Genomic DNA, 57,671 nt, shown 5'->3' on the forward strand with positions numbered 1-57,671 from the left:
ATGATGGCTCTTGTTGGACGTCTTGGACGTGTCCTTGGACCACGTAACTTGATGCCAAACCCTAAAACTGGTACTGTAACAATGGATGTTGCAAAAGCAGTTGAAGAGTCTAAAGGTGGTAAAATCACTTACCGTGCTGACCGTGCAGGTATCGTACAAGCTATCATCGGTAAAGTTTCATTTGAAGCTGACAAGTTAGTAGAAAACTTCAAAGCATTCAACGAAACAATCCAAAAAGCTAAACCAGCTACAGCTAAAGGAACTTACGTAACAAGCTTGACAATCACAACTACTCAAGGTGTTGGTATCAAGGTTGACGTTAACTCACTTTAATTAGTAAATAATCAAAAGGTTGGGACATTTTGTCTCAACCTTTTTTCTATTAAAAGGTAAAAATACGTATAAACTTTCTAATCTATTTGATATTGTAAAGTATCTAGATAGAAAATTCAGAAAATTGTTTCTTTTGTCTTGAAAATTTTTGAAAAAATGGTATTATAGAAACAAGTCATTTTAAGAGAAGAGAAAGGGGAACGATGGAGAAAATCATTTTAGACTCACCAAAGTCAGGTTCAGAACTCGTTTTGGAAACGCTCCGTGACCTAGGAATCGATACGATTTTTGGTTATCCAGGCGGGGCTGTATTGCCTTTATATGATGCTATTTATAATTTTAAAGGCATCCGCCATATTCTAGGTCGCCATGAACAAGGTTGTCTTCATGAAGCAGAAGGTTATGCTAAATCAACAGGGAAACTTGGTGTCGCAGTCGTTACAAGTGGACCAGGAGCTACCAATGCTATTACTGGTATTGCAGATGCTATGAGTGACAGTGTTCCCCTTTTGGTCTTCACAGGTCAGGTGGCAAGAGCGGGAATCGGTAAGGATGCTTTCCAAGAGGCAGATATTGTCGGTATTACCATGCCGATTACCAAGTACAACTACCAGGTTCGAGAGACGGCGGATATTCCACGTGTAATTACAGAGGCTGTGCACATTGCGACTACCGGTCGTCCAGGACCAGTTGTTATTGACTTGCCAAAAGATGTTTCAGCTCTTGAAACGGACTTCGTCTATTCTTCAGAGATAGATTTACCAAGTTATCAACCAACTCTAGAGCCTAATGAGATGCAAATCAAGAAGATCTTGAAGCAACTTTCTAAGGCTAAGAAGCCAGTTTTGTTAGCTGGTGGTGGGATTAGCTATGCAGAGGCTGCTGCGGAGTTAAATGAATTTGCAGAGCGTTATCAAATTCCGGTTGTTACCAGTCTTTTGGGACAGGGAACAATTGCAACTAGCCATCCACTGTTTTTGGGAATGGGTGGGATGCATGGTTCCTTTGCAGCTAATATTGCGATGACAGAAGCTGATTTTATGATTTCGATTGGTTGTCGTTTTGATGACCGTTTGACTGGTAATCCTAAGACATTTGCGAAGAATGCCAAAGTAGCGCATATTGATATCGATCCAGCAGAGATTGGTAAGATTATCGCTGTTGATATCCCAGTTGTTGGAGATGCTAAAAAGGCCTTGCAGCAGTTACTAGCGGAGCCAATTGTTCGTAACAATACTGAAAAATGGATTGAAAAAGTTACCAAAGATAAGAATCGTGTTCGTTCTTATGATAAGAAGGAACGTGTCGTCCAACCACAAGCAGTTATTGAACGAATTGGTGAATTGACTAAGGGTGATGCTATTGTCGTAACTGACGTCGGACAACACCAAATGTGGACAGCTCAATACTATCCATACCAAAACGAGCGTCAACTCGTAACTTCAGGTGGACTAGGAACCATGGGATTTGGAGTTCCTGCAGCTATCGGAGCAAAAATTGCTAATCCAGATAAGGAGGTCGTGCTCTTTGTCGGTGATGGTGGTTTCCAAATGACCAATCAGGAATTGGCAATCTTGAACATCTACAAGATTCCAATCAAGGTCATCATGCTTAATAACCACTCTCTCGGGATGGTCCGTCAGTGGCAAGAAGCCTTCTACGATGGGCGAACATCAGAGTCAGTCTTTGACAGCCTTCCTGACTTCCAATTGATGGCTCAAGCCTATGGAATTAAGAATTATAAATTTGATAATCCTGAAACCTTAGAAAAGGATTTGGAAGTCATCTTGGAAGATGTACCAATGTTTATCGAGGTAGATATTTCTCGTAAAGAGCATGTTTTACCGATGGTACCAGCTGGTAAGAGTAATCATGAGATGTTGGGGGTGAAGTTTAATGCGTAGAATGTTAACAGCCAAACTTCAAAACCGGTCAGGAGTTCTCAATCGTTTTACCGGTGTCCTATCTAGACGCCAAGTCAATATTGAGAGTATCTCGGTAGGGGCGACAGAAAATCCTAATGTGTCACGGATTACCATTATCATTGATGTTGCATCTCACGATGAAGTGGAGCAAATCATCAAACAACTCAACCGTCAGGTCGACGTTATTCGTGTCCGTGATATCACAGATAAACCGCACCTCGAGCGTGAAGTGATTCTGATCAAGGTCTCAGCGCCTGCAGAGAAGCGAGCAGAAATTTTAGCTATTATCCAGCCTTTCCGTGCAACTGTTGTTGATGTGGCTCCGAGCTCCATTACCGTTCAGATGACTGGGAATGCGGAAAAGAGTGAAGCTTTGATTCGGGTTATTCGACCATACGGCATCAAGAATATCGCTCGTACGGGTGCAACTGGATTTACCCGCGATTAATACTCTTCGAAAATCTCTTCAAATCACGTCAGCTTTGCCTTGCTGTACTCAAGTACAGCCTGCGCCTAGCTTCCTAATTTGCTCTTTGATTTTCATTGAGTAAAAAATAACTTAAATTTGTTAAACCAGCCTAAAAGGCAATAAATAATAGAAAAGAGAGAAAAACTATGGCAGTTCAAATGGAATACGAAAAAGATGTAAAAGTAGCAGCACTTGATGGTAAAAAAATCGCTGTTATCGGTTATGGCTCACAAGGTCATGCTCACGCTCAAAACTTGCGTGATTCAGGTCACGATGTGATCATCGGTGTTCGTCCAGGTAAATCTTTTGATAAGGCAAAAGAAGATGGTTTTGATACTTATACAGTAGCAGAAGCAACTAAATTGGCTGATGTTATCATGATTTTGGCACCAGACGAAATCCAACAAGAATTGTACGAAGCAGAAATTGCTCCAAACTTGGAAGCTGGGAATGCTGTTGGATTTGCCCATGGTTTCAACATCCACTTCGAATTCATCAAAGTTCCTGCAGATGTAGATGTCTTCATGTGTGCTCCTAAAGGGCCAGGACACTTGGTACGTCGTACTTACGAAGAAGGCTTTGGTGTTCCAGCACTTTACGCTGTCTACCAAGATGCAACAGGAAATGCGAAAAACATCGCTATGGACTGGTGTAAAGGTGTTGGTGCAGCGCGCGTTGGTCTTTTGGAAACAACATACAAAGAAGAAACTGAAGAAGATTTGTTTGGTGAACAAGCAGTTCTTTGTGGTGGTTTGACTGCCCTTATCGAAGCTGGTTTTGAAGTCTTGACTGAAGCTGGATATGCTCCAGAATTGGCTTACTTTGAAGTGCTTCACGAAATGAAACTCATCGTTGACTTGATCTACGAGGGTGGATTCAAGAAAATGCGTCAATCAATTTCTAACACAGCTGAATACGGTGACTACGTTTCAGGTCCACGTGTCATCACTGAACAAGTGAAGGAAAACATGAAAGCAGTTCTTGCTGATATCCAAAATGGTACATTTGCCAACGACTTTGTGAACGACTACAAAGCTGGACGTCCAAAATTGACTGCTTACCGTGAACAAGCAGCTAACCTTGAAATTGAAAAGGTTGGTGCAGAATTGCGTAAAGCAATGCCATTTGTTGGTAAAAACGACGATGACGCATTCAAAATCTACAACTAATTTTTGAGAATAAAAATAGAAGGCGAGTTGGGGGGTACCTAACCCGCTTTTTATCTTGAAAAAGAATCAAGGAGAAGATTATGCTTAGTGCAAAAGATGTGGTGAAGGCCCACAAAGTTCTGAGTGGTGTAGTAGTCAATACACCACTAGAATATGATCATTACTTATCAGAAAAATACGGAGCTAAAATTTATCTCAAAAAAGAAAATGCTCAACGAGTCCGCTCTTTTAAAATTCGTGGAGCTTATTATGCCATCTCACAATTGACTAAGGAAGAACGTGAACGTGGAGTAGTGTGCGCATCAGCGGGAAATCATGCTCAAGGTGTTGCCTACACTTGTAACGAGATGAAGATTCCTGCAACAATCTTTATGCCAATTACAACGCCTCAACAGAAAATTGGTCAGGTTCGTTTCTTTGGTGGAGATTTTGTAACTATCAAATTGGTAGGAGATACCTTTGATGCTTCGGCTAAGGCAGCTCAAGACTATACAGTTGCTGAAAATCGTACCTTTATTGATCCTTTTGATGATCCCTATGTTCAAGCTGGTCAAGGAACAGTAGCTTATGAAATTTTAGAAGAAGCACGAAAAGAATCCATTGATTTTGATACTGTCTTGGTGCCTGTAGGAGGTGGAGGACTCATTGCAGGAGTTTCTACTTATATAAAGGAAACGAATCCGGCTATTGAAGTTCTGGGTGTAGAAGCCAACGGAGCTCGTTCCATGAAGGCAGCCTTTGAGGCTGGAGGTCCGGTTAAACTTAAAGAAATTGATAAGTTTGCAGACGGGATTGCTGTGCAGAAGGTTGGACAATTGACCTATGAAGCAACCCGTAAAAATGTTGAAACGCTTATCGGAGTGGATGAAGGTTTAATCTCTGAGACCTTAATAGATCTTTACTCTAAACAGGGGATTGTAGCTGAGCCTGCAGGTGCTGCTAGTGTGGCGGCCTTGGAAGTACTGTCAGATTATATTAAAGGGAAGACTATTTGTTGTATCATCTCTGGAGGAAATAACGATATCAACCGTATGCCAGAGATGGAAGAGCGTGCCTTGATTTATGATGGCATCAAGCATTACTTTGTGGTAAACTTCCCACAACGTCCAGGTGCACTTCGCGAATTTGTAAATGATATTTTAGGACCGAATGACGACATCACACGTTTTGAGTACATTAAACGTGCCAGCAAGGGAACAGGACCAGTCTTAATCGGGATTGCTCTTGCTAACAAGCATGATTATGCGGGCTTGATTCACCGAATGGAGAAATTTGATCCGTCTTATATTAACTTGAATGGGAATGAAACTCTATATAATATGCTTGTTTAATATCCTATAAAATTTTTATCATATCATTTGCCTAACCTATATACGAGTGCTATAATGTAAGTGAAGAAAGGGGGAGATTCCCATGGTTTTACAAGTTTTACATGTTTTACTTGTTCTAGTGATTCTAATGCTTATTGTAGGAGCTGTGTTAGTGAGCTCTGTTTATGTCGTTCGTCAACAGTCTGTTGCAATTATCGAACGATTTGGTAAGTATCAAAAGTTAAGTAATAGTGGTATTCATCTACGGGCACCATTTGGCATTGACAAAATTGCAGCTCGTGTGCAGCTACGCCTTTTACAAAGTGAGATCGTAGTTGAAACCAAAACCCAAGATAACGTTTTTGTGACTATGAATGTCGCAACTCAGTATCGTGTAAATGAGTTAAACGTTACAGACGCTTACTATAAATTGATGAGACCTGAAGCTCAAATCAAATCTTATATTGAAGATGCATTGCGCTCATCTGTTCCTAAGTTAACTTTGGATGAATTGTTTGAGAAAAAAGATGAAATTGCATTAGAAGTTCAAAAACAAGTAGCGGAAGAAATGTCAACGTATGGGTATATTATCGTTAAGACGCTCATTACCAAAGTTGAGCCGGATGCAGAAGTCAAACAATCAATGAACGAAATTAATGCTGCCCAACGTAAGAGAGTAGCAGCTCAAGAATTGGCTGAAGCAGATAAAATTAAGATCGTTACAGCGGCAGAAGCTGAGGCAGAAAAAGATCGCCTCCATGGTGTGGGGATCGCAGAGCAGCGGAAAGCAATTGTTGATGGACTTGCTGATTCTATTAAAGAGTTAAAAGGAGCCAATGTCGAATTAACTGAAGAACAAATTATGTCAATCCTATTAACCAATCAGTATTTGGATACATTGAATAATTTTGCAGATAAACAAGGAAATAATACAATATTCTTGCCAGCAAATCCTAATGGAGTTGAAGATATACGAACCCATATATTATCAGCTTTGAAAGCTAAATAATTATAATCTTAACGCAATAACTTTATTAATATATGTGTTTCAATTGACAAATACTATAAAAACATATAGAATGAAGTTGCGTAAAGAAAAAAATAGGAGAAAAACATGGCTAAGTCTAACTTTGAAAAAGTAGAAGCAGTTGTTAGCTGGGTTCGTGATAAGAAGATCACAGGGTATCGTATTTCTAAGGAAACGAATGCGCGTGAGATGTCTATCATTGCTTTGGCTCAAGGACGTGCAAAAGTTAAAAACATTTCCTTTGAAACAGCCCTCGGCTTAATTGATTTCTACAATAAAAATCATGAAAAATTTGAAGATTAGTCTTTGGATATAGGCAGGTTCGAAAAGAATCTGCCTTTTAATTTTTTGGAATATAAAAAAAGACTGCAATGGCAGTCTTTTTTCTTATCGAAGATAGCGTTGTAAAAATTCTCTTGTACGTTCTTCTTTGGGATTAGTAAATAGATCTTCTGGTTTGCCTTCTTCTGCAATGACACCCTTATCCATAAAGATGACACGATTTGAAACGTCGCGTGCGAACTCCATTTCGTGGGTTACGACGATCATGGTTAAGCCTTCTTGAGCTAAATCTTGCATGATTTTGAGAACTTCACCGACCATTTCAGGGTCAAGGGCTGAAGTAGGCTCATCAAAGAGAATAGCATCAGGATTCATGGAAAGTGCTCGAGCAATAGCAACACGCTGCTTTTGTCCACCAGAAAGTTGTTTAGGTTTGGCTTGCCAGTAACGTTCTCCCATGCCAACTTTTTCAAGGTTCTCTTTAGCGACTTTCTCTGCTTCTGAGCGATCACGTTTGAGTACAGTTGTTTGGGCAACGATTGTATTTTCAAGCACGTTAAGGTTTTCAAAGAGGTTGAAGGACTGGAAGACCATTCCTAGTTTTTCTCGATAGTGAGTGAGGTTATAACCTTTTTCAAGGACGTTTTCACCATGATAAAGGATTTCACCTTCAGTGGGTGTTTCAAGTAAGTTGATCGAACGTAGGAAGGTTGATTTACCACTACCGGAACTTCCAATGATAGAAATAACTTCTCCTTTATGGATAGTGAGAGAGATATCTTTTAGAACCTCGTTTTGTCCATAGGATTTTTTGAGGTGTTTGATTTCAAGAATGGGTTGATTCATTATTTCAAATCCTCCGTTTGCATTTGGTTAGCACCTGTAGTGTAAGTATCCATATCCATACGTTTTTCGATATAGCGTAGGATACGTGTTACTGTAAAGGTGAGGACAAAGTAGATAACTGCGATAATAGTAAAGGTTTGGAAGTACTGGTAAGTCTGTGTTGCTACTGTATTTCCTGAGAAGTAAAGTTCTACAACAGAGATAACATTCAATACAGAAGTATCCTTGATGTTGATGACGAACTCATTACCAGTAGCAGGTAGGATATTTCGAACTACCTGAGGTAAAACAATCTTACGCATGGTTTGATTATGAGTCATACCAAGTGCAGTAGCTGCTTCAAATTGTCCCTTGTCAACAGCTAGGATACCACCACGAACGATTTCGGTCATGTAAGCACCGGTATTGATAGAAACGATAAAGATAGCAGCCAGAGTACGGTCTAGGTTGATTCCGAAAGCCTGAGCAGTTCCATAGTAGATAACCATAGATTGTACAATCATAGGAGTTCCACGGAAAATTTCAATATAGATATTGAGAATCCAACCAACTATATTTTGAATGACGTAGATAAATTGATTTTCAGATTGAGGCGCAGTACGGAAAACACCGATAGCAAGACCAATAACGAGACCAACGATGGTACCGATAATTGAAATTAAAAGTGTGATTCCAGCACCACGCAAGAGTTGTTGCCAGTTTTCAGTTAGAATTTTAGCAACTTGGCTAAAGAAATTACTGCTGTTTTCTTCAGTAGTTGTGGCTTCTACAGGTTGCTCTTTAATCATACGATCCATTAGGGCAACTTGTTCATCTTTAGAGATGGTTTCAATGCTAGCATTGATTTGGCTGATACGTTCGTCATCCTTACGAAGACCGATAGCGATAGAGGTGTCTTCTTCCCCAGTTTTAAAACCAGGTTCAGGCTGAATCATTTTGAACTTTGCATTTGCTGACTCAGCAGTTAGGGCTTCTGGTCGTTCAGAAACATAAGCATCAATGACACCAGCTTCAAGAGCTTGACGCATTTGTGCGAAATCACCCATGGCAGTTTCTTTTTTAGCGCCTGGAATTTGAGAAATCAAGTCGTAAAGGTAAACCCCTTGTTGAGAAGTGATTTTTGCATCTTTAAAATCATCTAGTGTTTTGGCGTTTGCATAGGCTGAATCTTTTTTGACTAAAAGTACTGGTTCACTGGTATAGTAACTGCTTGAGAAGGCAATTTCTTGCTTACGTTCAGCGGTTGGACTCATACCTGCAATAATCATATCAATCTTTCCAGAAGTCAGAGCTGGAACAAGTCCTTCCCATTTTGTTTTTACAATGAGTGGTTCTTTACCCAGATCTTTAGCGATTTTTTTTGCAATTTGAACATCGTAACCATTAGCATATTGGTTTGTTCCATCAATCTTGACAGCGCCATTACTGTCGTCATCTTGAGTCCAGTTAAATGGTGCGTAAGCTGCCTCCATTCCGATGCGTAAATATTCATCGGCTTGGACCTGGCTAACTAGTCCTAGAGTAAGGGCTAAGCTAGCAAGGATAGATAAGCATAATTTTTTCATGTTTTCTCCTATTTCTAGTCTAAAAATGGCTCCCTCTATTGTATCTAAAAATGGTAAGATTTTCAATACAAGTAAACCTTAACTTCTAAAAAATGATATAATAGTGAAAAAACATGAAAGGGAATGTAAGATGAAAAAGAGATGGCTTCTGGCTCTGGTATTTACCTGTTTGCTATTTGTACCTCGTCTAGTTTTTGCAGTAGACTTCGATATTCTATCCTATAAGGGTGATTTGAATATTCATGCAGATAATACAGCGATTTTCAAAGAAACAATCACCTACCACTTTAAAGATGATTTCAATGGTCAATTGATTGGACTCGGAAAAGCAGGGAAAATGCCGAAGGGATTTGAAATTGATGACGAACCAACTGTCTTAGTATCTAAAAATGGCCAGATTGTTCAAGACGTCCTTTCATATACTAAGGAAGAAGAGGATGGCTACAAGGTCACCATTTTTAATCCGGGGAATGCAGGAGATACTGTTCGTGTGACTGTTACTTGGCAACTTAAAAACCTTCTTTTCTTGTATCAGGATATTGCTGAACTAAATTGGCAACCACTGACAGATAGTTCTGGAGATATCAAAGATTTAGAATTTCGAGTGACTTCAGATAGTCCTGCAGAGAAACTCTTTTTCCATACTGGCAAACTTCTCAACGAGGGAAGTGTCGAAAAAGTCAATGATATCTACTGGGTTAAGATGAAGGATCTTCCTAAAAAACGTCAAGTTGAACTACATGCCTATTGGCCGAGAGAAGCTTTCTCAAGTGCTCCAAGTCAAGGGTTGGATTTATATAATTTAAGTAACTTCAAAAGAGTTGAGATAGAAATAAAAGCCGATAAAGTGCACGCCAAGGTCATGATAAAATGGATTTTTCCAATCTTCTTTATGGCTCTCTTACTAGTAACGTTCTACTATTATAGGGAATTTCGTCAGCATACGACTCTTAAAAAGGTATATCCAAAGAATCATCGTCTCTACGAACCCCCAATGGATCTACCTCCAATGGTTTTGGCAGAAGCAATCTATTCAACATCTTTAGAGGAAGTTAGTCCTCTAAATAAGCAGAAGTTTGGTAAATTTACCTTTGAACAACTAATCCAAGCAACCTTGTTAGATTTAGTCGATCGAGGGCATTTATCCATTTTTCAAGGTGAAGAAGAGCCTTGGATCAAAATTAACAGTGAAAAAGGTTTGTCTAATTTTGAGAAGGAGTGCCTGCGGATGACTCTTTCTACAAATAAAGAATTGGCTCTTTCAGACCTTTTCCCTGAATATCAAGTTTCTTCTGGATTGTTCCATGGAGCTAAGGAAGCTGATGAGAAGCATATTCGAGAATTCGGCATGCACCTCAAGCGTTCCTTTGAAAGACGACTTGAACGCATGCAAAATTGTGTTCGAGACAAGGTGAAAATTTTACGAATTCCAAGTTATTATCGACCTTTAACGAAAAAAGAAAATAATCTTGTGAAAAAAATGAAAGTCTGTTCGGCTGTAACAGGTGTTGTCGGACTTATCATTTTCTACTATAGCTTTCGAACACATGGCTATTTCTCGCATCCTTTACTTGCCTTAGGTTTAATTGGTTTACTAGCGAGCGGTTTGATTCATTTAGTAACTCGAGGGCCTTCTCGTGATGGAGTCTTAAATGAAGAAGGGGCAGAAGTTGTTTATCTCTGGACAAGTTTTGAAAATATGCTTCGGGATATTGCTCATCTTGATAAGGCTGAACTAGAGAGTATTGTTGTTTGGAATCGTCTTTTGGTCTATGCAACTCTCTATGGATACGCTAAGAAGGTGAATAAAATCATGAAACTTCACAATATTCAACTTGAAAATGCTGCTATGAATCTTTATGTATCTTGTGGGTGGGATAAACAATTTCACACATCTGCTACTCAAATCAATCTATATACCTCAGTCGCAAATACAGCAAGTACCTTTTCTGTATCATCCGGAAGCGGTAGCTCTGGTGGTGGTTTCTCAGGCGGTGGCGGTGGTGGAAGTGTTGGTGCTTTCTAAAGAAAACTCAACACATGCTTTAAAAGTATGATATAATGGAGGATAGAAAAAGGAGTAATCTATGTATTTTTTTGAAATTTTAAAATCAATCTTTTTTGGTATTGTTGAAGGAATTACGGAATGGTTGCCGATTTCAAGTACTGGTCACTTGATTTTAGCAGAAGAGTTTATCCAGTATAAAGATCAAAATGAAGCCTTCATGTCTATGTTTAACGTAGTCATTCAGCTGGGTGCAATCTTAGCCGTTATGGTTATCTACTTTAACAAGCTTAATCCTTTCAAACCAGGTAAGGATAAAGTTCAAGTTCGTAGAACCTGGCAATTATGGTCCAAAGTTTTTGTTGCGACCCTACCTCTTCTCCTAGTCTTTAAGTTTGATGATTGGTTTGATACTCACTTCCATAATATGGTTTCAGTAGCCATCATGTTGATTGTTTATGGGGTTGCCTTTATCTATCTTGAAAAACGTAACAAAGCGCAAGCGATTGAGCCAACAGTTACTGAGTTAGACAAATTACCTTACAAAACAGCATTGTATATCGGTCTTTTCCAAGTCTTGGCCCTTCTACCAGGGACTAGCCGTTCCGGAGCAACTATCGTAGGTGGTTTGTTGAATGGGACTAGTCGTTCAGTGGTAACAGAATTTACCTTCTATCTAGGAATTCCAGTTATGTTTGGAGCCAGCGCTTTGAAGATTTTTAAATTTATCAAAGCGGGAGAAGTCTTGAGTTTTGGTCAATTCTTCTTGCTCTTGGTAGCAATGGTAGTGGCTTTTGCAGTCAGTATGGTTGCCATTCGTTTCTTGACCAGCTATGTCAAAAAACACGACTTTACAGTGTTTGGTAAATACCGTATTGTCCTTGGTAGTGTGTTGCTACTTTATAGCTTCATTCGACTATTTGTATAAGAAAAAACCTTGAGGGTAGATTCCTTCAAGGTTTTTAAAATCCCGTCATAGTGACTCCCAATAAGCGAACACCCTTGTCTTTATCACTCAGTGTTTCGTAGAGTTGGATAATACTTTGAGCAATTTCTTCAGAGTCTTGTGTTTGTTGATTCAGTGTTTTTCGTTTTGTCAAAGTAGAAAAGTCAGCATAGCGGATTTTCAAAATGACGATCTTACCACTTTTTTCATATTTTTGAAGACTAAGAGCAACTTTTTCCGAAAGGAGAGTTAGCTCTTTTTTAATATCTTCATCTAGACTTAGAATCTTACTGTAAGTTTTTTCTTTACCAATAGACTTACGGATACGATTTGATTTGACGGGAGAATTATCAATGCCACGAGCTTTGCGATACAGATCAAAACCGAGTCTTCCGAAACGATCAATGAGAGTGATTTCAGAAACCTCTAAAAGGTCAGTACCCGTATATACACCCATTTGATGGAGTTTTTCAACTGTTTTCTTGCCCACACCGTGGAATTTAGCGATATCCATTTGTTTGAGAAAATCTTCAGCTTCATCAGGAAGAATGACTGTCAAACCACGAGGCTTTTGATAGTCACTTGCCATTTTAGCTAAAAATTTATTGTAGGATACACCAGCAGAAGCTGTTAATTGTAATTCATTCCAGATATCCTGCTGAATTAAACGAGCAATTTTAACAGCAGATTTGATACCAAGCTTGTTTTCAGTTACATCTAGATAGGCTTCGTCGATACTCATGGGTTCAATTTTATCCGTATATCGTTTAAAAATAGCTCGAATCTGTTGGCCAACAGTAGTATATTTTTCGTAGTTCCCAGAAATAAAAATAGCTTGAGGACAGCGTTCATAAGCCTCTTTGGAACTCATAGCTGAGTGAATGCCGAATGCTCTGGCTTCATAACTACAGGTTGAAACTACACCCCGACCACCTGTTTTCCTAGGGTCGCTACCAATAATAACAGGTTTCCCTTTAAGTTTAGGATTGTCACGAATTTCTACAGCAGCAAAAAAGGCATCCATGTCAATATGGATAATTTTACGGGATAAATCATTCATCAGTGGAAATATCAGCATGAAATGGCCTTTCTTTGGTAGTTTATCTAGTTTTATTATACCTTTTTTCTGAAAAAATAGGAAATAGCTAATTATTTTTCAAAAATATAATACAGTTTGTAGTAAAATAAGAACTGTATTATAAAAGAAAGTGTTGAAAAATAGTGATTTCACTTGTTGAAATCGTTTACTGTGTGTTATACTGAATACATGAATGTAACAGATTACTGTTACTAGAAAGATAAAAGAGGACATTAACATGGTTGTTAAGACAGTTGTTGAAGCACAGGACATTTTTGACAAAGCCTGGGAAGGCTTTAAAGGTGTTGACTGGAAAGAAAAAGCAAGTGTATCACGCTTTGTACAAGCTAACTACACACCTTATGATGGAGATGAAAGCTTCCTTGCAGGACCAACAGAGCGTTCACTTCACATCAAAAAAATCGTAGAAGAAACTAAAGCACACTACGAAGAAACTCGTTTCCCAATGGACACTCGTCCAACTTCTATCGCTGACATCCCTGCAGGATTCATCGACAAAGAAAACGAAGTTATCTTTGGTATCCAAAATGACGAACTCTTCAAATTGAACTTCATGCCAAAAGGTGGTATCCGTATGGCTGAAACTACTTTGAAAGAAAATGGATACGAACCAGATCCAGCTGTTCACGAAATTTTCACAAAATATGTAACAACTGTTAACGACGGTATCTTCCGTGCTTACACTTCAAACATCCGTCGTGCTCGCCACGCTCACACTGTAACTGGTCTTCCAGATGCATACTCACGTGGACGTATCATCGGTGTTTATGCGCGTCTTGCTCTTTACGGTGCAGACTACTTGATGCAAGAAAAAGTAAACGATTGGAACTCAATCGAAGAAATCGATGAAGAAACAATCCGTCTTCGTGAAGAAATCAACCTTCAATATCAAGCATTGCAACAAGTTGTACGTTTGGGTGATCTTTACGGAGTTGACGTTCGCAAACCAGCGATGAACGTTAAAGAAGCTATCCAATGGGTAAACATTGCCTTCATGGCTGTCTGCCGTGTTATCAACGGTGCAGCTACATCTCTAGGACGTGTGCCAATCGTATTGGATATCTACGCAGAACGTGACCTTGCTCGTGGTACATTTACTGAATCAGAAATCCAAGAATTTGTTGATGATTTCGTTATGAAACTTCGTACAGTTAAATTTGCTCGTACAAAAGCTTACGACCAATTGTACTCAGGTGACCCAACCTTCATCACAACTTCTATGGCTGGTATGGGTAACGACGGTCGTCACCGTGTTACTAAGATGGACTACCGTTTCTTGAACACTCTTGATAACATCGGTAACTCTCCAGAACCAAACTTGACAGTTCTTTGGACTGACAAATTGCCATACAACTTCCGTCGCTACTGTATGCACATGAGCCACAAACACTCTTCAATCCAATACGAAGGTGTTACAACAATGGCTAAAGACGGATACGGTGAAATGAGCTGTATCTCATGTTGTGTGTCTCCACTTGACCCAGAAAACGAAGAACAACGTCACAACATCCAGTACTTCGGTGCTCGCGTTAACGTTCTTAAAGCTCTTCTTACTGGTTTGAACGGTGGTTACGACGATGTTCATAAAGACTACAAAGTATTTGACATCGAACCAATCCGCGACGAAGTTCTTGAATTCGAATCAGTTAAAGCAAACTTTGAAAAATCTCTTGACTGGTTGACTGACACTTACGTAGATGCTTTGAACATCATCCACTACATGACTGATAAGTACAACTACGAAGCTGTTCAAATGGCCTTCTTGCCAACTAAACAACGTGCTAACATGGGATTCGGTATCTGTGGATTTGCTAACACTGTTGATACATTGTCAGCTATCAAGTACGCTACAGTTAAACCAATCCGTGACGAAAATGGCTACATCTACGATTACGAAACAATCGGTGAATACCCACGTTGGGGTGAAGATGACCCACGTTCAAACGAATTGGCAGAATGGTTGATCGAAGCTTACACAACTCGTCTACGTAGCCACAAACTTTACAAAGACGCAGAAGCTACTGTATCACTTTTGACAATTACATCTAACGTTGCTTACTCTAAACAAACTGGTAACTCACCAGTCCACAAAGGTGTATACCTCAACGAAGATGGTTCTGTGAACTTGTCTAAACTTGAATTCTTCTCACCAGGTGCTAACCCATCTAACAAAGCTAAAGGTGGATGGTTGCAAAACTTGAACTCACTTGCTAGTCTTGACTTTGGTTATGCAGCTGATGGTATCTCATTGACAACTCAAGTATCACCTCGCGCTCTTGGTAAGACTCGTGACGAACAAGTTGATAACTTGGTAACAATCCTTGATGGTTACTTCGAAAACGGTGGACAACACGTTAACTTGAACGTTATGGACTTGAACGATGTTTATGAAAAGATCATGTCAGGTGAAGACGTAATCGTACGTATCTCTGGATACTGTGTAAACACTAAATACCTCACTCCAGAACAAAAAACTGAATTAACACAACGTGTCTTCCACGAAGTACTTTCAATGGATGATGCATTGAGCTAAGATTTATAAATAGTAAATCAAAAACCAGTCACTCTGACTGGTTTTTTTGTTATAAAATTTTTAAAAAAAATTAGTCAAAATTGGTCAAATCTCTTGACTAAAACTGACCAAAGTGATATACTAAGAACATAAGGATAATGAAAGTCCTTAGGAAACCTTGATTTTAAGGTGATTGTATATAGTATCTTAAGATCAAAGTATGGGTAAAACCTAGAAAAGAGGTACAACCTATGGTTAACATTAGTATTTTTAAAAGTCCAATCGAAAAACCTGTATTGGATAAAGAAAAACCTGAAATTATACGTAGAGTAGCAAATAGCTAGTCTAAATTTTTTGAAACAAAGGTCAGAGAAAGTCAAATTATTTTGACTAAGTAAATTTGAAAACAAACGAGGTATGAAATATGAATAACAACTTTAATAACTTTAACAACATGGATGATTTATTTAACCAATTGATGGGTGGTATGCGTGGATACAGTTCAGAAAACCGTCGTTACTTGATTAACGGCCGTGAAGTAACGCCTGAAGAATTCGCTATTTACCGTCAAACTGGTCAACTTCCAAGCGAAGGAAGTGAACAAGCTCAGTACGTTCAAGGTAAAGGTATGAAACAAGATGGGATTCTTGCAAAACTTGGACGTAACTTAACAGCAGAAGCACGTGAAGGTAAGTTAGATCCGGTTATTGGACGTAATAAAGAAATCCAAGAAACTTCTGAAATTCTTTCTCGTCGCACAAAGAATAATCCAGTTCTCGTCGGTGATGCTGGTGTTGGTAAAACTGCAGTAGTAGAAGGATTGGCCCAAGCTATCGTGAATGGTGACGTTCCTGCAGCAATCAAGAATAAAGAGATCATCTCGATTGATATTTCTGGACTTGAAGCTGGTACTCAATACCGTGGTAGCTTTGAAGAAAACATTCAAAACTTGGTAAACGAAGTCAAAGAAGCTGGAAATATTATCCTTTTCTTCGACGAAATTCACCAAATTCTTGGTGCTGGTAGCACAGGTGATGGTCAAGGGTCTAAAGGTCTTGCTGATATCTTGAAACCAGCTCTTTCACGTGGTGAATTGACAGTGATTGGTGCAACTACTCAAGATGAATACCGTAATACCATCTTGAAAAACGCAGCCCTTGCTCGTCGTTTCAACGAAGTGAAGGTTAATGCTCCATCTGCTGAAGATACTTTCAAAATTCTTCAAGGTATTCGAGATCTTTATCAACAACACCACAATGTTATTTTGCCAGATGAAGTCTTGAAAGCTGCCGTTGATTACTCTGTTCAATATATTCCACAACGTAGCTTGCCAGATAAGGCTATTGACCTTGTGGATGTGACAGCTGCTCACTTGGCGGCTCAACATCCCGTGACAGATGTACATGCAGTTGAGCACGAAATTCAAGCGGAAAAAACTAAACAAGAAGAAGCTGCGGCTAAAGAAGATTACGAAGCAGCTCTAAATGCAAAAGTCCGTATCGAAGAGCTTGAAAAGCAAATTGCTAATCATACAGAAGATCACAAGGTTACAGCTACTGTAAATGATGTAGCTGAGTCTGTCGAACGGATGACTGGAATCCCAGTATCACAAATGGGTGCAACCGATATCGAACGATTGAAAGATATGGGTCACCGTTTGCAAACGAAAGTTATTGGTCAAGACAAGGCTGTTGAGGCAGTAGCAAAAGCTATCCGTCGTAACCGTGCAGGTTTTGACGAAGGAAACCGTCCAATCGGTAGCTTCCTCTTTGTAGGTCCTACTGGTGTTGGTAAGACTGAGTTGGCCAAGCAATTAGCTCTTGATATGTTCGGAACGAAAGATGCCATCATCCGTTTGGATATGTCAGAATACAGTGATCGTACAGCCGTATCTAAATTGATTGGTACAACTGCAGGTTATGTTGGTTACGATGATAACAACAATACATTGACAGAACGCGTCCGTCGCAATCCATACTCAATCGTACTTTTGGATGAGATTGAAAAGGCTGACCCTCAAGTCATCACCCTTCTTCTTCAAGTCTTGGACGATGGTCGTTTGACAGATGGTCAAGGTAACACTGTCAACTTCAAGAATACGGTGATTATCGCAACTTCAAACGCAGGCTTTGGTTACGAAGCTAACTTGACAGAAGATGCTGATAAACCAGAACTTATGGATCGTTTGAAACCTTACTTCCGTCCAGAATTCCTTAACCGTTTCAATGCTGTCATCGAATTCTCACACTTGAGCAAAGAAGATCTTTCTAAGATTGTAGACCTTATGTTGGTTGAAGTTAACAAGACGCTTTCTAAGAAAGACATTGACTTGGCAGTGAGCGAAGCTGCTAAAGAATACATGACTGAAGAAGGCTACGATGAAGTGATGGGTGTTCGTCCACTCCGTCGAGTAGTTGAACAACAAATCCGTGACAAAGTCACAGACTTCCACTTGGATAACCTTGATGCTAAACACCTAGAAGCTGACATGGAAGATGGTGTTTTGGTCATTCGTGAAAAAGCCTAAATCAAGATTTAGAAAATAAAAAAAGGAACCAGTTCAAAAGCTGGTTTCTTTTTTTATTATTAGATGACATGACGTTCAAAGGCATCATCTGAGATTCCTTGTTGGAGAATCAATTTTGCCCATTCTTTAGCTGAAAATAGGCTGTGATCCTTGTAGTTTCCGCAAGATTCAATAGTTGTTCCTGGGACATCTTCCCAAGTTGTTGTCTCAGCGATTTCTTTCAATGAATCCTTGATGACAGCTGCGATTTCAGCGCTAGAATGACGTCCCCACATAATCATATGGAACCCTGTACGACAACCAAATGGTGAACAATCGATCATACCGTCGATGCGAGTACGGATTAGCTTAGCCAAGAGGTGCTCAATAGTATGAAGTCCAGCAGTAGGGATAGAGTCCTCATTTGGTTGAACCAAGCGGATATCAAAGTTAGAAATGATATCTCCTTTCGGTCCAGTCTCTTCTCCAATCAAGCGGACATAAGGAGCTTTTACAATCGTATGATCTAGTTCAAAACTTTCAACAATAACTTCTTTAGACATGGTGTTTCCTTTCAATTTTCTTCTTTCATTATATCATAAAGATATATTTGATAAATATCTATGATAGAAATTTTCCTAAAAATATTTTCATGTTAGATATATAGGAAGAAAATATTTTCAAATTAATTTGAAAAATTCTGAAAATTGTATTGACACATGGCTGAAAAGGGACTATAATGTATAAAAAGTCAAAAAGGAGTTAATTATGAAATTTTCAAAAGTAATGGCACTAGCAGGAGTGACTCTGTTAGCGTCAGGTGTTTTAGCAGCTTGTTCAGGTTCAGGCTCTAGTGCAAAAGGTGAGAAAACTTTTTCTTACGTTTATGAAACAGATCCAGACAGCCTCAACTATCTGACAACAGGTAAGGCTGCGGTTGCTAATATCACAAGTAATGTTGTTGACGGTTTGCTGGAGAATGACCGTTACGGGAACTTCGTGCCATCTATGGCAGAGGACTGGTCTGTCTCTAAAGATGGTTTGACTTACACTTATACAATCCGTAAAGATGCTAAGTGGTACACTTCTGAAGGTGAAGAGTATGCACCTGTGAAAGCTCAAGACTTTGTAACAGGTCTTAAATATGCAGCTGATAATAAGTCAGAAGCCCTTTATCTTGTTCAAGAATCCATTAAAGGTCTTGATGCTTATGTAAAAGGTGAAGTAAAAGACTTCTCAGAAGTTGGAATCAAGGCAATTGATGATCAAACTGTTCAATATACTTTGAATAAACCAGAAAGCTTCTGGAACTCTAAGACAACCATGGGTATTCTAGCACCAGTCAATGAAGAATTCCTTACTTCTAAAGGAAGTGACTTTGCCAAAGCAACTGATCCAAGCAGTATTCTTTACAACGGTCCTTTCTTGTTGAAATCATTGGTAGCTAAATCTTCAGTAGAATTTGAAAAGAATCCAAACTACTGGGATAAGGACAATGTTCATATTGATAAAGTAAAACTATCATTCTGGGATGGTCAAGATACAGGCAAACTTGCAGACACCTTTAAGGATGGCGGCTTCTCAATGGCTCGTCTCTTCCCAACAAGTGCAGGATATCCTGAACTTGAAAAAGAGTTTAAGGATAACATCGTTTATACACCACAGGATTCTGCTACTTTCTTAGTTGGGACAAATATTGACCGTCAGTCTTACAAGTACACTTCTAAGACTACAGATGAGCAAAAGACATCAACTAAAAAAGCTCTCCTAAACAAAGACTTCCGTCAAGCCATCGCCTTTGGTTTTGATAGAAAAGCCTATGCTTCTCAAGTCAATGGAGAAAGCGGAGCAAGCAAACTTCTTCGTAACTTGTTCGTACCACCAACATTTGTTCAAGCTGATGGTAAAAACTTTGGTGACTTAGTTAAAGAAAAATTGGTAACCTATGGTGACGAGTGGAAAGATGTCAATCTAGATGACGCTCAAGATGGTCTTTACAATCCTGAAAAAGCGAAAGCAGAATTTGCAAAGGCTAAGACAGCTCTTCAAGCAGAAGGTGTTCAATTCCCAATCCACTTGGATATGCCAGTCGACCAGACTAATACTACTAAAGTTCAACGTGTTCAATCATTGAAACAATCGCTTGAAGCAACGTTAGGAACTGACAATGTTGTTATTGACATTCAACAACTTCAAAAAGATGAAGTTCTTAATGTTACCTACTTTGCTGAAACAGCTGCTGGAGAAGATTGGGATCTCTCAGATAACGTTGGTTGGTCACCAGACTATATTGACCCATCTACTTACCTTGATATCATCAAACCGTCTGTAGGTGAAAATACTAAGACTTATCTAGGATTTGATTCTGGTACAAACAACGCCGCTGCCAAACAAGTTGGTTTGGAAGATTACGAAAAGATGGTTGTTGAAGCTGACAATGAAGACACAGATGTTTCAAAACGTTATGATAAATATGCTGCTGCCCAAGCTTGGTTGACAGATAGCGCTTTGATTATTCCAACAACTTCTCAAACTGGACGTCCAATGTTGTCTAAGATGGTACCATTCACCCTTCCATTTGCATACTCAGGTAACAAGGGTATGAGTGAAGCCCTCTTGTACAAGTACCTTGAACTTCAAGATAAACCAGTAACTGCTGATGAATATCAAAAAGCTCAAGATAAATGGAAGAAAGAAAAAGAAGAATCTAATAAAAAAGCGCAAGAAGATCTTGCAAACCATGTAAAATAAAAGAAGGTGGAGTTAGTAATTAACTCCACTTTTTCATTAATAAAAGACCTAGGAAGATGTTTCCTAGGTCTTTTAAGATTATTGTTGTCCTTGAGGATTTTGATTTTGATTTTGATTTGTATTTGGAACAGTTTGGTTTTGTCCATTATTTGGGCTAGTAGTTTCAGCAACTGTAGTTTGATTTTCGGTTGTTGTAGTAGGAGCTTCTGTAGTAGCTTGTTGGGTTGTTTGAGGGAGCCTGTTGCTACGGGCGCCGGCTTTGAAGATATACTCACCATTGCGATACAGACCTTCAGGCATTGTCCAATCACCTGGGTGATCATTCTCGGAAAGGTACTCCATCATTGAGCGATAGATATTTGCTGCTACTCTAAATCCATCTCCTTCGATTGGAGTGAGACGATTTGAATAACCTGTCCAAACTGCCATTGAATATTTGCGGGTATATCCTACAAACATTTCATCTGGAGCTACATAATCGTATCTCTTAATGTAATTTTCAATTTCATCATCTGTATAGTTAGATGTACCCGTCTTACCTGCTTGAGGTAACCAGGACATGTAGGCACCACGGCCTGTTCCGTAGGTAAGTACAGTTTTCATCATTTCTGTCATCATGTAGGCAGTTGTTTCCTTCATGGCGCGTGATCCAGGATCAGAAAACTCTTTTGAATTACCGTCACTAAAGACAACCTTATTGATGTACATTGGTTTGTGGTAGATACCACCATTAGCAAAGGCGGCGTAGGCAGCAGCCATTTTCTCACTGCTAGCTCCGTACTGTTTATGGGATTCAACCGTATTACTTGAAATAGCATTGGCGTAAACCATGTTAGGATAATCAATACCTAAACCATTTAAAAAGGTCTTAGCCTTGTTTAATCCAACTTTTTCAAGCGTTTCAACTGCTGGTATGTTACGAGATTGCTGAATGGCATATTGGAGAGTGATATTTCCGTAGTAACTCTTATCCCAATTATAGACAGGGGTGTCTGTTCCAGGATAGTTATATGGAATGTCGGGGATAAGAGTAGCAGTTGAGTCGTAAATTCCGTACTCAAGTGCAGGTGCATAGTCTGTGATAGGTTTCATAGTAGAACCCCAGTCACGATTTGTTTCAACAGCTTGGTTGAGACCGAAGGATACATTACTTGATTGGTGTCTTGAACCAAGTTGGGCAATAACCTTACCATTTGAAACATCTACGATAGTAGAAGCAGCTTGGATTTCATCGTCGGGGTAGTGAACATACTCATCGGTATTGTAAATATCCCAGAGTCGTTTTTGAACATTTTGGTCTACGTTTGTATAGACCTCCATTCCAGTTGTTAGGAGATTGTAGCCAGTTTCTTGTTCGACTTGATCAATCACTTCTTTGAGGTAGTTGTCCAAGTAAGGAGGGTAGGTATTACTTCCTTTAAGACTTTGTAAACCATCAGTGATAGGTGTATTTATCGCAGTATCATATTGTTCAGCTGTCAAATAACCTTGTTTTTTCATTTCGGATAGAACTAGGTCACGACGCTCCTTGGCTTCATCGGGGTGAGAATAAGGATCGTATTGGTTAGGCGCCTGTGGCATTCCGGCTAAAAGAGCAAGTTGTGGAATAGAAAGATCTTTTAAATCTTTGCCATAGTAATTTTGAGCGGCAGTTTGCATACCATAATTACCGTTAGACATGTAGACCTTATTAATGTAATAGGTCAAAATTTCTTGTTTGGTTGCAGTTCTTTCCAACTGAATAGCTAGCCAAGCTTCTTGGGCTTTACGTGAGATTGTTTGGTCGGACGATGATGTTGAAAAGTAAGTTAATTTTATCAACTGTTGCGTCAAGGTTGAACCACCTTGGATGCCATTACTTCGAAGATTTCGTAAGAAAGCGCCCATGATGCGGATGCTATCAATACCTCTATGGTTGAAAAAACGATGGTCTTCAATGGAGACGATTGCATTAACAAGGTCTGTAGGAATTTCACTACTTTGAGCATTGACACGGCGCTCTGCTCCTAAGTCAGCAATCAATTCGTTTTTACTGTCGTAAATCTTACTTGAAGTTGTTGCTACCAGTTTGCTTTCAGAAAGTTCTGGTGCTTTAGATACGTAGTAGAAGAAGACACTCGCACCAATCAATATCGAAGCGATAGAGGCTACTAAGAATCCAATCCCTAGATATTTAGCGATGCGCCAGATAAGTTGTTTGTTCATATTGTTTTACCACCTAGTAAATGTTGTTTGACGATATCGAGATAAGGTATTTGAGGAAAGGCTTGTTGTTCAATTACAAAACCGTGCTCTCGGATATAATCAAGCGGCATTGATTTTTTCCCCATATCCTGATGATGAAAACGGATGAGGTCAATCGCCGGTAATAAATATGTTTCTTGATAAGAAGAAAAATGGATTAGGACGAAGCAAATCCCCTTTTGTTCAAGAACCTGTTCCATATGCTGTATCTGATGAGAATGGAAGTTCTTCATCGGGAACGCATTTTTTTGTCGAGTTTCCTTTGCTTCAAAATCAATGTAGAATCCTTCATAAACACCCGAGTAGTCAGTGGTTGAGGCCTGTCTAAAATAGGCTTCAACAATTTTAGCCCGACTCCGCTGAGGATAGTCGACCCGAACAATTTGAACTGGGGTTGGCTTTTTATGAATAACCGCTATTCCATGTGATAGATAGTAGTCATTGGTAGCATTAATCATCTTTTCAAAGCTCATCCCTCGATTTGCGAAATTTTTAGTTTGAGGTAGGGAATTATTACTTGGTTTAGATGAAAGTTTATGTGGATAGTTGACCATAGTCCTCCTTATTGGTACAATAACATCACTCTATTATACCACAAAGGTCAACAGAAAGGGTGAAAAAATGCATACAGCCTTGGTTTTGGGATACTCAGCTTTTGATTTAGGATTGTTTAATGAAAAGGATATTCGGTTAAAAATCATCAAAAAAGCCATTCGTAGAGATTTGGAAAGATTGGCTGAGGAAGGCTTGCAATGGCTAGTGTTTACGGGTTCTCTGGGTTTTGAACACTGGGTCTTAGAAGTTGCTAGAGATATGAAAGAAGACTATGGGTTTCATCTAGCAACCATTTTTGACTTTGAGACACATGGCTCGAATTGGAATGAAGCTAACCAGGTCAAACTTAGTGATTTTAAACAGGTTGATTTTATTAAGTATGCCTATCCGACTTTTGAACATAAAGGACAACTGAGAGATTACCAGATTTTTTTACTTGAAAATACAGATGGAGCCTATCTTTTTTATGATCAAGAAAACGAAACAAAACTGAGATTTTTTTACGAACTGATGAAAAAGAAAGACAACTATATTACAAAAAGATTAACATTTGAGGATTTAAACGAAATAGCCGAAAATTTTTCCGAAAATTGAGGCTTTGACCTTGCTTTTTGTTTGCCTTTTTTTATATAATAATACTAGTAACTGAGAATGGAGAGAGACATGGCAAGTATTATTTTTACAGCAAAGGATATTTTTGAGCAGGATTTCGGAAGAGAAGTACGTGGATACAGTAAAGCAGAGGTAGATGAATTCTTAGATGACGTTATCAAGGATTATGAAACCTATGCAGCGTTGGTTAAATCATTGCGCTTGGAAGTCGCAGAATTGAAAGAACAATTGGCGAACAAACCTCAAGTGGCACCTGTATCTGTAACGTCTGAGCCTGCTGAGCTTGGAAGTACGACTTCTATGACTAACTTTGATATCTTGAAACGCTTGAATCGTCTTGAAAAAGAAGTATTTGGAAAACAAATCGTAGAAAATTCTGATTTCTAAGAATCATACAGTTGTGCAATTTTTGGATAATCGCGTGGAGAGTTTATCTTTTCATGAGGAAAGTCCATGCTAGCACAGGCTGTGATGCCTGTAGTGTTTGTGCTAGGCGAAACCATAAGCCTAGGGACGAGAAATCGTTACGGCGAGTGAATAGACTAAGTTTTCGGATATGTTTTAGTAGCTCTGAAAGTGCCACAGTGACGAAGTCTCTCTGGAAACAGAGAGAGTGGAACGCGGTAAACCCCTCAAGCTAGCAACCCAAATTTTGGTCGGGGCATGGAGTGCGCGGAAACGAACGTAGTACTCTGACTACTAGCAGCTTCTAGCTGTTAGTGGTAGACAGATGATTATCGAAGGAAATGATCCTAGTCATTTCTGGAACAAAACATGGCTTATAGAAAATTGCATATAGGTTGGGGCTGAGAAATTTTCTCAACCTCATTTTTTAAAGGTGAACAAGAGAAAGGTCTTTAAAGACTGACATGAAACAAACATTTAACTTAATAGCGACTGCAGCAGCAGGCTTAGAAGCTGTTGTGGGTAGTGAAGTACGAGAACTAGGCTATGATTGCCAAGTTGAAAATGGTCGCGTTCGCTTTGAAGGAGATGTAAAGGCAATTATTGAAACCAATTTGTGGCTGAGAGCTGCAGATAGGATTAAGATAATTGTTGGGACTTTTCCCGCAAGAACATTTGAAGAACTTTTTCAAGGAGTTTTTGCCTTAGATTGGGAAAACTATTTACCACTTGGAGCGCGTTTTCCAATTTCAAAAGCAAAATGTGTCAAGTCAAAACTTCATAATGAACCCAGTGTTCAAGCTATTTCTAAAAAGGCAGTTGTCAAGAAATTGCAGAAACATTATGCTCGACCAGAAGGCGTTCCCTTGATGGAAAATGGTCCAGAGTTTAAAATAGAGGTTTCAATTCTTAAAGATGTTGCAACTATCATGATTGACACAAGTGGCTCTAGTCTTTTCAAACGAGGTTATCGTACTGAAAAAGGTGGTGCTCCAATCAAAGAGAACATGGCAGCGGCGATTTTACAATTATCAAATTGGTACCCTGATAAACCACTGATTGATCCAACCTGTGGTTCAGGTACTTTCTGTATTGAAGCTGCTATGATTGCTCGTAATATGGCACCAGGTTTGCGACGTTCCTTTGCTTTTGAAGAATGGAATTGGGTCAATGATCGATTGATTCAGGAGATTCGTACGGAAGCTAGCAAGAAGATCAATCGCGAGATTGAACTTGATATCATGGGTTGTGACATTGATGGACGTATGGTGGAAATTGCTAAGGCAAATGCTCAGGCTGCGGGGGTTTCTAAGGATATCCACTTTAAGCAGATGCGCGTGCAGGATTTGCGAACAGATAAGATTAATGGAGTTATTATTTCGAATCCACCATATGGGGAGCGCTTATCCGATGACGCTGGAGTCACTAAGCTCTATGCTGAAATGGGAGAGGTATTTGCACCACTTAAAACCTGGAGTAAATTTATCCTGACTAGTGATGAAGCTTTTGAAAGTAAATATGGTAGTCAGGCTGATAAAAAACGGAAACTCTATAACGGTACTTTGAAAGTTGATTTATATCAATATTTTGGTCAACGAGTGAAAAGACAAGATGTCAAAACAGAAAGGAATGCAAATGAGTAAGGAAAGAAACAATCACCATCACAAGGATGAGCAAGAATCTAAATTTGAATTTGAAGAAGCTAAAGATTTAACGGTTGGTCAGGCCATTCGTAAGAACGAAGAAGTTGAGGCCAGTGTGACTCCGGACGATACCATCTTGGACAAATATATTAAGCAACACCGTGAAGAAATCGAAGCCGACAAGTTCGAAAATCTACAAACGAAAAAAGAGGAGTCTACTCAAAGCTTGGATGATATGATTCAAGAAGTGAGAGAAACTACTGAACAAGAAAATACATTAAATTCGGATGAGGAAGCAATTGCTCTTGCGGTTGCTACAGAAACAACTGAAATTCTGGCTAAAGAAGTTGAAGAAGAGGAAACGAGAGTTCTCGAGCAACCTTTTAAGGATGAATTGAAAGCTGTGGAAATGGCTGAGGTTGATGACTCTGAAGTCGCAGTGGTTTATGAGGAAAATGAAGAACAACTTCAACCCTTATCTCGTTCTGCTCAAGCAGATGATCAACCACAAAATAAAAAGAAATGGGTAATTTTGTCAGCTATTATTTTAGTAATCCTCTTAATTTTTGGAGGTGGCTATTACGTTTATCGTCAGATTGCACGTTCTTCTCAAGAGCTTCAAACGAAGGCGGCAGATTCAGGTCTGGTAAGCAATCAGTCAGTCTATGAACAATTTAATACGCTCTACGACACATTTTATACTGATGAAAACAAAACAGCTCTTAAAAATAGCCAATTTAGTCAATTAAATCAATTGAAGGAACTTCTAGACAAACTTGAAGGAGCGAGAGAACATACTCTAGCTAAATCAAAATACGATAGCTTAGAAACACAAATAAAAGCTATCAAAGAAGTGAATGCTCAATTTGAAACCCCAGCTATTACAGATGGCGTCTTGGATACAAACGCAAAAGTCAAAGCGGATGCCAAATTCACGGATATCAAGACTGGTAATACAGAAATTGATAAACTGCTTGATAAAGCAATCGGCCTCGGTAAGAGTCAATTAACAAGTACAACAGCAAGTACAGCTTCGACAACAGTTGCTAGTCAGGAAGCGTCAAGCCCAACAACAGAAAGCAGTCCATCTACTTCAACAAGTGATACTGCGGCATCTACTAATAGTGGCTTGTCAAGCGAAGGTGTTAATTTGCAAAGAAGCGCTAGCCGAGTACCGTATAATCAATCTGCTGTAAATGATAGTAGTAATCCTGCCTGGACCTTTGCAGATGGTGTTCTTGAACAGATTCTTGAGACATCCCGTGCGCGTGGATATATCACTGGAAACCAGTATATCTTGGAACGTGTAAATATTGTGAATGGCAATGGATATTATAATCTTTATAAACCAGATGGAACTTATCTCTTCACCCTTAACTGTAAGACAGGATACTTTGTAGGAAATGGTTCTGGTCACGCTAACGATCTTGACTACTAGTCAAATTGTTATAAAATTCTTTCTTTTCACAGATAAACGTGATAAAATAAAACATATTAAATAAGAGGAGTGTCACATGACAAAAGCTAACTTTGGTGTCGTGGGTATGGCCGTAATGGGTCGTAACCTTGCCCTTAATATTGAATCTCGTGGCTATACAGTTGCCATTTATAACCGTAGTAAAGAAAAAACAGAAGATGTTGTTGCTTGCCATCCTGAAAAGAACTTTGTGCCAAGCTATGATATCGAAAGCTTCGTAAACTCTATCGAAAAACCACGTCGTATCATGCTCATGGTTCAAGCAGGACCAGGTACTGACGCAACCATCCAAGCCCTTCTTCCACATTTGGACAAAGGCGATATCTTGATCGACGGAGGAAATACTTTCTATAAAGATACTATCCGTCGTAACGAAGAGTTGGCGAACTCGGGTATCAACTTCATCGGTACAGGTGTCTCTGGTGGTGAAAAAGGTGCCCTTGAAGGTCCTTCTATCATGCCTGGTGGACAAAAAGAAGCTTATGAATTGGTAGCAGATGTTCTTGAAGAGATCTCTGCAAAAGCACCAGAAGATGGGAAACCATGTGTGACTTACATCGGTCCTGATGGAGCTGGCCACTATGTGAAAATGGTCCACAATGGTATCGAGTATGGAGACATGCAATTGATTGCAGAAAGCTATGACCTCATGCAACACTTGCTTGGCCTTTCAGCTCAAGATATGGCTGAAATCTTTACTGAGTGGAACAAAGGCGAATTAGACAGCTACTTGATCGAAATCACTGCGGATATCCTTGGACGCAAAGACGACGAAGGTCAAGATGGACCAATCGTAGACTACATCTTGGATGCTGCAGGAAACAAGGGAACAGGTAAATGGACTAGCCAATCAGCTCTTGACCTTGGTGTGCCATTGTCACTGATTACTGAGTCAGTATTTGCGCGCTACATTTCAACTTATAAAGAAGAACGTGTACACGCTAGCAAGGTGCTTCCAAAACCAGCTGCTTTCAAATTTGAAGGAGACAAGGCTGAGTTGATTGAAAAGATCCGTCAAGCCCTTTACTTCTCAAAAATCATTTCTTACGCACAAGGTTTTGCGCAATTGCGTGTCGCTTCTAAAGAGAATAACTGGAACTTGCCATTTGCAGATATCGCATCTATCTGGCGCGATGGATGTATCATCCGTTCTCGTTTCTTGCAAAAGATTACAGATGCTTACAACCGTGATGCAGATCTTGCTAACCTTCTTTTGGATGAGTACTTCTTGGATGTAACAGCTAAGTACCAACAATCAGTTCGTGATATCGTAGCTCTTGCTGTTCAAGCAGGTGTACCAGTACCAACCTTCTCAGCTGCCATCACTTACTTTGATAGCTACCGTTCAGCTGACCTTCCAGCAAACTTGATCCAAGCACAACGTGATTACTTTGGTGCCCACACATACCAACGTAAAGACAAAGAAGGAACATTCCACTACTCTTGGTATGACGAAAAATAAGTAGGTCAGCCATGGGGAAACGGATTTTATTACTTGAGAAAGAAAGAAATCTAGCTCATTTTTTAAGTCTGGAACTCCAAAAAGAGCAATACCGAGTTGATCAGGTAGAAGAGGGTCAAAAAGCCCTCTCCATGGCTCTTCAGACTGACTATGACTTGATTTTACTGAATGCTCATCTAGGGGATATGACAGCCCAGGGTTTTGCAGAACAGTTGAGTCGGACTAAGCCAGCTTCGGTTATTATAGTCTTGGACCATCGAGAAGAATTGCAAGACCAACTTGAAACAATTCAGCGTTTCGCTGTTTCATATATCTACAAGCCAGTCATTATTGATGATTTGGTGGCTCGTATTGCAGCAATTTTCCGAGGTCGGGATTTTATCGACCAACACTGTAGTCAAATGAAGGTTCCAACGTCATACCGCAACCTACGTATGGACGTAGAACATCATACTGTCTATCGTGGTGAGGAGATGATTGCCCTCACACGTCGTGAATATGACCTTTTAGCGACCCTTATGGGAAGCAAGAAAGTTTTAACTCGAGAGCAGTTACTGGAAAGTGTTTGGAAGTATGAAAGTGCGACCGAAACTAATATCGTGGATGTTTATATCCGTTATCTACGTAGCAAGCTTGACGTAAAAGGTCAAAAGAGCTACATTAAAACCGTGCGTGGTGTGGGTTATACCATGCAGGATTAATAAGCAATATTTTATCAATTAAAGTCGAAGAGCACTTGCCTATAAGCAAGTGCTTTTTTGAAGCATTGATTGCCTCTTTTTTAAAGGTTGAGAAAATGATAAGTTTAATTTTTTATCTCAACGATAAGCGATTGTGAAGGAAACAATCGCTTTTTTTGTGAAAATATAATAAAATAGAAAGGAATAAAGTTCTAAAATTTTATCTAGAAACAGACGCTTTTCGTCTGATAGTAGGATTAAATGACAAAAGAAGTTGGTGTCGGTCAGGCACATAGTAAAATTATTTTAATAGGAGAGCATGCAGTGGTTTACGGCTATCCAGCCATCTCTTTGCCTCTTTTAGAGGTTGAAGTGACTTGTCGGGTGGTTCCAGCAGCGACACCATGGCGTCTTTTTGAAGAGGACACCTTGTCCATGGCAGTTTATGCTTCCCTAGAGTATCTGAATATCAAAGATGCTTACATCCGTTGCCGAATTGACTCTGCTATTCCAGAAAAACGTGGAATGGGTTCTTCGGCAGCCATTAGCATTGCGGCTATTCGCGCGGTATTTGATTATTACCAAGCAGAACTTCCACATGATGTGTTAGAAATTCTGGTCAATCGCGCTGAGATGATTGCCCATATGAATCCTAGTGGATTGGATGCTAAGACCTGTCTTAGTGACCAGCCTATTCGTTTTATCAAGAATGTTGGTTTTGAAGAACTAGCCATGGACTTGTCGGCTTATCTGGTCATTGCAGACACAGGAGTCTATGGACACACTCGTGAAGCTATTCAAGTTGTAGAGAGCAAGGGTAAGGAAGCTTTACCTTTCTTGTATGCACTTGGAGAGTTGACCCAGCAAGCAGAAGAAGCAATAAAGGCAAGAGATGCCGTGATGCTGGGAGAGATTTTAACAAAAGCACATGGAAATCTAAAAGAAATAGGAGTTAGTAGCCTTGAGGCTGATGCCTTGGTTAATACTGCTCTTCAACATGAAGCTTTAGGTGCTAAGATGAGTGGAGGTGGTTTAGGTGGCTGTATCATAGCCTTAGTAGCTGACTATCACCAAGCTCAAAATTTAGCTGAAAGATTAGAAGAGAAAGGAGCTGTTCAGACATGGATCGAAAGCCTGTAACAGTACGTTCCTATGCCAATATTGCCATTATTAAATATTGGGGGAAGAAAGCAGAAAAAGAGATGGTTCCTGCGACTAGCAGTATCTCGTTAACTCTAGAAAATATGTTTACTGAAACAACCTTATCTCCTTTACCAGCAGATGCAACCGCTGATGTTTTTTACATCAATGGTCAGTTGCAAAATGAAGCTGAACATATCAAGATGCGTAAAATCATTGACCGCTACCGTCCTGAAGGGGCAGGTTTTGTTCGTATTGACACCAAGAACAATATGCCAACAGCGGCAGGTCTTTCTTCAAGTTCTAGTGGTTTGTCTGCTCTAGTCAAAGCCTGCAATGCTTACTTCCAATTAGGGCTAGCTCGTAAAGAATTAGCTTTGGAAGCTAAGTTCGCATCTGGTTCTTCATCTCGTAGTTTTTATGGCCCCATAGCAGCTTGGGATAAGGATAGTGGAGAAATCTATCCTGTCGAAACTGACTTGAAACTAGCTATGATTATGTTGGTCTTGGAAGACCAGAAAAAGCCAATCTCTAGTAGGGATGGTATGAAACTCTGCGTGGAAACTTCAACAACATTTGAGGACTGGATTCGTCAGTCTGAGCAAGACTACAAGGATATGCTGGTCTATCTCAAGGAAAATGACTTTGAGAAAGTTGGAGTATTAACAGAAAAGAACGCTCTTGCCATGCATGCTACGACAAAAACTGCCAATCCACCGTTCTCTTATCTGACAGATGCAAGTTATGAGGCTATGGATTTCGTTCGTCAGCTTAGGGAACAAGGAGAATCTTGTTACTTCACCATGGATGCGGGGCCTAATGTCAAGGTTCTTTGTTTAGAAAAAGACTTGGAACATCTATCAGAACTTTTAGGTCAACGTTATCGCTTAATCGTTTCAAAAACAAAGGACTTGAGCCAAGATGACGATTGTTAAAACTTGTGGGAAGCTCTACTGGGCGGGTGAGTATGCCATTTTAGAACCAGGACAGTTGGCACTAATAAAGGCTATTCCCATCTATATGACAGCTGAGATTGAGTCCTCAGAAGTTTATCGACTTTACTCAGATATGTTTACTTATAGTGTAGATATGCGACCGGATTCTTCTTATACCTTGATTCAAGAAACAGTTGCTTTGGTGGAGGACTATCTGACTGCCCAAGGATTTGACTTGCAGCCTTTTTCCTTAGATATTCGTGGGAAAATGGAGCGTCAGGGCAAGAAGTTTGGTCTGGGTTCTAGTGGTAGCGTCGTTGTATTGGTTATCAAGGCCATGCTTACTTTCTATGATAGACCAGCTGAAAGAGACCTCTTGTTTAAACTGGCGAGTGCTGTTCTTCTCAAACGTGGAGACAATGGTTCCATGGGTGACATTGCCTGTATCGTTTCCGAAGACCTCGTCCTCTATCAGTCATTTGACCGCGAGAAAGTTGCAGATTGGCTAGAAAAAGAAGACTTGCAGGCTGTATTAGCACGTGACTGGGGCTTTTCTATTAGGAGTGTTGAACCGGCCTTGGACTTTGATTTTCTGGTAGGTTGGACCAAGGAAGTAGCTGTGTCTAGTTACATGGTCAAGCAAATCAAGAAGAATATGAATGCTAGCTTTTTGCAAGCTTCAAAAGAAACAGTAAACTCTTTGGTGAAGGCTTTGCATGAAGGACAAGAAGAAAAGATAATGGAGCTACTAGAACAAGCTAGTCAACTCTTAGAAAACTTGAGTTCAGATATTTATACACCTTCGCTCAGACAACTAAAAAATGCCAGCCGAGATTTGAAAGCTGTTGCTAAGAGCAGTGGTGCTGGTGGTGGAGACTGTGGGATAGCACTTAGCTTTGATCAAAATTCGACCACATTACTGAAAAAACGCTGGGCTGATTTAGGAATTGAGCTCTTGTATCAAGAAAGGATGGGACATGACGACAAATCGGAAGGATGAACACATCCGCTATGCCCTTGAACAAAACAGTACTTATAATAGTTTTGATGAAGTTGAACTAATTCATTCTTCGCTCCCCTTATATGACTTAGATGAAATTGATCTTTCGACAGAATTTGCAGGTCGAAAGTGGGACTTTCCTTTTTATATAAATGCTATGACAGGTGGAAGCGATAAGGGGAGAGAAATCAATCAAAAGCTGGCTCAGGTGGCAGATGCTTGTGGGATTTTATTTGTGACGGGCTCATACAGCGCTGCACTCAAGGATCCTTCAGATGATTCTTTTTCAGTCAAAACTAGTTACCCTGACCTCCTTCTTGGAACCAATATTGGCTTAGACAAACCTGTAGAACTAGGATTACAAACAGTGAAAGAGATGAATCCACTTCTATTACAAATTCATGTTAATGTCATGCAGGAATTGCTCATGCCAGAGGGTGAACGTCAATTTAGATTGTGGCAAAGCAATCTGGCAGACTATGCTGAGCAAATCTCTGTGCCACTTATTTTAAAAGAAGTCGGCTTTGGCATGGATGTGAAAACTATTGCTAAGGCATACGAGATAGGGATAAGAACAGTTGATTTGTCTGGTCGTGGGGGAACCAGCTTTGCCTATATCGAAAACCGTCGCAGTGGACAGCGTGACTACCTAAATGACTGGGGTCAATCGACCATGCAAGCTCTTTTGAATGCCCAAGACTGGAAAGACAAGATGGAACTTTTGGTTAGTGGAGGAGTTCGCAATCCACTAGATATCATCAAATGCTTGGTGTTTGGAGCCAAGGCAGTTGGTCTATCACGCACTATGTTAGAGCTGGTTGAAAATTACTCTGTTGATGTCGTTATTTCCATTGTTGAAAGCTGGAAGGAAGACCTACGCTTGATTATGTGTGCCCTTAATTGTAAAAAAATTGAGGATTTGCAAGAGGTCGACTATCTTCTATATGGAAAATTAAAAGAAGCAAAAGACAAAATGTAAAGAAAAAGGTCGGGATTTTAGTCCCGACCTCTTTATCATTCCTCAGACTGATGTGACTTTTGGGATTTGTGATACAATTAAATGGAGAGGACGGATACATGCGAAAATTTCAAATTTTTCTATTTATTGAAGCTTGTTTATTAACAGGAGCTCTGATTATGATGGTATCAGAGCATTTTTCCCGTTTTCTACTGATATTGCTCTTGTTTTTACTGCTGATTCGATATTATACTGGAAAACAGGGGAATAACTTTATTTTAGTGGCGGTGAGCATCCTATTTTTCTTTATCATCATGCTCAATCCCTTTGTCATTTTAGCCATCTTTGTGGCCTTGATATACAGCCTGTTCCTGCTTTACCCTATGATGAACCAGGAAAGAGAAGATACCAATCTGGTTTTTGAAGATGTTGTGACAGTAAAGAAGGAGAAAAATCGCTGGTTTGGAAATCTCCACCATTTTTCAAGTTACCAGACTTGTCGTTTTGATGATATCAATCTCTTTCGCTTTATGGGGAAGGATACCATTCATCTAGAGCACGTGATTTTGAGCAATCATGATAATGTCATCATCTTGAGAAAACTGGTCGGTACGACTAGAATTATCGTACCAGTAGATGTTGAAGTCAGCCTAAGTGTCAATTCTCTGTACGGAGATTTAACCTTTTTTGACCAGCCTAAACGTGCTTTGCGCAATGAGCAATTTCATCAAGAAACCAGAGATTATCTCAAGAGTCCCAAGAGTGTTAAGATTCTTTTGACAACTATGGTTGGAGATGTTGAGGTGGTGAGAGGATGAAAAAGCAACCCTATATTTTAATTGGTGTCACCTCTTTTCTCTTTGTCGCTTTTCTGTTTCGAAGTATTTTTAAGGTCTTAGATTTGGAGTGGACTTCTCTCTTCCAAGATTTAGAAAAGACAGAAAAAGTCCTATTTCTAGCTTTGATGTTTAGTCTTGCTCTAGCCTTTTTATTGGTCTTGTTTTGGACAATGGTTGACGAAATTTCAAGAAGAAGAATCCAAGCAAATCTTAATCGTCTGCTAGCTGGTAAAGATATTAAAAGTCTTGGAGATGCTGATTTAGACGCAAGTTTTAGAAACCTATCAGGCAAGCTTGGTTTATTGACAGAAGCCATTCAAAAAGCAGACAATCAAGCCTTGGTCAAGGAAGAAGTGATTATTGAAAAGGAGCGCAAGCGAATCGCGCGTGACTTGCATGATACGGTTAGCCAAGAAATTTTTGCTGCCCATATGATTTTATCAGGACTAAGTCAACAAGCTTCCAAATTAGACAGAGAGAAGATGCAGACACAACTCCAGAGTGTAACAGCTATTTTGGAGACAGCCCAAAGAGATTTGCGTATTCTGCTCTTGCATTTGCGACCGATAGAACTGGAACAAAAGAGTCTGGTTGAGGGGATTCAGTTGCTTCTCAAAGAATTGGAAGAAAAAAGTGAACTCAAAGTCAGTTTTAAATATGAGGTAGACGAATTGCCTAAAAAGATTGAGGAGCATGTCTTTCGTATCGTTCAAGAATTGATTAGCAATACTCTCCGTCATGCTCAAGCTTCTTGTTTGGATGTTTATCTTTATCAGACTGAAACAGAATTACAGTTGAAAGTAGTGGACAATGGCAGAGGTTTCGAGCCGGCTGACGTAGATGATTTGAGCTATGGACTACGCAATATCAAAGAACGAGTGGAAGATATGGCAGGGAGCATACAACTATTAACAGCACCCAAGCAGGGTTTGGCAGTGGATATTCGGATCCGCTTGCTTGATTGACTAACAAAAGGAAATAAAATGAAACTATTATTAGTAGATGACCACCAAATGGTGCGTCTTGGATTAAAAAGTTATTTTGAACTACAAGATGGTGTAGAGGTTGTCGGAGAAGCAACTAATGGCGCAGAAGGGATTTCCATGGCCTTGGCTCTTCGTCCCGATGTGATTGTGATGGATATTGTTATGCCTGAAGTCAACGGAATTGACGCAACTCTAGCTATTCTCAAAGAATGGCCGGAGGCTAAAATTTTGATTGTGACTTCTTATCTAGACAATGAAAAAATCATGCCAGTCTTAAATGCTGGGGCTAAAGGCTATATGCTCAAGACATCAAGTGCCGATGAATTGTTTCATGCTGTTCAAAAGGTGGCAGCTGGAGAGCTAGCGATCGAACAAGAGGTGAGTAAGAAAGTAGAATACCACCGCAATCATATGGAACTTCACGAAGAATTAACTGCGCGAGAACGCGATGTCCTTCAACTAATCGCTAAGGGCTATGAAAATCAGCGTATTGCAGATGAGCTCTTTATCTCCCTAAAGACAGTCAAAACCCATGTCTCCAATATCCTAGCCAAACTTGAGGTCAGTGATCGTACCCAGGCAGCCGTTTACGCTTTTCAACATCATCTGGTGGGTTCTGATGAATTTTAGGGGACATAGGATATACCTTTAGCATCATTGAAAAGCGCATTCATTACTTGAAAAAGTTCGCTACTATGTGGTATAATGGACTGTATTAAAAATTTTAAGGAGAAATGACAGAATGTCTGTATCATTTGAAAACAAAGAAACAAACCGTGGTGTCTTGACTTTCACTATCTCTCAAGACCAAATCAAACCAGAATTGGACCGTGTATTTAACTCAGTAAAGAAAACTCTTAACGTTCCAGGTTTCCGTAAAGGTCACCTTCCACGTCCTATCTTCGACCAAAAATTTGGCGAAGAAGCACTTTACCAAGATGCAATGAACGCTCTTTTACCAGACGCTTATGAAGTAGCTGTTAAAGAAGCTGGTCTTGAAGTAGTTGCTCAACCAAAAATTGACGTAACTTCTATGGAAAAAGGTCAAGATTGGGTTATCACTGCTGAAGTTGTTACAAAACCTGAAGTAAAATTGGGTGAATATAAAAACCTTGAAGTATCAGTTGATATAGATAAAGAAGTAACTGACGCTGATGTTGAAGAGCGTATCGAACGTGAACGCAACAACTTGGCTGAATTGGTAATCAAAGAAGGCGCTGCTGAAAACGGCGACACTGTTGTTATCGACTTTGTTGGTTCTATCGACGGTGTTGAATTTGACGGCGGAAAAGGTGAAAACTTCTCACTTGGACTTGGTTCAGGTCAATTCATCCCTGGTTTCGAAGACCAATTAGTTGGACACTCAGCTGGTGAAACTGTAGACGTTATCGTAACATTCCCAGAAGACTACCAAGCAGAAGACCTTGCAGGTAAAGAAGCTAAATTCGTAACAACTATCCACGAAGTGAAAGCTAAAGAAGTTCCAGCTCTTGACGATGAACTTGCAAAAGACATCGACGAAGAAGTTGAAACTCTTGACGAATTGAAAGAAAAATACCGCAAAGAATTAGCTGCTGCTAAAGAAGAAGCATACACTGATGCCGTTGAAGGTGCAGCAATCGATAAAGCAGTTGAAAACGCTGAAATCGTAGAACTTCCAGAAGAAATGATCCACGAAGAAGTTCACCGCTCAGTAAATGAGTTCCTTGGAAACTTGCAACGTCAAGGCATCAACCCTGACATGTACTTCCAAATCACTGGAACTACTCAAGAAGACCTTCACAAACAATACGAAGCAGAAGCTGAGTCACGCACTAAGACTAACCTTGTTATCGAAGCAGTTGCGAAAGCTGAAGGATTTGACGCTACTGAAGAAGAAATCCAAAAAGAAATCGAGCAATTGGCTGCAGATTACAACATGGAAGTTGCCCAAGTACAAAGCTTGCTTTCGGCAGATATGTTGAAACACGATATCACAATCAAGAAAGCTGTTGAATTGATCACAAGCACTGCAACAGTAAAATAATCTGAAAAGATAAAAAACCACCAGGTTCGGTGGTTTTTTTGTGCTTTATTTTCCGAAAAACTCATCAAGGTCATCTTGGCTAATCCCAATCATGGCTGGGATACTAATCCAGTTTTCTTCAGTCAGGATGTAAGGTTGATGTGGATCAATCTGGTTTTCTGTTTCAAAAATTGGCTCATTTAGTTCCTCAGAGCTTTCAGTTAAGTCGCTGAAACGTTCAATCAGATAGGTTTTTCGAGCTGTTCCGATATGTTTAGTCGCATAATCAAAGGCTTGAAGTTCACCGAGTAGGATGAGTTTGCTTTTAGCCCGAGTAATAGCAGTGTAGATGAGGTTACGCTCTAGCATACGCTTGCTAGCACTGGTGATGGGAAGAAAGACAACGGGGAATTCACTTCCTTGAGATTTATGGATACTCATGGCGTAGGCAAGACGAATCTTGTACCATTCGTTGCGTGGATAGACGACTTCGTTCCCATCAAAATCAATCATCATTTCATCTTGTTTAGATTCAGTGTATTTTCCAGGAATGAGGTCCGTGATGTAGCCTAGGTCTCCGTTAAAAACGTTGACTTCTGCATCGTTAACCAAATGAATTACCTTATCTCCACTACGATACTGAAACTGACTTGCTTCAAAACTAATTTGTCCCTTTTGAAGAGGATTGAGCAGTTCTTGCATGAGTTGATTGATGGCATCGATTCCTGCTGCTCCACGATACATAGGAGCTAGAACTTGGATGTCTCGTGCAGGGATGCCACTTCTAATGGCAGCGTCTAGGATTTTTTCAATGGTCGCTGGGATCTGGTTACTAGCGATTTCAAAGTAGGAACGGTCTGCCTTTTTCTGAGTGAAATCTGCAGGTAAAATTCCCTGACGAATCTGACTCGCAAGTGTGACAATGGTTGATTTTTCGCTCTGACGATAAATTCTTTCCAAGCGTGTTTGCGGAATACTTGGAATCTGGAGTAAGTCAGCTAGAACTTGACCTGGGCTAACCGATGGCAACTGATCACTATCTCCAACGATGAGAATTTTACTAGTAGAGGAAATATTTGAGAAGAGTTGATTGGCTAGCCAAGTATCTACCATAGAGAACTCGTCTACGATGATAAAGTCAGCATCTAGATAATCTTCTAAATGGCTAGTGTCGTCGTCACCAGTCATACCCAAGTGGCGGTGAATGGTTGCACTCGGCAAGCCTGTTAGTTCATTCATGCGACGAGCCGCACGACCAGTTGGAGCAGCAAGGAGAATCGGTAGATTACTTTTCTTTCGAAGGTCCAGTCCTTCTAATAGAGCATAGACAGCAATAATCCCATTGATAACAGTGGTTTTTCCAGTACCAGGTCCACCTGTCAGGATAAAGACCTTGTTTTGGATAGCATCGCAGATTGCCTGTTTTTGAATGGCATCGTATTGAATGCCTAATTCTTCCTCAACAATTGCGATCTGTTCCTGGATGATTTCTGTTTCTTGTTTATCGGTTTCTTCTTTTTCAAGGATACGAATGAGGTGATTGTGAATCCCTTCTTCTGCAAAAAAGAGACTATTATCAAAGATTTTCGTATCAACTTGTTGGACTTTTTCTTCTTCAATGAGATTGGACAATTCTTGAGCAAGTTGACTTGGTTCTAGTTCTACAGGACGTGAGGATTCCAGTAGATTTAGAGTCTTTTCTAGTAAGTCTCTAGCTTCAACATAAGTATCCCCACTTTCCATACAAGCGTTTAAAAGGCTATGAATGAGTCCTGCTCGGAAACGTTCAGGTGCCTGGCTTTCAATGCCCAATTCTTGCGCCAATTGGTCAGCAATGGTAAAACCCAAACCCTTGATATCTTCTACCAACTGGTAAGGATAGTTCTCAACGATATCGATGGTTTCCTCTTTGTAGGTATCCTGAATTTGAATAGCTAATTTATTAGGAATGCCATAGTTGGCAAGCTTGGCCAAGACCATTTCTGTACCGTAGTTGAGACGGAGTGTGGATACAAAGGCCTCACGACTTTTAGAAGACAGCCCTGAGATAGTCTCAAGTTTTTCAGGATGTTCTAGGATTTCATCGATAGTATTTTCCCCATAGAGTTCCACAATCTTTTGGGCAGTTTTAAGACCAATCCCTTTGAAATGACTACTTGAGAAATACTTGACCAATCCCTTACTAGTTGGTTTTGCTCTTTCGTAACGGGAAATCTGCAGTTGTTCTCCGTATTTGGAGTGTTGGACAATCTGCCCCCAGAAAGTGTATTCTTCTCCCTCAATAACATCAGCCATGGTCCCTGTAACAATGATTTCGAAATCATCAAAATCCTCAGCATTGGTATCCTCTATATCTAAAAGGAGAATACGGTAAAAGTTGCTGACATTTTCAAAAATAATACGTCCAATCGTACCTGTAAAATAGACTTCCATATAATTCCTTTACATTCCTGAATGAAATCTATCATTCAGAATAGAATGAGAAGAGGCTGAGATTTATATTTCTCGGCCTCTTAGTGTTCTTAAAATGTTCCGATACGTTTGAGTGGCCAGAAACGGAATTTCGCCTCTCCAATGATATCTTTTGCTTTAAAAGTACCAACATGTCGACTGTCACTAGATACCAGACGGTCATCACCAAGTAGGAGGTATTGTCCCTCTGGAACAGTGAAGGTGAAGCTAGTATTGAAGTTAACATCTAAGGTAAAGGCATCAGCTTTTTCGGCAAGACTTCTAAAGTACTCGCCTTTTTTCCCATCCCAACCAGTTCCAGTATAAGTGCTTTGGAGTTTATCTTCCTTGAAACGCTTAAGGTATTCTGCTAAATAGGGTTCATCAGTTTCTTGACCGTTAATATAGAGTTTATCATTCTCATAACGGATGGTATCACCTGGCAATCCGATGACTCGCTTCACGATATCTTTATTCCCTTCATCCTCATGAGCGACAACTATATCAAAGCGATCGATAGGGAGATGTTTGACAACGAAGAGAATTTCTCCATCAGCTAGAGTAGGGTCCATAGAGTGTCCTTCTACACGAACATTGCTCCAGAGAAAAAGACGGCTGAGACCTATTAATGCAATAATCAGGAAGAAAATTCCCCACTCTTTTAAAAATATTTTAAAATAATTCATACTTTTACCTTTCTAGAAGTTGCTTAGCTTTTTCTGTGTTTTTAAAATGCAGCTTTGCACAGAAGCCGAGCCCTTTCATTCCATATGCTTGAAGGATTTGGCTAGCTACCTTGTCAGAAGCAGCTCCAGCACCACTTGGAAGTTGATAGCCTAGCTCTCGTCCTAGGTTTTCAAGATTTTCTAGGAAGAGATCACGCGCAATGATGGAGCTAACTGCAACAGCCAAGTACTTGCCCTCAGCTTTTTCCTCTAGCGTGACTGGATTAGGAAAATGATTGGCTTCATTTTTTAGATACTTTTTATAATTTTGTGAGCTGGTAAAGGCGTCAATAACAATTTTTTCAGGCTGGACTCCCCTTTGAAGGAGGAGAAAGATTGCTTGATTGTGAAGAGCTACCTTGACAGAAACAGCGTTGTAGCGCTCACCGATGACTTCGTTATACTTACTTGGCGAAAGAAGGAGTGCTTGATGCTGAATCTTCTCCTTAAGAAGGGGAGCAAGCTGACGAATCTTTTGGTCAGTTAGTGTTTTAGAATCTCCAACCCCGAGTTTTCGTAAAAAGTCATGCTGATCAGGAGTTACAAATGACGCCACTACAGCCAGACCACCGAAGTAAGAACCATTTCCAACCTCATCTGTTCCAATCAAGGGGAAATTTTGCCCGCTAACTACTTGTGCTACTTGATAACCAAAAAAGCTAGCATAGCTTTCAGCGGCTTCTCCTTGCAAGAGGACTTTCCCAGATGTATAGACGGAAACACTAGCTTGCGGAAGTTTTAAAAAGTAGCGAATATAGGGATTTTTACTAGGAGTGAGTGCATGTTCATGCTTTTGAACAAAAGCCTGAATTTCCTTTTCACTCGGAGTTAATGTGATACTTGCCATAGTCTCTATTGTACCATAAAAGCGCTAGAATTGGTAAAAACTGACAAACTAAGTGAAATTTGGTATAATATCTTGAGGTGAATTTTATGGCAAATTTAAATCGATTCAAGTTTACATTTGGGAAAAAAACATTAACCCTGACAACTGAACATGACAATCTTTTCATGGAGGAGATTGCTAAAGTTGCGACGGAAAAGTATGAAGCAATCAAAGAACAAATGCCTGGAGCTGATGATGAGACAGTAGCAATTCTCTTAGCAGTTAACTGCTTGTCAACACAGCTCAGCCGTGAGATTGAATTTGATGACAAGGAGCAAGAGTTAGAATCGCTCCGTTATAAAGTGGTTGCGGCTAAACAAGAGCAGAGTAAGATTGAGGATTCCCTATGATTTCCATTCTACTCTTATTAATCCTTGCTTGGAGCTTTTATATTGGCTACCGCAGAGGAATTATTTTACAAGCATATTATCTTGTAGCAACGATTGTCTCTGCTTATTTTGCAAGCAAATATTATTTAGCTTTAGGGCAGAAGTTCAATTTATTAATCCCTTATGCTAATCCGCAGGAAGGACAGGGAACTTTCTTTTTCCCATCCAATCAACTTTTCCATCTAGATAAGGTTTTTTATGCAGGTGTCGGCTTCCTCTTGGCCTTTACGATTTTTTACTGCATCGGCCGTTTGCTTGGTCTTTTTCTAAACCTAGTACCAAGTAAGATACTTGATGGGAAATACTATCGTATCGGTGCGGGTGTGCTATCAATCGGCGTGACCTTGTTTGTACTCCAGATGATGCTAACGATTCTCGCGACTGTGCCATTACAAATTGTTCAAAATTCACTTGAAAATAGCTTTGTAGCTAGACATATCATCCAAAGCATTCCATTCACAACTAATTTTATTAAACAGCTTTGGGTTACTAAAATAATCGGTTAAAAAGGGCGGGAACTATTCCTAGCCTTTTGTTTACAATTTCGAAAAGTAAGAGATTGATTTAAAGAGTTGAAAATAAGAAAAGCCATAACTTTTATACTAAGGAAATAAGATGAATACAAAAATACTAGAAACGTTAGAATTTAACAAGGTCAAGGCTTTATTTGAACCTCATCTTTTGACGGAACAAGGACTAGAACAGTTAAAAGAGCTAGTTCCAACAGATAAAGCTGATAAAATTAGACAGGCCTTTGCAGAAATGAAGGAGATGCAAGAACTCTTTGTTGAGCATCCTCATTTCAGCATTTCGGCAACAAAAGATATTGCGGCTACCTGCAAACGTTTGGAGATGGGTGCTGATCTCAACATAGAGGAATTTCTCCTTCTCAAACGTGTCATATTTGCCAGCCGTGAACTGAAAAATTTCTATGATAATCTTGAAAATGTACGCTTGGACCACTTGGCAAATTGGTTTGAGAAACTTCACGACTTCCCACATCTACAGGGCAATCTCCAGGCCATCAATGAAGCTGGATTTATTGAGAATTTTGCTAGTGAAGAACTAGCACGAATCCGTCGTAAAATCCATGATAGCGAGAGCCAAGTTCGTGACGTCTTGCAGGATCTTCTCAAACAAAAGGCTCAGATGTTGACTGAAGGTATCATCGCTAGCAGAAATGGTCGCCAGGTTCTTCCTGTCAAAAACACCTATCGTAATAAGATTGCTGGTGTGGTTCATGATATTTCTGCCAGCGGGAACACTGTCTATATCGAACCGCGTGAAGTAGTCAAGCTGAGCGAAGAAATCGCCAGTCTTCGTGCAGATGAACGCTATGAGATGATGCGTATCCTGCAAGAACTCTCTGAACGAGTAAGACCGCATGCAGCTGAAATCGCAAATGATGCATGGATTATTGGACATTTAGACTTGATTCGGGCTAAGGTTCGCTTTATCCAAGAGACAGGAGCAGTAGTGCCACAAGTCTCTGAAGGACAGGAGATTCAACTCCTCCATGTTCGCCATCCCTTGGTGCAAAATGCTGTTGCTAATGATGTACACTTTGGTAAAGATCTAACAGCCATCGTTATCACTGGTCCCAATACGGGTGGTAAGACCATTATGCTCAAAACCTTAGGTTTGACGCAATTGATGGCCCAGTCAGGTTTGCCGATTTTGGCGGATAAGGGAAGTCGTGTGGGGATTTTCGAGGAGGTCTTTGCGGATATTGGAGACGAACAATCCATCGAACAAAGTCTTTCAACCTTCTCTAGTCACATGACCAATATCGTTGATATTCTTGGTAAGGTCAATCAAAACTCGCTCTTGTTACTAGATGAGCTTGGAGCAGGAACAGATCCCCAAGAAGGTGCAGCCCTTGCCATGTCAATCCTAGAAGACTTGCGTTTGCGTCAGGTCAAGACGATGGCAACTACTCACTATCCTGAACTCAAAGCCTATGGGATTGAAACGGCTTATGTTCAGAATGCCAGCATGGAGTTTGATACAGCTAGCTTGCGCCCAACCTATCGCTTTATGCAAGGCGTACCTGGTCGAAGCAACGCCTTTGAGATTGCTAAACGTCTAGGTTTGTCAGATGTCATTGTAGGTGACGCTAGTAAGCAGATTAACCAAGACAATGATGTCAATCGCATTATTGAACAATTGGAAGAGCAGACGCTTGAAAGCCGTAAACGCCTTGAGAATATTCGCCAAGTCGAGCAAGAAAACCTCAAGATGAACCGTGCCCTTAAAAAACTTTACAACGAGCTCAATCGTGAGAAGGAAACAGAACTCAATAAGGCGCGTGAGCAAGCTGCTGAAATAGTTGATTTAGCACTAGCTGAGAGTGATGATATTCTAAAAAATCTTCACAGCAAATCTCAACTAAAACCACATGAAATTATCGAAGCTAAGGCTCAGCTCAAAAAATTAGCTCCTGAAAAAGTTGATCTTTCTAAAAACAAGGTTCTCCAGAAGGCTAAGAAAAAACGAGCTCCAAAAATTGGGGATGATATCATCGTTTTAAGCTATGGTCAACGAGGTACCTTGACCAATCAACTCAAGGATGGTCGCTGGGAAGCTCAAGTTGGCTTGATTAAGATGACCCTTGAAGAAAAAGAGTTTGACTTGGTTCAGGCTCAGCAAGAAGCACCAGTCAAGAAAAAACAAGTCAACGTTGTCAAACGGGCAGGTGGTAAAGGACCACAGGCTCGACTAGACCTTCGTGGCAAACGTTATGAGGAGGCTATGGAAGCCTTGGATGCCTTTATCGACCAAGCCCTGCTCAACAACATGGCTCAAGTGGACATCATCCATGGTATCGGTACAGGAGTCATCCGTGAAGGAGTAACCAAATATCTCCAAAGAAACAAGCAAGTCAAGAGCTTTGGCTATGCGCCACAAAATGCAGGTGGTTCTGGAGCAACAATCGTAACCTTTAAAGGCTAACCAAGCTATAGAATAAAATATTAAAAGAGTACCTATCAAGTGATAGGTACTTTTTTGATGAATATATTTTAATTATTATTGTTAGTGAGTATTTTAAAAGGGGACAATCGTTTTATAGCCAAAAAAATTGATGAAGGCTTGTCTAACTGAGCTTTATTTATGCTATACTGATAGTAACGTCATTTTCGGAGGTTGGTATGAAAAAACTCCCCTTAGCCTTTTCAGGTTGCTTATTGGGATTGGCTGGAGCAGGAAATCTTATCTTGGATATTTTTCCGCTTTTATCACACATCTTTAGTTTGTCAGGCTTGATTTTGTGGTTTTATTTTTTGGTGAGCCACCTCAATAACTGGCATGAAAGTAAGCAAGAATTAAAGAAAGCCCCTGTTTTGTCAGGAATGGCAACCTTTCCCATGGCAGGGATGATTTTATCGACGTATTTATTACGAATCTTACCCCCGAACATGAGCATTGTTGCACAGATTCTCTGGTGGTTTGCTTTTCTTCTAGATGTTTACCTCATTTTATACTTTACAAAGAACTATGTCTTGGTTAAACAAAGGGCCAGTGCAACACCAACTTGGACGGTTCTTTATGTAGGAATAGCAGTAGCGAGCTTGACCTACCCCGTGGTGGGCATTGTTGGGATAGCCTATGGAGCTTGGATTTTTGGTTTTATCTTAACCCTTATCCTTTACCCTCTAATTTATCAAGATTTAAGGAAAAATCCATTACCGCTCGCTTTGCTGGGGCAAGAAGGAATCTATTGTGCTCCATTTTCTCTTCTTTTGGCAGCATTAGTGAGAGTAGGAGGATACAGTCTTCCTAGTTGGATTTTACTAGTTATGATCCTTGCATCACAGATCTTCTTTTTCTTTGTCCTTAGTCGCTTGCCAAGGATTTTAAAACAAGGTTTCCAACCAGCCTTCTCAGCCCTAACCTTTCCAACCATCATCACAGCAACTTCATTGAAAATGTCCCAAGGTATTCTGCAGTTTCCGGTCCTCAACCTCGTTGTTTGGTTAGAGATTATCATTTGTTTAACAATCCTCATCTACGTATTAGTAGAGTATATACGATATTTAAGGAACTAAAAGACCCCCTAGCACGGAGAAGTGTTAGGGGGTGATTTTTAGAGTGATTAATAACATTCTTTTTGCTTAACTTCTTTAAAGAGTTGATAGAGAGTATAGAAGTAGACCAAACTAAAAATGATACAGATGGTTAGAAATAGGAGATATCTCCAATCCATAGAATTCGTAATTAGTTGTGGGAGAGATACGAGGATAAAGCAGAGAGATGCGTTTAAGAGGCGTATTTTTTTTGATGTGATTTTCTGAAACCTTTGTCCCTTATTCAAGATCGGAAGGGCTAAAAGGAAGACTATCAGAAAAGGACGCGTAACTTGACCATAAACTAGGAAAAAGGTAACAAAGATGCTGACCAAAATATGACTGAGAATTAAAGTTTGTAATGATTTCATAATTTTCCTCCTAATAGTCGTCTTGATCTTTTTTGGCTTTTCGAATGCGAAGCCAGACGACAAGTTGCATCATTAATCCGAAAAAGAAGGCTGCGAAAAGAATGGATGTGAAATGACCTAGATTGAAAAGAGAGGCGAAATAGTCCTTGCTATCATCTGTTAAGACATTGAGAAGTGGCATGCCAAAGAACATAAAGACTCCATAGATAAGTCCAGCTTTAAGACCAGGGTAGCGCAATTGTTTTTGTTCTTTCTGGCTCAACATATCAGGGTCGATAGCAGTAATACCTGTTTTTTTAGTTTGAGTGCTGACATAGATAGCACAAACCATAGAAATCAGAAAGATGATGATTGGATATCCAAATGCGACGATTTGTGGATATTTATAAGCAAGGACAAAGGGAATGAGATTGCCAAAAATCATGAGATAAAAGAGAACCATAAAGATTTTATTTCCGATGCGGTCAGCCTCACGTTGCTTGTGTTCATCAAGTGGTCCAGAAATACCATATGTGCGTTTGATCAGTTTTTCAGTGAAGGTTTCTTTTTTCATTTTTTCTCCTTTTGTTAAAAATCATCTTCCCAAAAAAGACTGTTGAGGTCTGTTTGGAGGCTACGAGCGAGATTGAGACAGAGTTCTAGAGTAGGATTGTACTTGTCATTCTCAATCATGTTGATGGTTTGTCTAGAGACACCGATATCCTTTGCAAGTTCGAGCTGGGATATGCCCAATTCCTTGCGGAATTCTTTCACACGATTCATTCTTCCTCCTTATTTGATTATGTCACATATATTTGACTATAGTATATCTTTTAAAAAATAAAATGTCAACTATTTTTGACATATTTTTAAAAGAATCTTAGTGATAATATTTCCATTATAAAATCTTCTAGCTATTTTATGCTATAATGAAGAAAAGTAAAAAATATAAGAGTGGATTGAATAAACCGAAAGCTATCCACTAAAGAAAGAGCAGAAAATGAACCATAAGATTGCAATTTTATCAGACATTCATGGCAACACGACAGCCTTAGCTGGAGTGCTTGAGGACGCTAAAAATTTGGGAGTGACTGAATATTGGCTTCTGGGAGATATTTTTCTTCCTGGGCCGGGAGCAAATGACTTGGTGGCTCTTTTGAAAGACCTTCCCATTACAGCATCCGTTCGAGGCAACTGGGATGATTGTGTGTTAGAGGCTTTAGATGGGCAATATGGTTTAGAGGATCCCCAAGAAATTCAGCTTCTCAGGATGACTCAGTATCTGATGGAGCGTCTAAACCCAGAGCATATTGATTGGTTGAGAAATCTACCTATGGTAGCCAAGAAAGAAGTAGAAGGCTTACGCTTTTCTCTTTCACATAATTTACCTGAGAAAAATTATGGTGGTGATTTGCTGGTTGAAAATGATACCGAAAAATTTGACCAGTTACTTGATGAAACTACTGATGTAGCCGTCTATGGTCATGTTCACAAGCAGTTGCTTCGTTATGGTAGCCAAGGTCAACAAATCATCAATCCAGGTTCGATTGGTATGCCTTATTTTGACTGGGTAGGGCTGAAAAATCACCGAGCCCAGTATGCCTTACTTGAGCTTGAAAATGGTGAGTTAGTCAATATTCAATTTCGAAAAGTTGCCTATGACTATGAAGCAGAGCTAGAATCAGCCAAGGGTAAATCCCTTCCTTTTATCGAAATGTATGAAGAATTACGACGTGAGGACAACTATCAAGGACATAATAGAGATTTGTTAGCTAGTTTAATTGAAAAGCATGGCTATGTAGAGGATGTGAAGAATTATTTTGATTTTTTGTAAGAGTTGCTTTAATTAACAGATACTAAATAAACGATTGGACGAGCCAATCGTTTTTAGTATATCTTATTGTAATTGAGATTGATCTGGTAAGTAAGAGCCACCGAGATAAGTTTTGCTGAGTTTTTCAAGGGTTCCGTCTTGGTAGAGTTCTTTGAGGACCTTGTCAAATTGTTCTTTAAATTCTTTTTGGTCGCTTGAGAAGATGATGTAGTTGTTTGGATTGTCATTGCTTTCCAAGTCGACTACGTTCAAGTCTAAGCCACGGTCTTGGATAATTTTTTGAACAGAAATCTTATCAAAGATTAGGAAATCAAATTCACCATTGGCGAGGTCAGTCAGGCGTTTAGCCACATCCTCACCAGAGTATTGGATGGTGGCAGGATTGTCTGAGTGGCTTTGATTCCAGTCTGTAACAACCTTGGCAGTAGAAGTTCCAGTGTCATCCTGTGTAGTTTTACCAGCGATGTCTTGAAGAGAGGTAAGAGCCTTGTCTTTTCTGCTCACGAGAACCAAAGGATTTTTTGCGATAGGTAGGGAGTAGAGGTATTTGTCGGCTCTCTCTTTGGTGTAGCTCAAGTTGTTGGCAGCAGCTTGGTAACGACCAGCATCAACTCCAGGGAAGATACTCTCCCAAGCTGTTTTTTGAAATTCAATCTTGTATTGATCTAGTTTTTCATCAACCGCTTTTAAAACTTCAACATCATATCCAGTTAGGTTACCATCTTGTTCAAAGTCAAAAGGTGGGATGTCTCCGGCAGTGGCTACGACAATGGTTTTAGGACTAGTAGTAGAAGTTGAAGCACTTTCCTGTTTAGATTGTCCACAGGCCACCAACAAGGGACTAATGGCTAATAATAAGAATAATTTTTTCATGTGTGTCTCCTTTACTTAATGGTATCTAGCTTACCAGACAATCAATCAAATAGCCAATATATATTTTTTATGGAAGTGATAGAAAAATATTATAATTTTCAGTTTGAATTTGTAATCTAAAATTTAAATCAGAAAAGAAAAAGATAATTTAGGCAACAAATGAAAAATCTCTGCAAGCTCTTTCAGAATGTGGTAAAATGGAAGCAGTAGAAATAGAAAAGGAAATCAATTATGAAATTTCTTGAGTTAAATAAAAAACGTCATGCGACTAAGCATTTTATTGATAAACCAGTTGATCCCAAGGATGTTCGAACAGCTATTGAAATCGCAACCTTGGCACCGAGTGCTCACAACAGTCAGCCTTGGAAGTTTGTTGTGGTTCGCGAGAGAAATGCTGAACTAGCAAAATTGGCTTACGGTTCAAACTTTGAGCAAGTAGCATCTGCCCCTGTAACCATTGTCTTGTTTACAGATACTGACCTAGCTAAACGAGCTCGCAAGATTGCCCGTGTTGGTGGAGCAAAGAACTTCTCAGAAGAACAACTTCAGTACTTTATGAAAAATCTTCCAGCAGAGTTTGCGCGTTACAATGAACAACAAATCAGTGACTACCTAGCCCTTAATGCAGGGTTGGTTGCTATGAACTTAGTCCTTGCATTGACTGACCAGGGAATCGGTTCAAACATTATCCTTGGTTTTGACAAATCAAAAACTAATGAAGTTTTGGAAATTGAAGAACGCTTCCGTCCAGAACTTTTGATCACAGTAGGATACACAGACGAGAAGTTGGAACCAAGCTACCGCTTGCCAGTAGATGAAATTATCGAAAAAAGATAGGAAGTAAAAATGACAGTTATTGATTTTACAGCAGAAGTAGAAAAACGTAAAGAAGCCCTCTTGGCTGACTTATTTAGCCTCTTAGAAATCAACTCAGAACGCGATGACAGTGAGGCAGATGCGGAGCACCCATTTGGACCTGGTCCGGTAAAAGCTTTGGAGAAATTCCTTGAAATCGCAGACCGTGATGGATACCCAACAAAAAATGTCGACAACTATGCAGGACATTTTGAGTTTGGTCAAGGGGAAGAAGTTCTCGGTATCTTTGCCCACATGGACGTGGTGCCAGCAGGTAGTGGATGGGATACTGATCCTTACACGCCAACCATCAAGGATGGTCGTCTCTATGCGCGTGGTGCTTCAGATGACAAGGGTCCTACAACGGCTTGTTACTATGGTTTGAAAATCATCAAAGAATTGGGACTTCCAACTTCTAAAAAAGTTCGCTTTATCGTCGGAACTGATGAAGAATCAGGCTGGGCAGACATGGACTACTATTTCGAGCACGTAGGACTTGCAAAACCAGACTTCGGTTTCTCTCCTGATGCTGAATTCCCTATTATTAATGGTGAAAAAGGAAATATCACAGAATACCTCCACTTTGCTGGTGAAAACAAGGGTGCAGCTCGTCTTCACAGCTTTACAGGTGGTTTGCGTGAAAACATGGTGCCAGAATCAGCAACTGCAGTTGTTTCAGGGGACTTGGCTGATTTGCAAGCGAAACTAGATGCCTTTGTTGCAGAGCACAAGCTTAGAGGAGAAATTCAAGAAGAGAATGGTAAGTACAAGGTTACGATTATCGGTAAATCTGCCCACGGTGCTATGCCTGCTTCAGGTGTCAATGGTGCAACTTATCTAGCCCTCTTCCTCAGCCAGTTTGCTTTTGAAGGACCTGCAAAAGACTTCCTTGACATTGCTGGTAAGATTCTCTTAAATGACCATGAAGGCAAAAACTTGAAAGTGGCTCATGTGGATGAAAAGATGGGTGCTCTTTCTATGAATGCTGGTGTCTTCCGCTTTGATGAAACAAGTGCTGACAATACCATTGCCCTTAACTTCCGTTATCCAAAAGGAACAAGTCCAGAGCAAATCAAGTCAGTTCTTGAAAGCTTGTCAGTTGCTTCAGTTAGCCTTTCTGAACATGGACACACACCTCACTATGTACCAATGGAAGATCCGCTTGTCCAAACCTTGTTAAATGTTTATGAAAAACAAACAGGTCTTCAAGGGCATGAACAAGTTATCGGAGGTGGAACTTTCGGACGTCTCTTAGAGCGTGGTGTAGCCTATGGTGCTATGTTCCCAGATTCTATCGATACCATGCACCAAGCCAACGAATTTATCGCCTTGGATGATCTTTTCCGTGCAGCAGCCATCTACGCTGAAGCTATCTATGAATTGATCAAATAATGCTATAGAAGTCTGAGATTTTATGCTTAGACTTCTTTTTGGAGGAGAGTAGATGTCTCAAATCGAAAGAATCAAACAAGCCATCATGGCTGATCCACAAAATCAACACTATACTGAGCAAGGAATCGAACCTCTCTTTGCAGCTCCAAAAACTGCTCGTATCAATATCATTGGGCAGGCACCTGGACTTAAAACTCAGGAAGCGGGACTTTACTGGAAGGATAAAAGTGGCGACCGCTTGCGAGAGTGGTTGGGTGTGGATGAGGATACCTTTTACAAGTCAGGTTATTTTGCTGTCATGCCCATGGATTTCTATTTTCCAGGACATGGGAAATCTGGTGACCTACCACCACGCCCAGGTTTTGCAGAAAAATGGCACCCTAAACTTTTGAAAGAATTACCAGATATTCAATTAACGCTCTTGATTGGGCAGTATGCTCAGGCTTACTATCTGCATGAGAAAGTCAGTGGCAAGGTAACAGACCGTGTGCATCGCTTTAAGGATTATTTGCCTGATTATTTCCCACTGGTACACCCGTCACCTCGGAACCAAATCTGGATGAAAAAAAATCCTTGGTTTGAAGCAGATGTTTTGCCTGACTTGAAAGAAAGAATTCAAAAAATTCTCGGAGAAGAAAAATGAAAGAAATTACTTTTAATGATTTTTACCAACTATACCAGAAAGAGTCGCTTTCTGTATTAGATGTGAGAGAAGTAGAGGAATTTGAGACTCTTCATTTAGAAGGCGCTCGCAATTTACCTCTCAGCCAATTAGCTGATACTTATAAACAACTAGATAAAGATAATCTTTACTACGTGATTTGTAAATCAGGAATGCGTTCAGCACGCGCTTGTCAATTTTTATCAGAACAAGGATATGAGGTTATCAATGTCCAAGGTGGCATGGATGCCTTAGAATAAGAAAAAACTCCCTTTAAGACCGAAAATAAGAAAGGTTTTAAAGGGAGTTTATTTGCTCTAAAAATCAGAAAATTGAAAACATTTTAAAATTTTTCCGAGATAGCCTTTTCAAGCCTTTAATCATGTTATACTAAGAAAGTATTTTATTTTATATAAGGAGAGTTTATGGCTAAAAAAGGTGCTTTAACAGGATTACTCCTGTTTGGAATATTTTTTGGTGCGGGTAATTTGATTTTCCCCCCTACCCTAGGTGCTCAATCTGGGGAACACTTTCTCCCTGCCATTGCAGGATTTGTACTTTCAGGTGTCGGACTTGCCGTCTTGACCTTGATCATCGGGACCTTAAATCCTAAGGGATATATCTATGAGATTTCTACAAAGATTTCCCCTTGGTTTGCAACGATTTATCTAGCAGTTTTGTACTTGTCGATTGGTCCATTCTTTGCCATTCCACGTACTGCAACAACTTCTTATGCAGTAGGGATTAGTCCCCTCTTGGCAGATGCTGATAAAGGTCTAGGCTTGATTGTCTTTACCCTTATCTACTTTGTTGCAGCATACTTAATCGCGCTTAATCCTTCAAAGATTTTGGATCGTATCGGCCGTGTTTTGACTCCAGTTTTTGCCCTCTTGATTATCATCTTGGTAATCCTTGGAGCCCTCAAATATGGTGGAAATGCTCCACAAGCAGCTACAGCAGCTTATCAAGCTTCAGCATTTGGAGCAGGATTCCTTGAAGGATATAATACTCTAGATGCTCTCGCATCTGTTGCCTTTAGTGTAATCGCGGTTGAAACCTTGAAACAACTTGGATTTTCTAGTAAAAAAGAGTACATCTCAACCATTTGGGTAGTCGGAATTGTCGTAGCGCTTGGCTTTAGTGCTCTATACATTGGCCTAGGTTTCCTTGGAAATCACTTCCCGATGACAGAAGAAGCGATGAAGGGTGGAACTCCAGGGGTTTATATCTTGTCACAAGCGACCCAAGAAATCTTTGGTTCAACAGCTCAATTATTCCTAGCAGCCATGGTAACAGTAACTTGCTTCACAACGACTGTAGGTTTGATTGTTTCAACTGCTGAATTCTTTAACGGACGTTTCCCACAACTCAGCTATAAGGTTTATGCGACTGTCTTTACCTTGATTGGTTTTGCAATTGCCAACCTCGGCCTTGATGCAATCATCAAATATTCTATCCCTGTCCTAGTTATCTTGTATCCAATTACTATTGTGATTGTCATGATTGTGATTGTGAACAAGTTTGTACCACTTTCAAAACCAGGCATGCAATTGACGATGGGTCTTGTTACAGCTATTGCCGTAGCTAGTGTCTTGGGAAGTTCATTTGAGGTGACCTTCCTTGCCAACATTGTGAATGCTCTACCATTTGCTAAGGCTTCATTGCCATGGTTAGTACCAGCGATTATTGGGATTTTACTTTCTCTTGTTCTGCCAAATAAGCAAAAGAGTGAAGCTTTTGAGATGGAATAAAAAAATCTTGGCTTATGCCAAGTTTTTTTATTACTCTTAGTTCGTTTTTTCAGTATATCCAAGGTCCTCAAGCATCTTTTTAGTTTTTGAAAAACTCACACGTTTTCCAGCTCCTGAATATTCATTTGGCATTGCTTTTTTCATCTCATCAAGATTGACTACAGTCATGTCAATGACCATGGTATGGATGACTTTTCCATCTTTGAATTCGATATTTTGTGTAACACCTTTGATTCCCTCATACCCTTTATAAGTTTTCACGATAAGTTCTTTAAGCTCATCAGCGCTCTTATTGAGTATTTCAGGTTCAAAAACATTATAAACTTCTTGTTTCATAACGTCATCACCCTCTACAGTATATGTCAAGGTAGAATGTCTTCCAGGATTACTGTCATGAACAAAGGTTACAGTTTTTGATTCGGCTTTCTTTTCTGTAGTTTCAGCCTCAGTTGTTTCAGCTTCAGTCGTTTTTACCTCAGTTGTCTCTGCTTTTGAGGGGTTAGAAGTTGTTGATGATTGTTTAGAACATCCCAATAAGAATGCCAACGGTAAGGCTAAGAGAAGCGTCATTTTGAAATATCTGTTCATATTTTTTCCTTTCATCATAAGAACTTTTTTCATTATATCATAAAATACTTTCGCAATCAAAGTATTTTCGTTTTTCCTTTTTACACATACTAAAATGGGAAAAGTGATATAATGGTAGCAAGAGGTGAAGAAATGAATCAAACTGTAGAATATATCAAAGAACTAACTGCTATCGCATCGCCAACAGGTTTTACACGTGAAATTACGAATTATTTGGTTGAGACTCTTGAAAAACTAGGTTATCAACCAATCCGTACTGCCAAAGGTGGTGTCAACGTTACTGTCAAAGGTAAAAATGATGAGCAACAGCGTTATGTGACCGCCCATGTGGATACCTTGGGAGCTATCGTTCGCGCTGTTAAACCAGATGGTCGTCTTAAAATGGACCGTATTGGTGGCTACCCTTGGAACATGATTGAAGGCGAAAACTGTACAGTTCATGTGGCTAGCACAGGTAAGACTATTTCAGGTACGATTTTGATCCACCAAACTTCTTGTCACGTATACAAGGACGCTGGAACTGCTGAACGCACTCAGGACAATATGGAAGTGCGTTTGGATGAAAAAGTGACCAATGAAAAAGAAACACGCGCACTTGGTATTGAGGTTGGTGACTTTATCAGCTTTGACCCACGAACTGTCGTGACTGATTCAGGATTTATCAAATCGCGTCATTTGGATGATAAGGTCAGCGCGGCTATCCTCCTTAATCTTCTTAAAGTCTATAAAGAAGAAGGGGTTGAACTTCCTGTCACTACGCATTTTGCCTTCTCGGTCTTTGAAGAAGTGGGGCATGGTGCTAACTCAAGTATCCCAAGTCAAGTTGTCGAATATCTAGCGGTAGATATGGGAGCGATGGGAGATGACCAGCAGACGGATGAGTACACAGTGTCTATCTGTGTCAAAGATGCTTCAGGCCCTTATCACTATGAATTCCGTCAACATCTGGTTGCTCTAGCAAAAGACCAAGACATTCCATTTAAACTCGATATCTATCCATTTTACGGTTCAGATGCTTCTGCAGCTATGTCAGCTGGAGCAGAAGTCAAACACGCCCTTCTCGGAGCGGGTATCGAGTCTAGTCACTCTTACGAGAGAACTCATGTTGATTCTGTCGTAGCAACAGAACGTATGGTGGACGCTTACCTCAAGAGTGGATTGGTAGACTAAGATGTGCTTGATTTGCCAACGAATTGAATGGATTAAGGCAGGGGAAAATCCCTACTTTGTAAAAGAACTGGAAACAGGCTATGTTGTCATTGGAGATCACCAGTATTTTGAAGGCTATACTTTATTCCTAGCAAAAGAACATGTCACAGAATTGCATCATATGGAAACTCCAGTCAAACTTCGCTTTTTAGAAGAAATGAGCTTGGTTCAAGAAGCCGTCTCTATGGCTTTTTCAGCTCAAAAGATGAATGTAGAGTTGTTGGGAAATGGAGATGCCCATGTCCACTGGCATATTTTTCCGAGACGAGAGGGTGATATGAAGGGACACGGTCTTAATGGTCGTGGTCCAGTTTGGTGGGTTCCTTGGGAAGAAATGGTCGCTGAAGAATATCAGGTTAAGGGAAGTAAATTAGAAGGTTTGGTTGAAACCTTATCTGAAACTTTGGACCAAATGATAGAAATGAAAGGATAAACAATGAAAAAAAGATACCTTGTATTATCAGGATTGCTAGCCTTGACATTGGCAGCTTGTTCGCAAGAAAAGCCAGCGACTTCAGAAACACAGACTTCAACTGAAGAAAAAACCGTCCAAGAAGGAACTGTTGGTAGCAAGTCTCATGAGGCTAGCCAAAAGAAGGCAGAAGTAGTTAATAAGGGAGATTACTATAGTGTTCAAGGGAAGTACGATGAGATTGTTATCGCTAATAAGCATTATCCCTTGTCTAAGGACTATAATCCTGGAGAAAATCCTACAGCAAAGGCAGAATTGTTGAAGCTAATTGCTGCTATGCAGGAAGCAGGTTTCCCAATCAGCGACCACTATAGTGGTTTCAGAAGTTATGAAACTCAAACTCAACTTTATCAGGACTATGTCAACAAAGACGGAAAGGCAGAGGCTGACCGCTATTCTGCTCGACCTGGCTATAGTGAACATCAAACTGGACTAGCATTTGACCTTATCGGTACAGATGGAGATTTAGTGACAGAAGAAAAAGCTGCCCAATGGCTTTTAGATCATGCTGCAGACTATGGTTTTGTCGTTCGCTATCTCAAAGGTAAGGAAAAAGAAACAGGCTATATGGCTGAAGAATGGCACCTTCGCTACGTCGGGAAAGAAGCCAAGGACATCGCTGCAAGTGGTCTCAGCTTGGAAGAGTATTACGGCTTTGAAGGTGGGGACTATGTTGATTAGTCGCAAAATATCTTGCAAGAATGCTTGAAATTTGATAAAATGAATAATAATTAAATAGGAATCTGCAAGACTAGTATCTCAGGGGAAGTATATCAGGGAGGAGAGCCGTGACTGAAAGCTCTCTATATGAAAGCTGGGTGAATTCACTTGCCTATGGATTCAGAAATAAAGGTCTGATTTGTCAGATGAAAACGGATGGTACCGCGTGTCAACGCTCCGAGTGGAGTTTTTGGCATGTGGTTTTCTTTTTATCTTACGAGAGACTGATGGAGGAATTATGTCAACTATTGAAGAACAATTAAAAGCGCTTCGTGAAGAAACGCTAGCTAGCTTGAAGCAGATTTCTGCTGAAAATGAAAAAGAGCTGCAAGAATTGCGCGTCTATGTCCTTGGTAAAAAAGGTTCTCTTACTGAAATACTGAAAGGGATGAAAGATGTTTCTGCAGAAATGCGTCCAATTATCGGGAAACACGTCAATGAAGCGCGTGATGTTTTGACAGCTGCATTTGAAGAATCAGCTAAGCTCTTGGAAGAAAAGAAAGTTGAAGCTCAACTAGCAAGTGAGAGCATCGATGTTACGCTTCCAGGTCGCCCAGTTGCGACTGGTCACCGTCACATCCTCACACAAACTAGTGAGGAAATTGAAGACATCTTCATCGGGATGGGTTACCAAGTAGTGGATGGTTTTGAAGTAGAACAAGACTACTATAACTTTGAACGTATGAACCTTCCAAAGGATCACCCAGCTCGTGATATGCAGGACACTTTCTATATCACAGAAGAAATCTTGCTCCGTACTCACAC

The 57,671-nt window shown here is 40.0% G+C and carries 54 protein-coding genes and 1 other RNA gene (2 of these 55 running past the window's edge); 41 read left to right on the top strand and 14 right to left on the bottom strand.

Translation table 11 applies throughout. The features are described 5' to 3' along the window. The 7 genes from rplA to QM923_RS05560 all read left to right on the top strand — a co-directional run. A protein-coding gene (rplA, locus tag QM923_RS05530; RefSeq protein WP_001085672.1) for a 50S ribosomal protein L1 crosses the window boundary here: on the top strand, window positions 1–333 show its final stretch. 357 nt of this gene lie to the left of the window's left edge; 333 of the gene's 690 nt are visible here — the last part of the coding sequence; its start codon lies beyond the left edge, outside the window; the stop codon is at window positions 331–333. Between the two features lie 203 nt (window positions 334–536). Further along, window positions 537–2,237 carry an acetolactate synthase large subunit gene (locus QM923_RS05535; RefSeq protein WP_006152123.1) on the top strand — a complete coding sequence of 567 codons (1,701 nt, stop codon included), beginning with the start codon at window positions 537–539 and terminating at the stop codon, window positions 2,235–2,237. Beyond that, the gene (gene ilvN, locus QM923_RS05540; protein WP_004251957.1) at window positions 2,230–2,706 is read left to right on the top strand and encodes an acetolactate synthase small subunit; all 477 of its coding nucleotides are present in this window, start codon (window positions 2,230–2,232) and stop codon (window positions 2,704–2,706) included. Before QM923_RS05535 ends, ilvN begins: the two co-directional genes overlap by 8 nt. Before the next feature lie 167 nt (window positions 2,707–2,873). Beyond that, window positions 2,874–3,896, top strand: a complete 1,023-nt coding sequence (ilvC, locus tag QM923_RS05545; protein WP_006147961.1) for a ketol-acid reductoisomerase — start codon at window positions 2,874–2,876, stop codon at window positions 3,894–3,896. An 80-nt stretch (window positions 3,897–3,976) separates the two neighbouring features. Continuing rightward, the gene (ilvA, locus tag QM923_RS05550) at window positions 3,977–5,227 is read left to right on the top strand and encodes a threonine ammonia-lyase IlvA (RefSeq protein ID WP_006155447.1); all 1,251 of its coding nucleotides are present in this window, start codon (window positions 3,977–3,979) and stop codon (window positions 5,225–5,227) included. A gap of 127 nt (window positions 5,228–5,354) precedes the next feature. Next, the gene (locus tag QM923_RS05555) at window positions 5,355–6,215 is read left to right on the top strand and encodes an SPFH domain-containing protein (protein WP_414291280.1); all 861 of its coding nucleotides are present in this window, start codon (window positions 5,355–5,357) and stop codon (window positions 6,213–6,215) included. Window positions 6,216–6,320: 105 nt separating this feature from the next. Further along, window positions 6,321–6,536 carry a capsule biosynthesis transcriptional regulator gene (locus tag QM923_RS05560; protein WP_004251963.1) on the top strand — a complete coding sequence of 72 codons (216 nt, stop codon included), beginning with the start codon at window positions 6,321–6,323 and terminating at the stop codon, window positions 6,534–6,536. 84 nt (window positions 6,537–6,620) lie between these two features. On the opposite strand, the gene QM923_RS05565 is transcribed toward QM923_RS05560, so the two are convergent. Together QM923_RS05565 and QM923_RS05570 are read right to left on the bottom strand one after the other, a co-directional pair. After that, a complete protein-coding gene (locus tag QM923_RS05565) occupies window positions 6,621–7,361 on the bottom strand; it encodes an amino acid ABC transporter ATP-binding protein (RefSeq protein WP_214262332.1) in 741 nt (246 codons plus the stop codon). Further along, window positions 7,361–8,926, bottom strand: a complete 1,566-nt coding sequence (locus tag QM923_RS05570; RefSeq protein WP_225750674.1) for an ABC transporter substrate-binding protein/permease — start codon at window positions 8,924–8,926, stop codon at window positions 7,361–7,363. Before QM923_RS05570 ends, QM923_RS05565 begins: the two co-directional genes overlap by 1 nt. Window positions 8,927–9,056: 130 nt before the next feature. Between QM923_RS05570 and QM923_RS05575 the strand changes: the two genes are divergently transcribed. Beyond that, a complete protein-coding gene (locus QM923_RS05575; RefSeq protein ID WP_414291159.1) occupies window positions 9,057–10,952 on the top strand; it encodes a DUF2207 family protein in 1,896 nt (631 codons plus the stop codon). 61 nt (window positions 10,953–11,013) lie between these two features. Continuing rightward, window positions 11,014–11,859 (top strand): undecaprenyl-diphosphate phosphatase, encoded by an 846-nt coding sequence (locus QM923_RS05580; protein WP_036756966.1) that lies wholly within the window; start codon window positions 11,014–11,016, stop codon window positions 11,857–11,859. 34 nt (window positions 11,860–11,893) lie between these two features. On the opposite strand, the gene dinB is transcribed toward QM923_RS05580, so the two are convergent. Continuing rightward, window positions 11,894–12,955, bottom strand: coding sequence for a DNA polymerase IV (dinB, locus tag QM923_RS05585; protein WP_414291160.1), 1,062 nt, complete (start codon window positions 12,953–12,955; stop codon window positions 11,894–11,896). Window positions 12,956–13,193: 238 nt separating this feature from the next. Here dinB and pflB point away from each other — a divergent pair, with 238 nt between their 5' ends. After that, window positions 13,194–15,509, top strand: coding sequence for a formate C-acetyltransferase (gene pflB / locus QM923_RS05590; protein WP_036756974.1), 2,316 nt, complete (start codon window positions 13,194–13,196; stop codon window positions 15,507–15,509). Between the two features lie 403 nt (window positions 15,510–15,912). Then, the gene (locus QM923_RS05595) at window positions 15,913–18,015 is read left to right on the top strand and encodes an AAA family ATPase (protein WP_036756977.1); all 2,103 of its coding nucleotides are present in this window, start codon (window positions 15,913–15,915) and stop codon (window positions 18,013–18,015) included. A 59-nt stretch (window positions 18,016–18,074) separates the two neighbouring features. Here the strand turns inward: QM923_RS05595 and QM923_RS05600 are convergent, their stop codons facing one another. After that, window positions 18,075–18,557: an S-ribosylhomocysteine lyase gene (locus tag QM923_RS05600; protein WP_004251981.1), complete on the bottom strand. Its 483-nt coding sequence runs from the start codon at window positions 18,555–18,557 to the stop codon at window positions 18,075–18,077. A gap of 205 nt (window positions 18,558–18,762) precedes the next feature. Here QM923_RS05600 and QM923_RS05605 point away from each other — a divergent pair, with 205 nt between their 5' ends. Continuing rightward, window positions 18,763–20,745, top strand: coding sequence for a peptide ABC transporter substrate-binding protein (locus QM923_RS05605; protein WP_414291161.1), 1,983 nt, complete (start codon window positions 18,763–18,765; stop codon window positions 20,743–20,745). Between the two features lie 78 nt (window positions 20,746–20,823). Here the strand turns inward: QM923_RS05605 and pbp1a are convergent, their stop codons facing one another. Together pbp1a and recU are read right to left on the bottom strand one after the other, a co-directional pair. Further along, on the bottom strand, window positions 20,824–22,950 hold the full coding sequence (gene pbp1a / locus QM923_RS05610) for a penicillin-binding protein PBP1A (protein WP_414291162.1): 2,127 nt from the start codon (window positions 22,948–22,950) through the stop codon (window positions 20,824–20,826). Next, complete coding sequence (gene recU, locus QM923_RS05615; protein WP_414291163.1) at window positions 22,947–23,543, bottom strand: Holliday junction resolvase RecU; 597 nt, start codon at window positions 23,541–23,543, stop codon at window positions 22,947–22,949. Before recU ends, pbp1a begins: the two co-directional genes overlap by 4 nt. 67 nt (window positions 23,544–23,610) lie before the next feature. On the opposite strand from recU, the gene QM923_RS05620 reads away from it, so the two are divergent. The 15 genes from QM923_RS05620 to tig all read left to right on the top strand — a co-directional run bounded on the left by QM923_RS05620 (window position 23,611) and on the right by tig (window position 37,707). Continuing rightward, window positions 23,611–24,138 carry an SLOG family protein gene (locus tag QM923_RS05620; protein WP_414291164.1) on the top strand — a complete coding sequence of 176 codons (528 nt, stop codon included), beginning with the start codon at window positions 23,611–23,613 and terminating at the stop codon, window positions 24,136–24,138. 69 nt (window positions 24,139–24,207) lie between these two features. Then, window positions 24,208–24,543 carry a cell division regulator GpsB gene (gene gpsB, locus QM923_RS05625; protein ID WP_302851808.1) on the top strand — a complete coding sequence of 112 codons (336 nt, stop codon included), beginning with the start codon at window positions 24,208–24,210 and terminating at the stop codon, window positions 24,541–24,543. An 18-nt stretch (window positions 24,544–24,561) separates the two neighbouring features. Continuing rightward, window positions 24,562–24,943: RNase P RNA component class B (rnpB, locus tag QM923_RS05630), an RNA gene on the top strand. A gap of 82 nt (window positions 24,944–25,025) precedes the next feature. After that, the gene (locus QM923_RS05635) at window positions 25,026–26,204 is read left to right on the top strand and encodes a THUMP domain-containing class I SAM-dependent RNA methyltransferase (RefSeq protein ID WP_414291165.1); all 1,179 of its coding nucleotides are present in this window, start codon (window positions 25,026–25,028) and stop codon (window positions 26,202–26,204) included. Continuing rightward, window positions 26,197–27,642, top strand: a complete 1,446-nt coding sequence (mapZ, locus tag QM923_RS05640) for a cell division site-positioning protein MapZ (RefSeq protein WP_414291281.1) — start codon at window positions 26,197–26,199, stop codon at window positions 27,640–27,642. The genes QM923_RS05635 and mapZ overlap by 8 nt, the downstream gene beginning before the upstream one ends. A gap of 76 nt (window positions 27,643–27,718) precedes the next feature. Next, complete coding sequence (gndA, locus tag QM923_RS05645; protein WP_006151777.1) at window positions 27,719–29,143, top strand: NADP-dependent phosphogluconate dehydrogenase; 1,425 nt, start codon at window positions 27,719–27,721, stop codon at window positions 29,141–29,143. Between the two features lie 11 nt (window positions 29,144–29,154). Then, window positions 29,155–29,844: a response regulator transcription factor gene (locus QM923_RS05650; RefSeq protein WP_414291166.1), complete on the top strand. Its 690-nt coding sequence runs from the start codon at window positions 29,155–29,157 to the stop codon at window positions 29,842–29,844. Window positions 29,845–30,084: 240 nt separating this feature from the next. Beyond that, window positions 30,085–30,963: a mevalonate kinase gene (gene mvk / locus QM923_RS05655; protein ID WP_414291167.1), complete on the top strand. Its 879-nt coding sequence runs from the start codon at window positions 30,085–30,087 to the stop codon at window positions 30,961–30,963. Continuing rightward, the gene (gene mvaD, locus QM923_RS05660) at window positions 30,945–31,898 is read left to right on the top strand and encodes a diphosphomevalonate decarboxylase (protein ID WP_414291168.1); all 954 of its coding nucleotides are present in this window, start codon (window positions 30,945–30,947) and stop codon (window positions 31,896–31,898) included. The genes mvk and mvaD overlap by 19 nt, the downstream gene beginning before the upstream one ends. After that, window positions 31,885–32,898: a phosphomevalonate kinase gene (locus QM923_RS05665; protein WP_414291169.1), complete on the top strand. Its 1,014-nt coding sequence runs from the start codon at window positions 31,885–31,887 to the stop codon at window positions 32,896–32,898. The genes mvaD and QM923_RS05665 overlap by 14 nt, the downstream gene beginning before the upstream one ends. Further along, window positions 32,876–33,877, top strand: coding sequence for a type 2 isopentenyl-diphosphate Delta-isomerase (gene fni / locus QM923_RS05670; RefSeq protein ID WP_414291170.1), 1,002 nt, complete (start codon window positions 32,876–32,878; stop codon window positions 33,875–33,877). Before QM923_RS05665 ends, fni begins: the two co-directional genes overlap by 23 nt. A 98-nt stretch (window positions 33,878–33,975) precedes the next feature. Continuing rightward, window positions 33,976–34,674 carry a cell wall-active antibiotics response protein LiaF gene (liaF, locus tag QM923_RS05675; RefSeq protein WP_414291171.1) on the top strand — a complete coding sequence of 233 codons (699 nt, stop codon included), beginning with the start codon at window positions 33,976–33,978 and terminating at the stop codon, window positions 34,672–34,674. Further along, entirely contained in the window at window positions 34,671–35,660 is a 990-nt protein-coding gene (locus QM923_RS05680) for an envelope stress sensor histidine kinase LiaS (protein WP_414291172.1), read from the top strand. Before liaF ends, QM923_RS05680 begins: the two co-directional genes overlap by 4 nt. Before the next feature lie 18 nt (window positions 35,661–35,678). Further along, window positions 35,679–36,311: a response regulator transcription factor gene (locus QM923_RS05685; protein WP_414291173.1), complete on the top strand. Its 633-nt coding sequence runs from the start codon at window positions 35,679–35,681 to the stop codon at window positions 36,309–36,311. A 112-nt stretch (window positions 36,312–36,423) separates the two neighbouring features. Next, the gene (gene tig, locus QM923_RS05690; RefSeq protein WP_414291174.1) at window positions 36,424–37,707 is read left to right on the top strand and encodes a trigger factor; all 1,284 of its coding nucleotides are present in this window, start codon (window positions 36,424–36,426) and stop codon (window positions 37,705–37,707) included. A 45-nt stretch (window positions 37,708–37,752) separates the two neighbouring features. Here the strand turns inward: tig and recD2 are convergent, their stop codons facing one another. The 3 genes from recD2 to rnhC all read right to left on the bottom strand — a co-directional run bounded on the left by recD2 (window position 37,753) and on the right by rnhC (window position 41,709). Continuing rightward, complete coding sequence (gene recD2, locus QM923_RS05695; protein ID WP_414291175.1) at window positions 37,753–40,119, bottom strand: SF1B family DNA helicase RecD2; 2,367 nt, start codon at window positions 40,117–40,119, stop codon at window positions 37,753–37,755. An 89-nt stretch (window positions 40,120–40,208) separates the two neighbouring features. Next, the gene (gene lepB, locus QM923_RS05700; protein WP_414291176.1) at window positions 40,209–40,823 is read right to left on the bottom strand and encodes a signal peptidase I; all 615 of its coding nucleotides are present in this window, start codon (window positions 40,821–40,823) and stop codon (window positions 40,209–40,211) included. Between the two features lie 4 nt (window positions 40,824–40,827). Next, window positions 40,828–41,709 (bottom strand): ribonuclease HIII, encoded by an 882-nt coding sequence (gene rnhC, locus QM923_RS05705; RefSeq protein ID WP_414291177.1) that lies wholly within the window; start codon window positions 41,707–41,709, stop codon window positions 40,828–40,830. 86 nt (window positions 41,710–41,795) lie between these two features. On the opposite strand from rnhC, the gene zapA reads away from it, so the two are divergent. From zapA to QM923_RS05725, 4 genes are all read left to right on the top strand, one after another. After that, complete coding sequence (gene zapA / locus QM923_RS05710) at window positions 41,796–42,098, top strand: cell division protein ZapA (protein WP_004252047.1); 303 nt, start codon at window positions 41,796–41,798, stop codon at window positions 42,096–42,098. Further along, complete coding sequence (locus tag QM923_RS05715) at window positions 42,095–42,643, top strand: CvpA family protein (RefSeq protein ID WP_006151592.1); 549 nt, start codon at window positions 42,095–42,097, stop codon at window positions 42,641–42,643. Before zapA ends, QM923_RS05715 begins: the two co-directional genes overlap by 4 nt. Before the next feature lie 109 nt (window positions 42,644–42,752). After that, window positions 42,753–45,089 (top strand): endonuclease MutS2, encoded by a 2,337-nt coding sequence (locus QM923_RS05720; RefSeq protein ID WP_414291178.1) that lies wholly within the window; start codon window positions 42,753–42,755, stop codon window positions 45,087–45,089. A 197-nt stretch (window positions 45,090–45,286) separates the two neighbouring features. Beyond that, window positions 45,287–46,183, top strand: coding sequence for a TDT family transporter (locus QM923_RS05725; protein ID WP_414291179.1), 897 nt, complete (start codon window positions 45,287–45,289; stop codon window positions 46,181–46,183). Window positions 46,184–46,230: 47 nt separating this feature from the next. Here the strand turns inward: QM923_RS05725 and QM923_RS05730 are convergent, their stop codons facing one another. Genes QM923_RS05730 through QM923_RS05740 form a run of 3 tightly spaced genes read right to left on the bottom strand, consistent with a single transcriptional unit; the run spans window position 46,231 to window position 47,334 of the window. Next, window positions 46,231–46,572, bottom strand: coding sequence for a hypothetical protein (locus QM923_RS05730; protein WP_036757034.1), 342 nt, complete (start codon window positions 46,570–46,572; stop codon window positions 46,231–46,233). Between the two features lie 10 nt (window positions 46,573–46,582). Then, window positions 46,583–47,125: a DUF3278 domain-containing protein gene (locus QM923_RS05735; RefSeq protein ID WP_036757037.1), complete on the bottom strand. Its 543-nt coding sequence runs from the start codon at window positions 47,123–47,125 to the stop codon at window positions 46,583–46,585. Window positions 47,126–47,139: 14 nt separating this feature from the next. Continuing rightward, the gene (locus tag QM923_RS05740; protein WP_001082470.1) at window positions 47,140–47,334 is read right to left on the bottom strand and encodes a helix-turn-helix transcriptional regulator; all 195 of its coding nucleotides are present in this window, start codon (window positions 47,332–47,334) and stop codon (window positions 47,140–47,142) included. 217 nt (window positions 47,335–47,551) lie between these two features. On the opposite strand from QM923_RS05740, the gene QM923_RS05745 reads away from it, so the two are divergent. Beyond that, window positions 47,552–48,385, top strand: a complete 834-nt coding sequence (locus tag QM923_RS05745; RefSeq protein WP_414291180.1) for a metallophosphoesterase family protein — start codon at window positions 47,552–47,554, stop codon at window positions 48,383–48,385. Between the two features lie 63 nt (window positions 48,386–48,448). Here the strand turns inward: QM923_RS05745 and QM923_RS05750 are convergent, their stop codons facing one another. Continuing rightward, window positions 48,449–49,258, bottom strand: coding sequence for an amino acid ABC transporter substrate-binding protein (locus tag QM923_RS05750; RefSeq protein WP_024054282.1), 810 nt, complete (start codon window positions 49,256–49,258; stop codon window positions 48,449–48,451). A gap of 231 nt (window positions 49,259–49,489) precedes the next feature. Between QM923_RS05750 and QM923_RS05755 the strand changes: the two genes are divergently transcribed. From QM923_RS05755 to brnQ, 5 genes are all read left to right on the top strand, one after another. Then, window positions 49,490–50,095, top strand: coding sequence for a nitroreductase family protein (locus QM923_RS05755; protein ID WP_414291181.1), 606 nt, complete (start codon window positions 49,490–49,492; stop codon window positions 50,093–50,095). A gap of 9 nt (window positions 50,096–50,104) precedes the next feature. Further along, on the top strand, window positions 50,105–51,505 hold the full coding sequence (pepV, locus tag QM923_RS05760; protein WP_414291182.1) for a dipeptidase PepV: 1,401 nt from the start codon (window positions 50,105–50,107) through the stop codon (window positions 51,503–51,505). Between the two features lie 52 nt (window positions 51,506–51,557). Then, complete coding sequence (locus QM923_RS05765; protein ID WP_414291183.1) at window positions 51,558–52,148, top strand: uracil-DNA glycosylase family protein; 591 nt, start codon at window positions 51,558–51,560, stop codon at window positions 52,146–52,148. Next, window positions 52,145–52,426, top strand: coding sequence for a rhodanese-like domain-containing protein (locus tag QM923_RS05770; protein ID WP_414291184.1), 282 nt, complete (start codon window positions 52,145–52,147; stop codon window positions 52,424–52,426). Before QM923_RS05765 ends, QM923_RS05770 begins: the two co-directional genes overlap by 4 nt. A 165-nt stretch (window positions 52,427–52,591) precedes the next feature. Next, on the top strand, window positions 52,592–53,917 hold the full coding sequence (gene brnQ, locus QM923_RS05775; protein WP_223333549.1) for a branched-chain amino acid transport system II carrier protein: 1,326 nt from the start codon (window positions 52,592–52,594) through the stop codon (window positions 53,915–53,917). 36 nt (window positions 53,918–53,953) lie between these two features. Here brnQ and QM923_RS05780 read toward each other — a convergent pair whose 3' ends face one another. Next, a complete protein-coding gene (locus QM923_RS05780; RefSeq protein WP_414291282.1) occupies window positions 53,954–54,505 on the bottom strand; it encodes a DUF1307 domain-containing protein in 552 nt (183 codons plus the stop codon). A 111-nt stretch (window positions 54,506–54,616) separates the two neighbouring features. Here QM923_RS05780 and QM923_RS05785 point away from each other — a divergent pair, with 111 nt between their 5' ends. From QM923_RS05785 to pheS, 4 genes are all read left to right on the top strand, one after another. Further along, the gene (locus tag QM923_RS05785; RefSeq protein ID WP_414291185.1) at window positions 54,617–55,675 is read left to right on the top strand and encodes a M42 family metallopeptidase; all 1,059 of its coding nucleotides are present in this window, start codon (window positions 54,617–54,619) and stop codon (window positions 55,673–55,675) included. Between the two features lies 1 nt (window position 55,676). After that, complete coding sequence (locus QM923_RS05790) at window positions 55,677–56,147, top strand: HIT family protein (protein ID WP_414291186.1); 471 nt, start codon at window positions 55,677–55,679, stop codon at window positions 56,145–56,147. A 3-nt stretch (window positions 56,148–56,150) separates the two neighbouring features. Beyond that, entirely contained in the window at window positions 56,151–56,867 is a 717-nt protein-coding gene (ldcB, locus tag QM923_RS05795; RefSeq protein ID WP_414291187.1) for an LD-carboxypeptidase LdcB/DacB, read from the top strand. Window positions 56,868–57,144: 277 nt separating this feature from the next. Continuing rightward, window positions 57,145–57,671, top strand: the 5' portion of a protein-coding gene (pheS, locus tag QM923_RS05800) for a phenylalanine--tRNA ligase subunit alpha (protein ID WP_036757069.1). Its footprint extends 520 nt past the window's final position; the window shows 527 of its 1,047 coding nt (coding positions 1–527); it begins with the start codon at window positions 57,145–57,147; its stop codon lies off the right edge, out of view.

This window comes from Streptococcus infantis, assembly GCF_047463275.1.
Taxonomy (GTDB): domain Bacteria; phylum Bacillota; class Bacilli; order Lactobacillales; family Streptococcaceae; genus Streptococcus; species Streptococcus infantis_AF.

Coding starts and splice junctions, on each gene's coding strand:
- ilvC (WP_006147961.1), top strand. CDS start 2,874: ATGGCAGTTCAAATGGAATACGAAAAAGATGTAAAAGTAGCAGCACTT.
- rnhC (WP_414291177.1), bottom strand. CDS start 41,709: ATGGCAAGTATCACATTAACTCCGAGTGAAAAGGAAATTCAGGCTTTT.
- ilvN (WP_004251957.1), top strand. CDS start 2,230: ATGCGTAGAATGTTAACAGCCAAACTTCAAAACCGGTCAGGAGTTCTC.
- QM923_RS05685 (WP_414291173.1), top strand. CDS start 35,679: ATGAAACTATTATTAGTAGATGACCACCAAATGGTGCGTCTTGGATTA.
- recU (WP_414291163.1), bottom strand. CDS start 23,543: ATGGTCAACTATCCACATAAACTTTCATCTAAACCAAGTAATAATTCC.
- mvk (WP_414291167.1), top strand. CDS start 30,085: ATGACAAAAGAAGTTGGTGTCGGTCAGGCACATAGTAAAATTATTTTA.
- QM923_RS05750 (WP_024054282.1), bottom strand. CDS start 49,258: ATGAAAAAATTATTCTTATTATTAGCCATTAGTCCCTTGTTGGTGGCC.
- QM923_RS05635 (WP_414291165.1), top strand. CDS start 25,026: ATGAAACAAACATTTAACTTAATAGCGACTGCAGCAGCAGGCTTAGAA.
- ldcB (WP_414291187.1), top strand. CDS start 56,151: ATGAAAAAAAGATACCTTGTATTATCAGGATTGCTAGCCTTGACATTG.
- QM923_RS05715 (WP_006151592.1), top strand. CDS start 42,095: ATGATTTCCATTCTACTCTTATTAATCCTTGCTTGGAGCTTTTATATT.
- QM923_RS05765 (WP_414291183.1), top strand. CDS start 51,558: ATGTCTCAAATCGAAAGAATCAAACAAGCCATCATGGCTGATCCACAA.
- QM923_RS05560 (WP_004251963.1), top strand. CDS start 6,321: ATGGCTAAGTCTAACTTTGAAAAAGTAGAAGCAGTTGTTAGCTGGGTT.
- recD2 (WP_414291175.1), bottom strand. CDS start 40,119: ATGGAAGTCTATTTTACAGGTACGATTGGACGTATTATTTTTGAAAAT.
- gndA (WP_006151777.1), top strand. CDS start 27,719: ATGACAAAAGCTAACTTTGGTGTCGTGGGTATGGCCGTAATGGGTCGT.
- pepV (WP_414291182.1), top strand. CDS start 50,105: ATGACAGTTATTGATTTTACAGCAGAAGTAGAAAAACGTAAAGAAGCC.
- QM923_RS05745 (WP_414291180.1), top strand. CDS start 47,552: ATGAACCATAAGATTGCAATTTTATCAGACATTCATGGCAACACGACA.
- QM923_RS05600 (WP_004251981.1), bottom strand. CDS start 18,557: ATGTCTAAAGAAGTTATTGTTGAAAGTTTTGAACTAGATCATACGATT.
- tig (WP_414291174.1), top strand. CDS start 36,424: ATGTCTGTATCATTTGAAAACAAAGAAACAAACCGTGGTGTCTTGACT.
- QM923_RS05565 (WP_214262332.1), bottom strand. CDS start 7,361: ATGAATCAACCCATTCTTGAAATCAAACACCTCAAAAAATCCTATGGA.
- dinB (WP_414291160.1), bottom strand. CDS start 12,955: ATGCTGATATTTCCACTGATGAATGATTTATCCCGTAAAATTATCCAT.
- mvaD (WP_414291168.1), top strand. CDS start 30,945: ATGGATCGAAAGCCTGTAACAGTACGTTCCTATGCCAATATTGCCATT.
- QM923_RS05605 (WP_414291161.1), top strand. CDS start 18,763: ATGAAATTTTCAAAAGTAATGGCACTAGCAGGAGTGACTCTGTTAGCG.
- gpsB (WP_302851808.1), top strand. CDS start 24,208: ATGGCAAGTATTATTTTTACAGCAAAGGATATTTTTGAGCAGGATTTC.
- QM923_RS05680 (WP_414291172.1), top strand. CDS start 34,671: ATGAAAAAGCAACCCTATATTTTAATTGGTGTCACCTCTTTTCTCTTT.
- QM923_RS05570 (WP_225750674.1), bottom strand. CDS start 8,926: ATGAAAAAATTATGCTTATCTATCCTTGCTAGCTTAGCCCTTACTCTA.
- QM923_RS05620 (WP_414291164.1), top strand. CDS start 23,611: ATGCATACAGCCTTGGTTTTGGGATACTCAGCTTTTGATTTAGGATTG.
- QM923_RS05535 (WP_006152123.1), top strand. CDS start 537: ATGGAGAAAATCATTTTAGACTCACCAAAGTCAGGTTCAGAACTCGTT.
- QM923_RS05785 (WP_414291185.1), top strand. CDS start 54,617: ATGGTAGCAAGAGGTGAAGAAATGAATCAAACTGTAGAATATATCAAA.
- QM923_RS05575 (WP_414291159.1), top strand. CDS start 9,057: ATGAAAAAGAGATGGCTTCTGGCTCTGGTATTTACCTGTTTGCTATTT.
- QM923_RS05780 (WP_414291282.1), bottom strand. CDS start 54,505: ATGAACAGATATTTCAAAATGACGCTTCTCTTAGCCTTACCGTTGGCA.
- QM923_RS05725 (WP_414291179.1), top strand. CDS start 45,287: ATGAAAAAACTCCCCTTAGCCTTTTCAGGTTGCTTATTGGGATTGGCT.
- mapZ (WP_414291281.1), top strand. CDS start 26,197: ATGAGTAAGGAAAGAAACAATCACCATCACAAGGATGAGCAAGAATCT.
- QM923_RS05595 (WP_036756977.1), top strand. CDS start 15,913: ATGAATAACAACTTTAATAACTTTAACAACATGGATGATTTATTTAAC.
- QM923_RS05735 (WP_036757037.1), bottom strand. CDS start 47,125: ATGAAAAAAGAAACCTTCACTGAAAAACTGATCAAACGCACATATGGT.
- pflB (WP_036756974.1), top strand. CDS start 13,194: ATGGTTGTTAAGACAGTTGTTGAAGCACAGGACATTTTTGACAAAGCC.
- QM923_RS05665 (WP_414291169.1), top strand. CDS start 31,885: ATGACGATTGTTAAAACTTGTGGGAAGCTCTACTGGGCGGGTGAGTAT.
- QM923_RS05730 (WP_036757034.1), bottom strand. CDS start 46,572: ATGAAATCATTACAAACTTTAATTCTCAGTCATATTTTGGTCAGCATC.
- pbp1a (WP_414291162.1), bottom strand. CDS start 22,950: ATGAACAAACAACTTATCTGGCGCATCGCTAAATATCTAGGGATTGGA.
- lepB (WP_414291176.1), bottom strand. CDS start 40,823: ATGAATTATTTTAAAATATTTTTAAAAGAGTGGGGAATTTTCTTCCTG.
- QM923_RS05650 (WP_414291166.1), top strand. CDS start 29,155: ATGGGGAAACGGATTTTATTACTTGAGAAAGAAAGAAATCTAGCTCAT.
- QM923_RS05770 (WP_414291184.1), top strand. CDS start 52,145: ATGAAAGAAATTACTTTTAATGATTTTTACCAACTATACCAGAAAGAG.
- QM923_RS05720 (WP_414291178.1), top strand. CDS start 42,753: ATGAATACAAAAATACTAGAAACGTTAGAATTTAACAAGGTCAAGGCT.
- QM923_RS05555 (WP_414291280.1), top strand. CDS start 5,355: ATGCTTATTGTAGGAGCTGTGTTAGTGAGCTCTGTTTATGTCGTTCGT.
- QM923_RS05790 (WP_414291186.1), top strand. CDS start 55,677: ATGTGCTTGATTTGCCAACGAATTGAATGGATTAAGGCAGGGGAAAAT.
- QM923_RS05580 (WP_036756966.1), top strand. CDS start 11,014: ATGTATTTTTTTGAAATTTTAAAATCAATCTTTTTTGGTATTGTTGAA.
- brnQ (WP_223333549.1), top strand. CDS start 52,592: ATGGCTAAAAAAGGTGCTTTAACAGGATTACTCCTGTTTGGAATATTT.
- QM923_RS05755 (WP_414291181.1), top strand. CDS start 49,490: ATGAAATTTCTTGAGTTAAATAAAAAACGTCATGCGACTAAGCATTTT.
- zapA (WP_004252047.1), top strand. CDS start 41,796: ATGGCAAATTTAAATCGATTCAAGTTTACATTTGGGAAAAAAACATTA.
- fni (WP_414291170.1), top strand. CDS start 32,876: ATGACGACAAATCGGAAGGATGAACACATCCGCTATGCCCTTGAACAA.
- ilvA (WP_006155447.1), top strand. CDS start 3,977: ATGCTTAGTGCAAAAGATGTGGTGAAGGCCCACAAAGTTCTGAGTGGT.
- QM923_RS05740 (WP_001082470.1), bottom strand. CDS start 47,334: ATGAATCGTGTGAAAGAATTCCGCAAGGAATTGGGCATATCCCAGCTC.
- liaF (WP_414291171.1), top strand. CDS start 33,976: ATGCGAAAATTTCAAATTTTTCTATTTATTGAAGCTTGTTTATTAACA.